The following is a 57054-nucleotide window of genomic DNA, read 5'->3' on the forward strand; positions in this document are numbered from 1 at the left end:
TGGATGTCGATGCCGCCGTCGGCACCCAGCCGGGTGGTCTGGGCGCGGATGCCCTTTTCGCGGTAGAAGGCGCAGCAGAGGTCTTCGAAGCGCTTCCATTCGATGCTGTCGAGGACGTCGAGCGACCACTCTTGCGGGCGTGGCGGTGGCGGGGGGTTTTCCGGCTTTGTCTTGGCGGCCTGGGGAACGGGCGCGATCATCGTCACCGCTTCGGCGAACTGGTTGCTGTTGCCGGCGGCGGGGCGCTTGCGGCCATCCGCGCGCGCGGCGGACCCCGCCGAAGCCTGCTTGAAGTAGCGGATGAGGGCGATGCCGGCGAAGCCGAGGGCGAAGAAGACGGCGAGCGTGGAAAATATCCCCGCCATGGGGGCAAGGAGGGGATTGCCGGCGAAGAACACCGGAATGAGCACCAAGCCGATGAAGAGGCAGGCCGCGGCGATGCCGGCGGAGAGTTTCCAGTCCGAGCGGGTGGCGATCTCAAAGAGACCTTGTTCGCGTTTCCTGTTGCGCCGCCGGGCCATCCGTATGCCTGCCTTCGGCAGTCCGGGGGGTTGAAGGATTCACCCCTCGGGCATGCTCATCTGTTTTGACCGGATGAATGATACAGAGCCGCGGGGCGGGATGGCGATCAACCGGCGCATGGGCGCTATACACTACCGCCTTTCCATCCCCCGCACCGTAAGCCCATGAGCACCGACACCGCCGCAGTCCCGGTCAGTTCCCGCGCCCGCGTCGAAGCCGCCCTGCGCGCGCTCGGCATGCCCTCCGAAATCGTCGAGTTCGGCGCCTCCACGCGTACCAGCGCGGAAGCGGCTGCGGCAATCGGTTGCGAGGTGGCGCAGATTGCCAAGTCGGTGGTCTTTCGCGGCAAGCAGTCGGAGGCGTGCATCGTGGTGATCGCCAGCGGTGCCGACCGCGTCGATGAGAAGAAGCTCGCTGCGCTGCTGGGCGAAAAGGTGGGCCGCGCGGACGCCGACTTCGTGCGCCTGCGCACCGGCTTTGCCATTGGCGGGGTGGCGCCGGTTGGCCATGCGGGGGCGGTTACGGTGCTGGTGGATCAGGCGCTGTGGGCGCTGGATCCGATCTGGGCGGCGGCGGGTACGCCGAACACGGTGTTCCGCCTGTCGGCCGACGATCTGCACCGCATTCCGGACATCCGCGTCGTCGACGTCCGCCAGGGGGGCTGAGATGTCCGCCCCGCCATGCTTCGGCAACCTGCTTGCGGCGCTGCCGGCAGCGGGAGCGGAGGAGTCCTTCGAGACGCTGTTCGCCACCCCGCACTGCCGCGTCGAGCGCATCGTCTCGCACGGCCACACCAGCCCGCCGGGGTTCTGGTACGAACAGGACGGGGACGAGTGGGTAATGCTGGTGCAGGGCAGTGCCACGCTGGCCTTTGACGGCAGTGCGGAACATGCCCTGGAGGCCGGCGACTGGGTGCTGATCCCCGCCCGCTGCCGCCACCGCGTGGCCGCCACGGGCGCGGCCACGGTATGGCTGGCGGTGCATGTACACGCCACCCAGGCGTGACCGATTTGCCTTTGGCAGCATCGCTGATCCCTTATAATCCGCGGTTGCGTTTTTTTACACTTGCCCCGCAGCCGGCGGCCCCCTGATTTCGATGCCTCTTGCCTTCCTGTCGCAGCGCGCCGCCCTCGGCGCCCTGCATCGCGCTCTCACCCTGACGCTCGCCGCCGTGCTGCTGAGCGCCTGTGCGGGCGCGCCGCCGAAGCCGGCGCAGTGGGTGCAGGGCGACTACGATTACCTGCGCAGCCACGTCGGCTGGCTGATCGAGCGCGAGATGCGCGCCAACGACATCACCGGGCTCTCGGTGGGGCTGGTCGACGGCGACCGCCTGGTGTGGGCGGCGGGCTACGGCTACGAGGATCTCGTTGCCGGCACGCGGGCGAGCGCTGCGACGCGCTACCGCCTGGGCTCGATCGCCAAGGTGCTGACGGCGACGGCGGCGATGCAGCTGGCCGAGGCCGGGCGCATCGACATCGACCGCCCCTTTGTCGACATGCTGCCGGAGTTCTCCGTGCGCAGCCGCTTCGGCGCCGGCACGGAGATCACCCCGCGCAACATCATGCACCACCACTCCGGCCTGCCGGCCAACCACCTCCACGGCATGCTGGGGGGCGAGCCGGCGCCGATCGCGACGCTGGTCGATGCGGTGCGCGAGGACTACCTGGCCTATCCGCCGGAGTTCGTGTTCTCCTACTCCAACCTCGCCTACACGCTGCTCGGCGTCGGCATCGAGCGCGTCAGCGGCCAGCCCTATGCGCGCCACATGCAGCAGGCGCTGTTCGAGCCGCTGGGGATGCGCAGTTCGTCCTTCGAAGCGCGCCCGGCGCTCAAGGAGTACCGCAATGGCCAGGAAGTGGAGCCGATCGCGCTGCGCGACCTGCCTTCCGGCGGGCTGGTGTCCACGGTGGAGGACATCGCCCGTTTCATGAGCATGGTGCTCAGCGAGGGGCGCAGCGGCGGGCAGCGCGTCATCGCGGCCGCGACGCTGGCGGAGATGATGCGCCCGCAGAACGAGCACGTCGCCCTCGACCTCGACATGCGCATCGGCCTGGGCTGGATGTTCAACGGCCTCGGCGTGCATCACGGCGGCCCGGTGCCCAACCATGGCGGCACCCTGCTCGATTCGCACAGCCTGATGGCGCTGCTGCCCGAGCACGGTCTGGGGGTGGTGGTGATGAGCAACAGCGGCACCGCGCAGACCAGCGTCAAGAAGATCGCCACGGCGATGCTCGAACTGGCTCTCGAAGCGAAGGCCGGACTGCCGCCGCCGCCCGTCACCCCGCCGCCGCGCCAAGGCGCCTCTGCGGCGGCGGCGGAGGTGGATCTGCAGGCCTACCAGGCGTGGTACGACTCCATGATCGGCCTGGTGCGCGTCAATGCCGGGCGGCGCAGCCTGGAGGCCGAGGCCCTCGGCCACACCTTCCAGCTCGACCCCGCCGAGGACGGGCTGTTCGGCCTGCGCTACAAGCTCTTCGGGCTCATTCCGGTGCGCGTGCCGCTGTTCGAGCAGATCCAGGTCTCGCTGGCCAACATCGGCGAACACGAGGTGCTGGTCGGTCACATCGGCGGCCACAGCATGCTGGTCGGCCAGCGCCTGAGGCGCTCGCCGATTCCGCGCCGCCTGCTCGACTACGTCGGTGACTACGAGATCGTCGGCAACCCCGGCGGGCTCACCCCCGACCACCTCGCGCTGCGCCTGGAAGACGGCCTGCTGGTCGGCGAGGCGAGCTTCTCGCAGATGCCCGGCTTTGTGCTGCGCGCGGCGCTGCAGCCGATTTCGGAAACCGAGGCGATCATCTCCGGGCTGGGCACCGGCAAGGGCGAAACCCTGCGCATCGTCGAGGCCGACGGCGCGCGCGAGGTCCATTACTCCGGCCTCGTGCTGCGCCAGAAGCGCCGCTGAGCCCGGCCGCGCGCATGAAGAAGGTTCTCGTCGTCCATTTCTCGCAGTCCGGCCAGCTCGCCCGCATCGCCGGCAACATCGTCGCGCCCTTGCGCGCAGCCGGCATCGCGGTGCATGAGGAGATCCTCCGCCCCTGCCAGCCCTACCCCTTTCCGTGGCCGCTGCTGGATTTCCTCGACGCCTTTCCGGAATCCTTCCGCCTCGACCCGCCGCCCAATCAGCCGCCCGCCATCGACCCCGAAACGCCTTTCGACCTGGTCATCCTGGCCTATCAGGTGTGGTACCTGGCACCGGCGATGCCGATGACCGCCTTCCTGCAGAGCGCCGAGGGGCGGCGGCTGGTGGCCGGGCGCCCGGTGGTCACCGTGGTGGCCTGCCGCAACATGTGGCTGGGTGCGCAGGAGAAGATGGCGCAACTGGTGCGCGAGGCCGGCGGCCGCCTCAGCGATCACCTTGCCTTTACCGACAGCGCCCACCCGCTGGCGACCTTCATCACCACCCCGCGCTGGGTGCTCAGCGGGCGCCGCGACAGCTTTCTCGGCCTGCCGCCGGCGGGGGTGGCGGAAGAGGAGATCAGCGGCGCCGCGCGCTTCGGCCACGCCCTTGCCGAAGCCCTCGCCACCGACCGCGAACGCGCTGCCGCACCGCTGCTCAGCGGCCTGCGCGCGGTGCGCGTGAATCCGCGCCTGATCATTTCCGAGCGTGCCGGCCAGCGCGCCTTCAAGCTCTGGTCGGGGCTCATCCGCGCCTGCGGACGACGCGGCCAGTGGCGGCGCAAGCCGGTGCTGCTGCTGTTCTTCACCTACCTGCTGCTGATGATCGTCACGGTGGTACCCTTGAGCCTTTTGCTCCAGCGTGTCTTCGCCCCGCTGCTGCGCCCGCGCCTCGACGCCCTGCGCGCGCAGCACGAGCTGCCTTCCGGCTCGGGGACGGAACGCATGCCTCCATGACCGACCGCCACGCCTACATCACCGCCACCGCCGCCGCACTGCCCAACGCCCCGGTCGGCAACGACGACATCGAAACCGTGCTCGGCCGCATCGGCGACCGTCCGTCGCGCGCGCGCCGCATCGTGCTGCGCAACAACGGTATCCGCCTGCGCCATTACGCCATCGACCCGGCCACCGGCGCCCCTACCCACAGCAACGCACAGCTCACCGCCGCCGCCGTGCGTGCGCTGGCCGCCGACGGCTTCGCGCTCGACGACATCGAGGCGCTGGTATGCGGCACCTCGCTGCCCGACCAGCTGATGCCCGGCCATGGCGTGATGGTGCACGGCGAACTGGGCATTCCGTCCTGTGAGGTGGTCAGCACCGCCGGCATCTGCCTCGCCGGCATGACCGCCCTCAAGCACGCCTGGCTGTCGGTGCTCGCCGGCAGCACGCGCAATGCGGTGGCCACCGGCTCCGAGCTGTGTTCGCCGGTGCTGCGCGGGGAACATTTCGCCGCCGAGAGCGAGGCCCGCGTCGCCGAACTCGAAAGCCACCCCGAGATCGCCTTCGAGAAGGACTTCCTGCGCTGGATGCTTTCCGACGGCGCCGGCGCCGTGCTCGTCGAGCGCGCCCCGCGCCCCGGCAGCAGCGCGCTGCGCATCGACTGGATCGAGCTCTCCTCGCAGGCTCACGTGCTGCCCACCTGCATGTACGCCGGCGCCGCGCGCAAGGACGACGGTACGCTCGACGGCTGGGCCCGCCACAGCCCGGAGCAGTGGGCGGCACAGTCGATCTTCGCCATCAAGCAGGATGTCCGCCTGCTCAACGACAACGTCGTCCGCCACACCCTGGAGATTCCCCTCGCCGGCCTCATCGCCCGCCGCGGGCTGCGCGCGGCGGACATTGACTGGTTCCTGCCGCACATGTCGTCGCACTACTTCCGCCAGCCCATCGCCGACGCGCTGGCCACACTGGGGCTGGAGATTCCGGCGACGCGCTGGTTCACCAACCTCGCCGAGAAGGGCAACACCGGCTCGGCGTCGATCTTCATCATGCTCGACGAACTGGTGCGCAGCGGCCGCCTCGCCGCCGGCCAGCGCCTGCTCTGTTTCGTCCCCGAGAGCGGGCGCTTCTCCAGCGCCTTCATGCACCTCACGGTGGTCTGAGATGGACGCGGGCGAGGTCCCCCAGGAAGGCAACGCCACCCTCGGTGGCCGGCGCAAGGCGATGTACGCGCGCGGCGCCGACGGCCGTCTCGGCACCGTCGCCTCGGCGGGCTGGGAGGTCGAGGAGATCGTCACCCGGCAGGCCGTCGATGAGCTCGACCGCCGCGCCGCCGCCGCGCTGGCCGGCGTGCATGCGGGCACCGCCTCGCTGCTTGAATACCACATGTACCGCGCCCGCATGGACGACAGCCTGCTCGCCCAGAGCACCGGGCTGTGGCGCTGGCGGGTGCGCCGCCACCTGCGCCCGGCGGTCTTCGCCCGCCTGTCCACGGCCCTGCTGACGCGCTACGCCGCGGCACTGGGCATCGACGTCGCCACGCTCACCAGCACGCCGCCACGATGAGCGCCTTCCAGCACCGGCACGCCTCCCACTGCGAAAGCGGGGTGATGTCGGCCATCGTGCGCCACTACGGCCTGCCGCTCTCCGAGCCGATGGCCTTCGGCCTCGCCTCGGCGCTGTCCTTCGCCTGGCTGCCCTTCATCAAGCTCGGTGGCCTGCCGCTGGTGGCCTACCGCATGCCGCCGCGGGCCATCGTGCGCGGCCTGCAGAAGCCACTCGGCCTGCGCATGCGCACCGAAACCTTCCGCACCCCGGCGCGCGGCGCAGCGCGGCTGGACGCCCTGCTCGACGAGGGCAAGGTCGTCGGCCTGCAGACCTCGGTGTTCTGGCTGCCCTACTTCCCGCAGGACCTGCGCTTTCACTTCAACGCCCACAACGTGCTGGCCTACGGCCGCGACCCGGCGAGCGGCGACTACCTGCTCTCCGACCCGGTGTTCGAGGAGCCGGTGCGCTGCGCCGCCGCCGATCTCGCCAGGGCCCGCTTCGCCCGCGGCGTACTCGCCCCCCGCGGCCTGCTCTACTACCCCGCAGGGCAGCCGCAGGAGCCCGACTGGGGCACGGTGATCCCCGCGGCGATCCGCAAGACCGTGCGCGTCATGCTGCGCACCCCGCTGCCCATCGTCGGCACCCGCGCCATGGAGCGTGTCGCCGCCGCCATCGAACGCCTGCCGGCCAGCGGCGACACCCGCCAGGGCCTGCTCTTCATCGGCCATCTGGTGCGCATGCAGGAGGAGATCGGCACCGGCGGCGGCGGCTTCCGCTTCATGTATGCGGCCTTCCTGCAGGAAGCCGCCGGCCTCGCGCAGCGTCCGGCGCTGGCCGAACTGGGCGACCGCCTGGTCGACATCGGCGACGGCTGGCGCGAGTTCGCCCTCGCCGCGGCGCGCATGATCCGTGGCCGCGACGCCTTTGCGCCAAGCGCGCTGGGCGCCCTGCTGCGCCGCCAGGCGGCGGACGAACGCGCCTTCTTCCAGGCCCTCGAACGGGCGCTGTGATGCTGCGCATCCGCGGCCTCGTCCATCACTACCCGCGGCAGCCGCAGCCGGCGCTGGCGGGCATCGACCTCGACGTGCCGGGCGAGGGCGTGTTCGGCCTGCTCGGCCCCAACGGTGCCGGCAAGACCACGCTGATCTCCATCCTCGCCGGCCTCCTCGACGCCGACGCCGGCGGCATCGACATCGACGGCGAGTCACTGGCTGCCTACCGCCGCCGCCACCCCGCGGCAATCGCCCTGGTGCCGCAGGAGCACGCCTTCTACCCGATGCTGACGGTGACCGAGAACCTGCGCTTCTTCGCCGGCGTGCTCGGCCTCGGGCGGACAGAAGCACGCGCCCGGGTGGCCGCGGCAAGCGCCGCCACGCAGCTCGAAGGGGTGGCCGGACAGCGCGCGGAAACCCTCTCCGGTGGCCTGCGGCGGCGCCTCAACCTGGCCATCGGCCTGCTCGGCGCGCCACGCCTCCTGCTCCTCGACGAACCCACCGTGGGCGTCGACCCGCAGTCGCGCGCCTTCCTCCTCGACACCATCCGCGGCCTCGCCGGCGACGGTCGCACGGTGATCTACACCAGCCATTACATGGACGAGGTCGAGGCGCTGTGCTCCCGCGTGGCGATCATCGACCACGGCCGCGTACTCGCCGCCGACACCCTCGCCGGCCTGCTCCATGACGACGCCGGGCGCCTCGCCCTGCGCCTCGCGCAGCCGCTGCCCGCGGCACTCGCCGCACGCCTGGCGGCGCAGCATCCGGCACTGCACACGCACGGCTGCGAGGTGCTGCTGCCCGCCCTGGAACCCGCCGCCCTCCCCGCCCTGCTCACCGAACTGGCCGCCGCGGGCTGCCCGGCACAAGCCGTGGACTACGGCCGCCAGAACCTCGAAACCCTGTTCATGCGCCTCACCCGGCGCTCGCTGCGCGACTGACGATGACCCGCCTGCTCGCCCTCTGGAGGAAGGAGACCATCGCCCTGCTGCGCGACCGCCATGGGCTGGCGGCGCTCTTCCTGATGCCGATGATCTTCATCCTGGTGATGTCGCTGGCGCTGCGCGACGCCTTCGACGTTGGCGCGGCCAGCGATCTCGGCTATGCCATCGTCGACCTCGACCACAGTGCCGCTTCGGCACGCTACGCCGAGGGCCTGCGCCGCCTGCTTACCTTCCGCGACACCGGCATGCTGGCCGACGAGGCCGCCGCCCGTGCCGCCCTCGCCGACGGCCGCATCGGTTTCGCGCTGGTGCTGCCCGCCGGTTTTGGCGCTGCCCAACCCGACGGCGCCGCCCCCCGTGAGGCACGCCCGGCATTGCGCCTGCTGGTCGATCCGGTGGTGCCGCAGGCCCTGCAGACCGCCTTCCGCCTGCACACCGAAGCCGAACTCGGACGCTTTCAGGCCGAAGCCCTGCTCCAGCGCCTCGGCCGCACGCTGATGATCCCCGAACTGCAGGCCCTCGATCCCGCCACCCTCGCCCTGCCCGTGGAAGTGCTCGCCGCCCGCGGCAGCGGCCGCGATCCGCTCGCCGCGCTGCCCAGCTCGGTGCAGCAGAGCGTGCCGGCGTGGCTGATCTTCTCGATGTTCTTCGTCGTCATTCCGCTCTCCGCGGTGTTCATCGCCGAACGCCAGCACGGCACCCTGCAGCGCCTGGCCAGCCAGCAGCTGCCCTACGCGCTGGTGCTGGCCGGCAAGCTGCTGCCCTTCTTCGTGGTCAATCAGGTGCAGGCCGTGCTGATGGTGCTGGTCGGCCTCTACCTGGTACCGCTGGCCGGCGGCGAGGCCCTCGTGCTGCCTGCCGGCACCGACGCCCTTGCCGCGCTGTGGCTGGTCTCCGCCGCCGTCAGCGCCGCCGCGGTGTGCTGGGCGCTGCTCATCGCCAGCCTCGCACGCACCGTCGAACAGGCCACGGTCATCGGCGGTGTCGGCAACATCCTCATGGGCGCGGTCGGCGGCATCATGGTGCCGGCCTTCTTCATGCCCGCCTTCATGCAGCAGCTCGCCCAGCTCTCGCCAATGGCCTGGGCGCTGGAAGGCTTCCACCGCGTGCTGCTGCAGCACGGCGGCAGCGCCCAGGCCATCGGCCCGGCCGCCGCCCTGCTATGCTTCGCCCTCGCCGCGCTGGGCGCGGCCCTGATCCTGAACCTGCGCTCACGCCCGCGATGACCCTCAAGGACGACCTCAAGCAACTCATCGTCGACGCCTGCGACCGTGACTGCGATCCCGCCGCGATCACCGACGACGAGATCCTCTTCGGCCCCGAAGCACCGCTGGCGCTCGACTCCCTCGACGCCCTGCAGCTCTCCATGGCGATCCAGAAGAAGTACGGCCTGCGCCTCACCGACAGCAAGGAGACCCGCCGCATCCTGAGCAGCGTCGGCGCCCTCGCCGCGCACCTGGAAACCTTCCTGGCAGCGCGCGAATGAAGGCAGCACCATGAAGCGCGTGCGCATCGCCGCGCTCGGCCACTGTTCGGCGCTCGGGCGCGACACGCGCACAGCCGGCACCACGCTCGCCACCGGCCTGCGCGCAAGGCCCCCAGCGCCACCGGCGCGCCGCCGGGTGCTGGAGCAGGACTGGCCGTGGTACCCGCTGGCGCTCGCCGAAGACACCTGGGCGGCGCGTGCGCAGGCCGCGGTGCGCGGCGTGGGCGCCGAACTGCGCTGCGCCCTGGCCGCCGGCACTGACGCACGCTGGCAGGACATCCCGCTCTTTGTCGCCTCATCGTCGCTGCAGGCCGGCGCACTTGAAGAGGCCACGCGCCACAGCGGGCGCATCGAGCTGCCGGAGGATGCCGCGGCCTTCGCTACCGAGGTGGGTGACTGGCTCGGCCTGCGCGGCACCCCCTGGGTGTTCTCCACGACCTGCACGTCGGCCTTCGCGGCACTCGATGCCGCCGCCGCACTGATCGCCGCCGGCGAGATCGAGCACGCCATCGTGCTCGGCATCGAGCTGGCCAACGACATCACCATGGCGGGCTTTGCCGCCCTCGGCCTGCTCGCTGCCGCGGACGCCCCCGCCGGCAGCGGGCTGGTGCTCGGCGAAGCGGTGGCCGGGATGCTGCTGTGCGCCGCCGACGACAGCACCGTTGCCGGTGACAGCGGCTGGCGCATTGCCGGCAGCGCGCTCGGCGTGGACGGCCATTCGCCCACCGGCCCGGCGCCCGACGGCGCGCGCATCGCCGCGGTGCTCGACCGTGCGCTGCGTGCCGCCGCCCTCGCCCCCGCCGACATCGACTTGCTGAAGCCGCACTGCGGCGGGCTGGCGGCCACCGACGAGGCCGAGGCACGCGCACTGGCCACGGTGTTCGGCACCCGGCTGCCGGCGCAGATGGCGCTCAAGCCCTGCCTCGGCCACACCCTGGGCGCCAGCGGCATGGCCGAGACCACCGCGCTGCTCGGTGCGCTCGCCGCTGCAGGGAGCGACGCCCGTCGCGTGCTGCTCAACCTGATCGGCTTCGGCGGCAGCATCGCCGCACTCGCCCTCACCCGCGCGGCGACGCCCCGATGAGCGCCGCGCTGCAGGTCCCGGCCGGCATCGTCATCCTCGCCGACCTTGCCCTCGAACTCGACAGTGCCGCGCTGCGCCAGCGCGTGCGCGCCGCCGCAGGGACACCGCTGCGGCGCGCCGGCACACACGTCGAGCTCGTCGTCGCCGGCGTCCATGCCTGCCTTGCCGCGCTGCCGGAGCAGGCGCCGCGCGGCAGCACCGCGGCGCTGTGGACCTCACGCGCCGGAGTACGCAGCGCCACCGCCACCGTGCTCGACGAACTCTGCCTGCACGACGCACCGCCACTGCCCTTCGATTTTCTTGCCACCCAGGCCGTACTCGCCGCCATTCCGCTGCAGCACGCACTGGCGACGCTCGACGCCGCCCTCTACCTGCCCTGGGGCGGCGACGAAGCGCTGCGCTGGCCGCGCTTGCTGCAGCTGGCCGCGCTGCAGTTGCGCAGCGCGCGCCACACCCTGGTGCTGTGCGGCACCGTGGAACCGGGCGAAACAACCCATCACTGCCGCTGGGTGGGGCTGGCGCAGACCTGAGGCAGCACCACCGGCGAGGCCCCTTGCATACAATGCAGCATGGCCCCGCCCTGCTCCCTGCCGACCATCGTGCTGCGCCACTGGCACTTCAGCGTGGAACATGCATCCACCACCGTGGTGCTGCCCGACGGCTGCCGCGACCTCATCGTCGCGCGCGCCACTGACGGTGCGCCGCGCTGGTTCATCTCCCCGCTGGCCGACAGCGCACTGCAGGTCGCTGGCGCAGCTGGAGAGCGTTTTGCCGGCCTGCGCTTCCACCCCGCGGTGCGCCTGGACGAAGCGGCACTGCTCACCGCCGCCAGCCGCCTCGACGCCGACGACCCGCTGGCGCTGGGAAACCGCATCGAGGAACACGCCCGCCTCGATACCCGCGTCGCCGAAGCGCTGCAGGCGCTCGCCTCCGGCCCCCGCGTGACCGCTGCCTGCCGTGCGCTGGGGGTCAGCGAACGCAGCCTGGAGCGCCTGCTGCAGGCTGCCACGGCGCGCTCGCCGCGCTACTGGCAAGGCCTCGCCCGCGCACGTCGCGCCGCCGCCGCACTGGCCGGCGGGCAGGCGCTTGCCGAGATCGCCGCGGACCACGGCTACGCCGACCAGGCCCACATGAACCGTGCCTTCCGGCGCTGGTTCGCCACCACGCCGGCACGCCTGCGCGCCGACCCGGTGCTGCTGGCGATGGCACTGGAACCCGGCTACGCCTGAGCCACCGGGGTACACAACTCCACCAGGAAACCATCGAGGTCGGCGACATAGGCCACCGTCTGCCCCCACGGCATCTGCGCCGGGGGCTGCACCAGCAGCGCACCGGCGGCTACTGCGCGATCAACCGCCGCGGCGACTTCCTCGGTGACGAGGGCGATCTCGCTGCACGGCGCGTGCGGATCGGGCATCGATGGGTTCTTGCCGAGTTCGCTCATCAGCCGGCGCGAGGAAAAAGCCAGCGCGGTACTGCCGGTTTCCAGCTCGCCGAAATCACCGCTTTCATGAAGGAAGCGGCGCTGCAGCCCGAAGGCGGCTTCATAGAAGGCGAGCGTGCGCGGCACGTCGGCAACGTAGAGGATGGTGTAGCCAAGCTTCATGACAGCTCTCCGCATGGGGTGACAGGAATGCCTGCAGGATAGCGGGTGAGGCGCACACGGTCTTGAACGATTCCGACAGGGCCGCCGCTTTGACCGCCATCAATGCCCGCCGCCCGCCGCCGGTTATCCTCCACCCGGTTCCCGCCCGACCCTCCCATGGCCAAGAAATTCCCCCTCCACCCCCGCCACCCCGAACGCATCTGCTGGGGCTGCGACAAGTACTGCGCGGCCGACGATCTTGGCTGTGGCAACGGCTCCGGGCGCACCCAGCACCCGGCGGAGTTGCTCGGCGACGACTGGTACACCTACGGCGACTGGGGGCTGGAGCTAGACGAAGGGCATCCACAGGCGGATACGCCGCCATCCTGACGCCGCTCACGGACAGTCAAACCGGGCCCTGCCTCTCCCCCTCAGCCCTCCGCAGGCCCCGCATCGAAGCCATCGCCGGTGGCGAAGAAGTGCCCGCCGGCACGGTAGTGGATGGTGCGCTGCGCGGCGTCCGCGAAGCGCCAGCGGCCGTTGGCAAACACTGCCGGATCAGCCCAGGCGGCGACCACCTCGGCAATGAAGAGGTCGTACTTGCGCTGGTTGTCGGGTTCGGGGAGCACCCGGCACTCCAGCCAGGCCAGGCAGCCGCCCACCAGCGGCGCGCCAACCTGAGCAGCCGGTTCGGTGACCACGCCCAGCCCCGCGAACTTGTCGCCGTCGCGTCCGCTGCTGGAGCCGGCGGCAAGCACGGTGCGGGCAATGGCGCGCGAGGGTATGTTGAGCACGAACTCGCCGCTGGCTTCGACCAGCTCGCGGGTCAGGGTGCTGCGGTCGATCACCACCGCCACCTTGGGCGGATCGAAGTCCAGCGGCATCGCCCAGGATGCCGCCATGACGTTGCGCTGGCCGTTGGCGGCGCTGCTCACCAGCGTCACCGGGCCGTGGTTGAGCAGCAGATAGGCCTTGTTGAGTTCGACGGCAGCGCGCGCGATCATCGGCGGGTTCCCTCGTGGTCGTTGATGTCCGGCCCGCAGCATACGACAAAGTACGTCCGCCGATGCAACGCACGGCGCGGCTAGAATGCGGCCACCTGCCGATGACACTGCCCCCACCATGCACAACACCCTGACCGCATTCACCGGCGCCACCACCGCCCCCGAGTTCGACCGCCCCCGCCCCGACCGCCTGGTGGCCGGCAACCCGCTGCGCACCACCCGGGAGCATTTCGAGCGCGACGGCCTGTCCGCCGGCACCTGGTCGTGCGAACCCGGCGCCTGGCGCATCGCCTTCGCCGAGGGCACCGACGAGTTCTTCCATGTGATCAGCGGGCGCATCCGCATCACCGACGACTCCGGCACGGCGCACGAATTCGGCCCCGGCGAGGCCTGCGTGATTCCGTCCGGCTTCACCGGGCTGTTCGAGGTGCTGGAGCCAGTGACCAAGCACTACGTGTTCATGCGCCGGGGCTGACTCACCGCACCCCCAGCGCGCTGCGGTCGCGCAAACGGCCGCAGCGTTCGGGAACAGTGACGCTGGCGCCGACGGCGATGCGCCCGCCAGCGACCACTTCGGCGTAGACGCCGAACAAGGGCTCCTCAAAGCGTCGCGCCAGCGGACGGAGCAGATCGACGTCGGCATCTCCATTGCCGGGGTTGGCGCGGATGGCGGCACAGCGCAGGATGGGTTCGACGACACGCAACTTCAAGGCCCCGACGGTGAGGGTCTCACCCACCCAGTCGAGCTCCTGCCAGGGCAGACCGCCGGCAAGGATGAGGTTGGCGCGGAAGCGGCGGATATCGACGGCGTGCCCGACGATGGCGGCGAGATCGTCGGCCGAAGACAGGCAGGCGATGGAAAGCAGCGCCTGGCGAGCGTCGGTAAAGCGGCTGACGGGGCCGCCGACGAGCTTTGCCGGGGCGCCCGCCAGTCCGCTCAGCGCACCCTCCAGGGTGAGTCGGCCGGCACTGTCGTCCGGATCGCCCGCGGCCAGCATGGCACCGCGGTACTTCAGGACCAGCGCGTGCCCGTCGGCGGCGCGACGCACGCTGACGGCGGCCAGTTGCGGACAGCTGTCGAGGGCGATGAAGCAGCGCTTGGGCTGCCAGCCCGCATCCTGCGCTGCCGCGGCATGCCCGGCACGGGCGAGAGCGTGGCGGCGATCGCCGGGGATCGCCTCGCCCTGCGCGAGCTCCACCGCGGGCAAGGCTTCAGCGCCGAGGCCCTTGACCGGGTAGCGGTGGATGGCATGGACGGTGACGGGCATGGGCAAAACCGGGCTACTACGGGATTCTGCGGGCGTCGCACGGTTTCCGCCCTGGCGGCATCTTAACCCGCATTTCTCACACCGTCCCTGCTGCGGGTGCCGATACACTCGCCGTGGCACGCCGTACTCGCTCGCGCCGCCGGGGCAGTGTGAGAAATGCACCGCGAACGCGCCGAAGCACCCTGTCGCGCCGTCCCGGCGGTGGCGTACCATAGCCGCCATGCCCGCCACCCCCGACATCCGCTTCCCTTCCATCGACGGTCTGCGCGCTTTCGAGGCCGCAACGCGACTGGGCAGCTTCGAGCGCGCCGCTGACGAACTGCATGTCACCGCCAGTGCGGTGAGCAAGCGTGTGGCGACCGTGGAGGAGTTGCTCGGCGCCAGTCTGCTGAGCCGCGGCGGCAAGGCGCTGACGCCCACCGCGCTGGGCAAGGAGTACCTGGAGCAGGTGCGCGCCGCGCTCGCCCTGCTGGCCGCGGTTCCCCTGCACCAGCGTGCCGCGCAGCGCGTCGAGCGGCTGCGGGTGTGCGCACCGCCGACCTTTGCGCGGCAGGTGCTGGTGCCGGCACTGGCATCCTTCGCCCGGGCGCAGCCGCAGATCGAGCTGGAGATCGTGCTCTCGGTGCCCTATCTCGACCTCGGCGCCGCAGACGCCGAGCTTGAAGTGCGCCACGGCGACGTTGCCGCGCATGGCGGCGAGGTGCTGATGAACGACGTCGTGGTGCCGCTGGCGGCACCGGCCCTGGTCGCCGGCATGGATACGCGCGGCAGCCCCGCGACGCTGGCCGGGCTGCCCTTGCTGCGCAGCCCACTGGAGCCTTGGGCAGCGCTGTTCGCGGCGGCGGGGCTGGCGGGGCGCGAAGAGCCGGCCAGCGGGCCGCGACTGGTCGACCTCGGCCTGTTGCTGGAGGCCGCCGCCAGTGCCCAGGGCGTGGCGCCGGGACGGCCGACGCTGGCCCGTCCGTGGCTGCGCAGCGGCGCGCTGGTGCCGCTGTTCGGCCTCCAGGCGGCGGCGCGCACGCAGTATTACATTGCCCACGCCGCGCCCCAGGGGGCGGCGGCGGTGTTCACCGCCTGGCTGCGCGAGGTATGCAGGGCCGCCGAGGCCGAGGCGGCGGAACTTCTTTCGCGGCACGGGTGAACTTTCTTCCGGGTCCGTCCGGCTTGTATCGGCGACGATGTCCAGACCGCCGGACACGCCCTGGCCCACCGATCAAATGCAGCCAGCCGGTCGGCAACATCACAACTACGGAGACAAGGCATGAGCGTCATCACCTGCATCGAGGATCTGCGCCGTCTGGCCGTCAAGCGCGTGCCGCGCATGTTCTATGACTATGCCGACTCGGGGTCGTGGACAGAGACCACCTATCGCGCCAACGAAAGCGACTTCCAGCCCATCAAGCTGCGCCAGCGCGTGGCGGTGAACATGGAAGGGCGCAGTCTTGCCACCACCATGGCCGGGCAGCAGGTGAAGATGCCGGTGGCGCTGGCGCCGACCGGGCTCACCGGCATGCAGCACGCCGACGGCGAAATCCTTGCGGCACGTGCGGCGGAGAAGTTCGGTGTGCCGTTCACGCTGTCGACGATGAGCATCTGCTCGATCGAGGACATTGCCGAGCACACCACGGCGCCGTTCTGGTTCCAGGTCTACATGCTGCGCGACCGCGACTTCATCCGCCGCCTGATCGAGCGTGCGCAGGCGGCAAAGTGTTCGGCACTGATGCTCACGCTGGATCTGCAGATCCTCGGCCAGCGCCACAAGGACCTCAAGAACGGGCTTTCCGCACCGCCCAAGCCGACACTTGCCAACCTCATCAACCTCGCCACCAAGCCGCGCTGGTGCATGGGGATGCTGGGCACGCCGCGGCGCACCTTCCGCAACATCGTCGGCCACGCCAAGGGGGTGGCCGACATGTCCTCGCTGTCGAGCTGGACGGCCGAGCAGTTCGATCCGGCGCTGTCGTGGGCGGACGTGGAGTGGGTGAAGAAGCTGTGGGGCGGCAAGCTCATCCTGAAGGGCATCATGGACGCCGAGGACGCCCGCCTGGCCGCCGACAGCGGCGCCGATGCGCTGGTGGTCTCCAACCACGGCGGCCGCCAGCTCGACGGCGCGCCCTCCTCCATCCACGCCCTGCCGGGCATCGTCGATGCCGTGGGCGAGCGCATCGAGGTATGGATGGACGGCGGCATCCGCAGCGGCCAGGACGTGCTCAAGGCCGTCGCCCTGGGCGCACGCGGCACGCTCATCGGCCGCCCCTTCCTCTACGGCCTGGGCGCCATGGGCGAGGCCGGGGTGAGCAAGTGCCTGGAGCTGATCCACCGCGAGCTGGACATCACCATGGCCTTCTGCGGCCACACCGACATCCGCAAGGTGGGGCGCGACATCCTCATCCCGGGCAGCTATCCCAGCGCCGACCAGAAGCGCTGACGGGCGCGTTCCAGCTCGCCCTGCGCGGCCGCGCCGGCGAGCGCCAGCGCGCAGCGGTGATAGTCCTCGAAGGCCGCCTGCAGCACCGCAGTATCCACCTGTGCGGCGGCGGGCGGCCCTTCAGGCTGGGGGGGTGCTTCACCGGACATCGGCTGCAGCACCGCGTGCTTGGGGATGAAGGCGGTGCCGCCGGCATCGGCCGAGGCCGTCATCGGCCCCACCTTGGTGTAGGTCTGCCCCTTCCACTGGAAGCGGGCGCCGAGGGGGAGATGGTCTATCTTCATGAGGCGGACGGGGAAGGAAACAAGGCTGCAGTTTAGCCGCTGCGCGGCCTGCTGCCGCACGCCCTTCAGGCATGGTCGGCAAAGCGCTGGGCGATGTCGATGAAGTAGTCCTGGCGCCTGAGCAGCGCATCGGTGATGTCGGGGTCGAAATGCCGGCCACGCTCGCTGCGGATGTGTTCGACCACCTCCGTGAAGGGCAGCGCCGCCTTGTAGTGGCGATGGCTGGCGAGGGCGTCGAAGACATCGGCAATGGCCATCAGGCGGCCGGGCAACGGGATGGCCTCGCCGGCAAGGCCGTTGGGATAGCCCTTGCCGTCCCAGCGTTCATGGTGGCATTCGGCGATCTGCCGCGCGACTTCCAGGAAGGCCAGCGGGGCCTCTTCGCCTGCGCTCGCTGCCGGGGTCCATTGTGGCCCGACGACGGTGCGGATGGCCTCGACGATGGCATCGGCACCGATCTGTGCATGGCGCTTCATGATTTCGAATTCGGCGGCGTCGAGGGCGCCCGGCTTGAGCAGGATGCGGTCGGGGATGCCGACTTTGCCGATGTCGTGGAGGGGCGCCGCAGCGGCGATCAGCTGACACTGGCGCTTGCTCAGTTGCGCGGCAAAGCGCGGGTGGCCCTGCAGTTCGTCGATGAGAACCTCGATGTAGGCGCGCGTGCGGTTGAGATGGTTGCCGGTCTCGTTGTCGCGGGTGGCGGTCAGCATCGCCAGGGCCTGCAGGCTGATCTCCTTGATCAGGTTGTTCTCGTGCGAGCGCCGCGCGACCTCGGCCTCCAGTTCATCGTTGTGGCGGGCCAGGAGGTCGCGGGCGCGCTTGAGTTCGAGCTGGGTGCGCACCCGCGCAAGCAGGATTGCCGGCCGCACCGGCTTGACCACGTAATCCACCGCGCCGAGGGCGAGGCCGTATTCCTCGTTCTCGTCGGCATCCATGGCGGTAACGAAGATCACCGGGATGTCGCGGGTGAGCGGCTCGGCATGCAGGCGGCGGATGACATCATGGCCGCTCATGTCGGGCATCATGACGTCGAGCAGGATGAGGTCCGGGCGCGGCGCGCCAGCCGCCGCACGCAGCGCGCTGGCCCCGGAGTTGGCCACGCGCACGGTGTACAGCTTGCGCAGCAGCTCGCCGATGACGACGAGGTTGTCGGGGGCGTCATCGACGACCAGCACGACCGGCCGCGCGGCGGCGGAGGGCGGCGGCGCCGTATTCATGCTTCCCGCCCGGGGGAGGTCGGCGGCGGCGCAGCGCCATCCCACAGGGGGCGCGCGGCGTCCACCACGCTCAGCGCCGTGACCAGGTCGAAGGCGCGCATTGCACGTTCCAGGGGGTGGAAGTACGGCCCCAATCCCGCTTTCAGCAGGGCGACATTGTCGGCGAAGAGGGCGTGGGCCTCGAAGTCGTCGACGGCAAGCAGATCGCGCAGCTGCGCACAGCGCTCGCCGAGCAGCGCGCGATTGGGGTGGGCTGCGGGTTCGGGGCTGCGCCTGTCTGGCAAGCTTGCGCGCAGCGCCTCCAGCAGCTCATCCAGAGCCCCCACCAGCGCGGGCGTTGCTGCGAGCACGTCGTCAACCGGCTGCCCCGCGCGCAGCGCCTGCTGCAATGCATCCGCCTGCGCACTGAGCGCAGCGGCGCCGATCTGCCCGGCGCTGGCGACCAGAGTGTGCACGAGGCGCTCGGCAAGCGTGCGATCGCCGCGCTGCAGCGCTTCGACAAGGCGTGCCGAATAATCGCGGTGGGCGTCGACAAAGCGGTCGAGCAGGGCGCGGTAAAGCGTGTCGTTGCCCCCGGTGAGGCGGCGCCCGGCCTGCAGATCCACCCCCGCGACCGCCTCCGGCAGCAGCATGGGATCACTTCTGGCGGCCTGCTTTGCGGCTTCGAGCCTGAGCAGATGCGGGCTGTGCGGGTCGATCCATTCGCGCAGCTTGTCCAGCAGCAGCGCGGGCTCGATGGGTTTGCCGATATGGTCATTCATGCCGGCAGCCAGGCAGCGCTCGCGATCCGAGTCCATCGCGTTGGCAGTCATCGCCAGGATGGGCAGCGCGCTGAAACGCGCCTGGGCGCGGATCCTGCGGGTGGCGGTGAGCCCGTCCATGACCGGCATCTGCATGTCCATCAGCACGGCGTCGAAATCCTCTTCGGCGATGCGCTGCAGGGCTTCGGCACCGTTCTGCGCCAGGGTGACGCGGACCCCGGCATCGCGCAGCAGCTCGGTGGCCACCTCCTGATTGAGCGGATTGTCCTCGACCAGCAGCACACGGGCGCCGTCGAGCGGGCGCTGGCTGGTAAGCGCGGCAACGTCGCCGACGTGATCGCCCCCCATCAGGCGGATCACCGTGTCGAAGACCTGCGATGCCGAAACCGGCTTGGGCAGCACTTCGACGAAGCCCGCAGCGTAGGCCTGCTCGCGCAGATCATCGCAGACGTAGGCACTGACCATCACCAGGGTCGGCGCCACCGCCAGGCCGCATGCCTGTATCGCACAGGCAGTCTGTATGCCATCCATCTCCGGCATCTGCCAGTCGAGCATCACCACCCGGTAGGGGTCGCCCTCATCGAGCGCGGACTGCAGCTCGACCAACACGGCCTCGGATGAGGCAACCGCAGTCGCGCGGAAGGTGAGCGACTGCAGGATCTCCGTCAGCGCCGTGCGGGCATGATCGTTGTCGTCCACCACGAGGATCCGCAAACCGCGCAACTCGGGCTGCGGCACGCGCCGCGCGGCCGTCTCGCCACCGACCTCGAAGGACGCGGTGAACCAGAACTCCGAGCCCTGCCCCGGAGTACTGCGCACGCCGATGTCGCCCCCCATCAGGGTGCACAGGCGCTTCGATATTGCCAGCCCGAGACCTGTGCCACCGTACCTGCGGGTAATCGAGGTGTCGGCCTGATGAAAGCTCTGGAAGAGCTTGCCGACCTGCGCTTCGTCCATGCCGATGCCGGTATCGCGCACGGTGAACTTCAGCTCCACCTTCTCGCCCGTCTGGGCCCGCCGCTCGACGAGGATGTAGATTTCCCCGGCCTCGGTGAACTTCAGCGCATTGCTGCCGAGGTTGAGCAGGATCTGCCCGAGGCGCAGGTCGTCGCCCAAGAGAAAGCGCGGCACCTCCGGACGCACGTCGATGACCAGTTCGAGCCCCTTCTCCGCGGCGCGGTCGCTGAGCTGCACGACCACGGTGTTGAACACGTCCTCGAGGTCGAACTGGCGCGCGTCGATGCTCAACTGGCCAGCCTCGATCTTGGAGAAGTCGAGGATGTCGTTGATGATGCCGAGCAGATGGCGGCTGGCATCCTGCACCTTGCGCAGGTAGGCGCGCTGCTGCGCGCTCAGCTCGGTCTTCAGGGCGAGGTGGGTGAGGCCGATGATGGCATTCATCGGCGTGCGGATCTCGTGCGACATGTTGGCCAGGAAGTCACTCTTGGCGCGGCTGGCATCTTCCGCCGCGCGCCGCGCCTGGATCACCCGGTAGGCCATGGCAATGGCCAGCAGGAGCAGCGCGAGCAGCCCGGCAATGCTCGCGAAGAGCTCCTTGTGCAAGGTACCCAGCACCGGTGCGGGGGTGTAGGAGATGACGAAACCGGCAAGCCGGTCTTCGACGTCATGCACTGCCAGCAGCGAAACGGCGTAGTAGCTGCCTTCGTGGCTGACGCTGACGGTACCCGAGACGCCCTGGCCGAGCATGTGCTGGACGCGGGCATCGTCACGCAACTGGCGGTCTATCGCCCGCACCGTTGCCGAGGGCGGTGGCGGGCTGCTGGGCAGGCGGCGGTCGGGATCCTCGACGAGAAAGTCGGGATGGATGAGCGCTGCCTCGTACAGACGCTCCTGCCCGGCAAAGAGCTTCTCCTCGACCGCCCCACGCGCCATGATGAAGGCGTACTCGCGCTCACCGGCAAGATCGGCGAGCACCCTGCGGACGGCCTCGAAGCTGACACTGGTCTCGACGCTGCCCAGATGACGGCCATCGAGGGCAAGCGGGTAGACGTAGCGGAAGCCAGCCACCACCTTGCCGGTTTCGAAACCGGAAACCACCCGGCGCTCGGTGTTGGCGATGCGTACCGAGGGGCGCGCATCGAACAGCGGATCGCCGTAGCGGTCGGGCTGGTGGAAACGCAGGAAGCTGGTGCCGTCGGCAAGATGAAAATGCAGCTGGCGCAGGTTGCGGCGCTGCATGGCGGCATAGGACGGGCCCAGCAGGGCGAACAGTTCGGCACGGTGATGATCGCGCTGCGCACCAGTGGCATCCACGCCGGCGGCGAACACCCTGAGCACATCCGGACGGCTGACCGTCTCGGTGAACAGCGTGTCGGTGGCAATCGCGAAACTGTTCAGGCTGGCGCGGTAACTGGTTTCCAGCACTTCGGAGTACTGCCCGAGCAGACTCCTTTCCTTGTCGTCATGGTTCCAGTTCAGCAGCGCGACGCCCGCAGCCAGGCAGGCGAAGAAGAGAACTGCCACCACCCACAGGCGTTTCATGAGCGCTGTTCCTCGGCCGTTGATGCGCGGTTGGCAACCCGGCATGAGCCCTTCCGTCCAGCGCGGGCGGGCCGTCTACTCAAGACCATAGCACAGTCGTGGTCATGGACGCCGCCCATCCCTCCTTGGCCGTGACATATTCATCGCCCGGCAGAGCTCAGGCTGAGCTCAGTGCAGGGTAATCGAGATAGCCGTGCTCGCCGCCGCCGTAGAAGGTCCTGCTGTCCCAGGCGTTGAGCGGCGCGTTCTCGCGCAGACGCTGCACCAGGTCCGGGTTGGCGATGAAGGCCTTGCCGAAGGCGACAATGTCCGCGCGCCCTGCGGCCACCGCTGCGATCGCCAGCTCGCGGTCGTAGCCGTTGTTCACCATCCACGCGCCCTGGCCGCCGGCCTGGGCATAGGCGGCGCGCAGCGCGGCGTAGTCGAAGGGCGCCTCACCCTGTTGGAAGTCGCGCGGCCCGCCGGTGGCGCCTTCGATGATGTGCACATAGGCCAGCGGCCAGCGCGCCAGTTGCTCCACCACGTAGGTGAACAGCGGCTGCGGGTCGGGGTCGGCGGCGTCGTTGGCCGGGGTGACCGGCGAGATGCGGATGCCCACGCGCCCGGCGCCGATCTCGGCGGTGATCGCGTCCATCACCTCGACCAGCAGACGGGCACGATTGGCGATGCTGCCGCCGTAGGCGTCCGTGCGCTGGTTGCTGCCCGAACGCAGGAACTGGTCGATGAGGTAGCCGTTGGCGGCATGGACTTCGACACCATCGAAACCGGCCTCGATGGCCGCGCGCGCGGCACGGCGGTAGTCCTCGACGATGCCGGGAATCTCGTCGATGTCCAGCGCACGCGGTTCGGAGGTCGGCACGAAGCTGCCGCTGCCGTCCGCATTGACGAGGTAGGTCTTGGTCTTCGCGGTAATGGCCGAAGGCGCCACCGGTGCCGCACCGCCGGGCTGCAGCGCGCTGTGCGAGACGCGACCGACGTGCCAGAGTTGAGTGACGATGGTGCCGCCTGCGGCGTGCACCGCCTCGGTGACCCGCCGCCAACCGGCAATCTGCTCAGGCGCGTAGAGGCCGGGCACATCGGAATAGCCCTGTCCTTGATGGCTGATCGCGGTGGCCTCGGTGATCAGCAGGCCGGCGCTGGCGCGCTGCGCGTAGTAGGTGGCAGTCATCGCCGCCGGCACCGCGCCGGGCGCGCGGTTGCGGGTGAGCGGGGCCATGGCGATGCGGTTGGCGAGCTTCAGTTCGCCGGCGACAAGGGGGTCGAAGAGGGTAGTCATGGGGGCGGTCTCCGGGGGTAAGGCATGAGGGGGTCAAAGCTCGTGGCCGATCTGGCGCAGAAACTCGGCAACGGTCTCTTCATTGCGCTTGTAGAACACCCACTGGCCGATGCGCCGGGTGCTGACCAGGCCGGCGCGCGTGAGCACCGCCAGGTGGGTGGACACGGTGGATTGCGACAGCCCGCAACGGGCGAACTTGCCCGCGCACACGCCGACTTCGAGCGGATGCTCCTGATCGGCGAAATGCTTCTCCGGCTCCTTGAGCCACTGCAGGATTTCGCGCCGCACCGGGTGGGCGAGCGCCTTGATGACTTCGTCGAGATCCATGTGGGTCCGCCGCGCAAACATCGTCACAAGTCGATTCATTGATCGACGAATGACGAAATTAATATCGTAGTTTTTCGAACTATAGATCGCTATTTTTCGATACGCAAATCGAAGTCATTCGATGTAAGCTCCCGCCACACCTCCTGCCCTCCCCCCGCCCTGTGCCCATGCCAAGCTACCTTGCCGGCTATCCGCCCGAACTCGTCGACCAGGCCGACGCCCTGATCGCCGCCGGAAAGATGGGCGCCATCCTGCGCAGGAAGTACCCGCAGGCGCACGCGGTGCGCACCGACAAGGCGCTCTACGACTATGTACAGGCGATGAAGGGCGACTACCTGCGCAACGCACCGCCACTCGCCCGGGTCGCCTTCGACGGCAAGCTGCAGGAGTTGCGCAATGCGCTCGGCACCCATACGCGCATCTCGCGCGTACAGGGCGGGCGTCTGAAGGCCAAGCGCGAGATCCATGTCGCCGCGGTGTTCAAGGCCATGCCGGAAGAGTTCCTGCGCATGATCGTGGTGCACGAACTGGCCCACCTCAAGGAGCCGGAGCACGACAAGGCCTTCTACCAACTGTGCTGCCACATGGAGCCGGCCTACCATCAGCTGGAATTCGACCTGCGGGTGTATCTGAGCCACCTGGAGGCGGGGGGCGAGGCGCTGTGGGCAGGAAACTGAGCCGTCCGCGGGGGCGCCTGCGACGGGGTACTCAGACCATGCTCGGATCGATACGGGCAGCCAGCTCCATCAGCTTGCCGTCTGCGGAGAGCAGACGCGCACCGTAGCGCATCGCCAGCACGAGATAGAGCAGGTCATACACCGGGTGAGCGTGCAGGATGGCCTGCGACATGGCCTCGGTAGCCAGTCCCTCATCCGCTTCGAAGCTATCGACCAGACCGCGCGCCTCATCCAGTCGGGTCAGCGCTGTCTGCTTGTCGATGACCCCGGCGCGCACGTACTTCCACAAGGTGTTGGCAACCTCTCCATGGAACAGCGTCGGCGCCAGCACGAGATCGCAGCCTTCGAGCGCGCCGATCAGGTCCGCCGCGCGGTCGGTGCGCATGACCACATTGACCGCGGCGGAAGCATCGAGCACCGCACGCATCGACTCAGCGCTCGCGGTCGCTGCGAATCAGCGCTTCCGGGCGCTCGGAGGGAGCCGCCGCAAACTCGGGAAGGCTGCGTTTGATCGCCGCCAGCAGGGACGCCCGTCGCCCGCCTTCCTGCCCGGCGCCCGCACCGCGCAGCTCGATCAGCGCCTGCTGCGCCAGACTGCGCTGCGCGCGCTCCGCACGGAACGCCAGTGCCTGATAGACGTCATCGGGAACATTGCGGATCTGCAGGGTCGGCATCGATTGGCTCCAGACTTGCATCACTATGCATGCATTTTGGTGCAGTCTGTCTGACATCGCAAGCCACGCGCAGATCGACCGAACGCCCGTCACCGGACTTCTGACCTTATCGCCAGCGCACTTTTCCCGCACAATCGGCCCACAAGCGTCCAACAACATCCCCGCCGAGAGCCCGCCATGCGCGTCACCCTGGTTCACCCCGCCGGCTTCAACTTCGTCCCCGGCCAGCCGGACTTTTCCGTACTCGCCAACCGCATGGCGCCGATCGGCATCCTGCAGCTCGCCTCCTGGCTGGAAAAGCACGGCCACCCCACCCAGGTGCATGACTGCCTGGGCCCCTACGCGCCGCCCACCATCGAGGAGAACGCCGAACAGGTGCTGGCCACCGACCCGGAGATGGTGGGCTTCTCGGCCACCACCTCGGGCTTCATGGACGCGGTGGATCTGGCGGCCTACATCAAGGCCAGGCGCCCCCACGTGAAGATCTTCTTCGGCAACGTGCATGTGTCGTCGATCGGCGCGCCGCTGCTGGAGCACTTTCCGGAGATCGACTACCTGTGCATCGGCGAGGGCGAAGGGGCAATCCTCGACATTGCCGACGGCCTCGCCGACCGCGACGTAGCCAACATCATCTACCGCGGCAGCGACGGCCAGCCGGTGATCAACCCGCGCCGCGCGCGCATCCTCGATCTCGACGAACTGCCCTTCCCGGCCTACGAGAAGCTCGCCGGCTTCCCGCACGGCTACCATCTGCCGCTGTTCTCCTACGAGAAGCGCTGGGGCGCCACGATGATCACCTCGCGCGGCTGCCCCTACACCTGTTCGTTCTGCGACCGCACGGTGTACGAGCGCCTCTACAAGTACAACTCCGCGCAGTACGTGTACGACCACATCAAGCACCTGCGCGACAACTTCGGCGTGCATCACATCAACATCTACGACGATCTGTTCACCGCCAGCAAGAAGCGCATCTTCGAACTGTGCGAACTGCTGATCGCCAAGCCGCTGGGGGTGGATTTCAACTGTGCGATCCGCACCGGCCACACCTCGGACGAGATGCTCGGGCTGTTGAAGCGCGCCGGCGCCCTGATGGTGTCGATGGGCATCGAATCGGCCGACCCCGGCATGATGGAACGCCACAAGACCGGGGTGACGCTGGAGGAGGTGAAGAAGACCGTGGAGCAGATCCACGCCGCCGGGCTGCGCGCCAAGGGCCTGTTCATCTTCGGCCTGCCCGGCGAGACGCCGGAGACGGTGAAGGTCACCAGCGACTTCATCCTCTCGCTGGACCTCGACGAAATGAACATGACCAAGTTCAGCCCGATGTACGGCGCGCCGATCTGGGACGAATGCGTCTCCGGCAAGGAAGGCGACTTCATCGAGGACTGGCGCCTGATGAACTGCCTGAACTTCGTCTACAAGCCCAACGGCTTCGAGTCGCGCGAAGAGATGGACGCGCTCTACAACTGGCACGTGCGCCGCTTCTACGACAGCAAGCCCTACCGCCGCCGCTTCGCGAAACGGCTGTGGGCGCACCGCTGGAGCCTGTGGCACATCGTCCGCCACCTGCCGGAGGTCATCCGCGCGGCGCGCTACTTCAGCGCCAACAAGGCGCAGCTGGAGGCCGCCAAGCAGAACTTCGCCCCGCACCCCCGCCAGCCCAGCGGCCTGAAGCCCTTCCTGAGCCCGGAGCTGCAGGCCGACGCCATCGCCGCGATGTCGCCGGTGAAGGTCTCGCGACGGGTGAAGAAACCTGCCGCGGAAGGCGACGGCGGGCTGGTGGTACAGCCGATCTGAGTCCGCCAGCAGGCAGCTGCGATACCGGCAGAAGACGGCAACCCCGACGTCCGGGGCGATCCACGCGGGGAAGCCGCAATTGAAGGCATACGGCGATTCGTATAGCATTCCTGATCGTCATTTCACGCCGTCTCCATCATGAACGAGTCTTCCACAGCGCTCACTCTCGGGGCAGCCATCGCAGAGGGCACCGACCCGGATCAAGCGGCAAGGCAGATCGTCACCGCATTGTCCGAGGGCGAACACTCCCTGCAGGGTATTCGCGATGCACTCAATGGCCTGGGGCAGTCACTCCAGGTCAAGGCCGCACGCAAGAGCGAACTGCTGCTGCAGCCGATGCATCAGCTCTCTGCCCGGGCGGCAGACGGTGGCAGCATTGCCAACACGCTCATCGACCTCAAGATGCAGGTTGAAGCGCTCGACCCGGCGAGGGTCGATTTTTCCGCCGGCTGGCTTTCCAGACTGTTCGGTTACCTCCCCTTCGTCGGCACACCGGTCAAGCGCTATTTCTCCAGGTACGAATCGGCATCCACCGTCATCGATGCGATAGTCGCTTCGCTGGAGCGCGGGCGGGAAGAGCTCAAACGCGACAACATCACCTTGCGCGCCGATCAGGAAGACCTGCGAGCGCTCGCCGGAGAGCTGACGCGCACGGCCAACAACGCACAACTCATCGACGCCCGGCTGAGCGAGGCACTGGAGATCGACATTCCTGCCGACGACCCTCGTGCCGACTTGATCGCCCGGGATCTGCTGTTTCCGCTTCGTCAGCGCATTCAGGACATCCAGCAGCAGCTCGCTGTCACCCAGCAAGGTCTGCTCACCAGCGACCTCATCGTTCGCAACAACGAAGAACTCATCCGTGGGGTCAACCGCGCCCTGACAGTGACGGTCAACGCACTGCAGGTGGTCGTCAGCCTCGCCGCCGCACTGGCCAATCAACGCATCGTGCTCGACAAGGTCAACGCGGTCAATCGCACCACCGAGCGCATGATAGGCGACGGTGCCCGCATGCTCCGCGAGCAGGGCGCTGAGATCCACCGCCAGGCCGCCTCTTCGCAACTCGACATCGGCGTGCTGCGCCAGGCGTTTGCGGACATCCGCGGCGCGCTGGATGAGGTCTCATCCTTCCGTCAGCAAGCGCTGCCCGAAATGGCCAGGAACATCCTGGCCCTCGACGAGATTACCCGCGAAGCCGGCAGCCTGATCGAACGTCTGCCAGCCAGCCACGGCAGCTGAGCCGCGTGACGGACAACACCGAGACCGAACTCGCCGCGCTGGTCCGCTACTTTCGTGACTGCCTGCTCGCTGACGGCGGCGAACGGGAACTGGAGGATGCCTTTTCCACCGGAGAGGCAAGTCACCATCTGGTGCGATCCGGGCCCCAGGACGAGGCGTTCGCCCCGGTCTGGCTGAACTGGACCGAGAAACGCGAGCTGCTTCATGCGGCCAGCATGCAGCGACAGGAGCGCGAACTGCAACTGGGCTGGCGCTTCATCTGCGGCATGCACCCGGAGCGGGGGGAACGGAGGCTGCGCACCCCGGCCTTCCTCGCCAGCGTGCAGATGAGCTCCACCAAAGGGGGGTATCACGCCGAGCCCCTGCCCGGCTCACTGCGCATCAACCCCGTTGCCTTGGTGGCACTCGGTCTGCCGCGCGACTACATCACCGAAGTCGATGAGAACGACCCCAGGTTCGGAGAATTCATCGGCCGTCTCGACGCCTTGCCGGAGCTTGCGCTCAAGGAGCATGCCAACCGCCTGCCTGCGTTGCGCAGCCCCGCACTGAGAAGGGTCGAAGCCCGCCTGCTGTGGCTCACGCAGCGCAGCCGGGTCGCCGCCAGCACGGCCTACGAGCTTGAAGCCCTTGCCGCCTCCGCCAGCTTCTCGCCCTGCCTGCGCGAGATCCTCGGCCACCCGCAAGACACCCCGGCAGCGCCTCCCTCCACGACCCCCGACTCGATACCCACGCGACTCAGTGCTGCGCAGAAGCAGGCCCTCATCAACGCCACCGCCCACACGCTGAGCGTGGTCTACGGCGCTCCCGGCACAGGCAAGACCTACACCATCGGTGGCATCACCGCAGACCGCGTAATCAACGGCGAGAGAGTGCTCATCGTCTGCGGCAACGAACATGCGGCAGACGTCGTCTTCACCAAGCTCGCCGAGGCTTTCGCATACGGAGACGACAGCCATCTCGTGGTACGTGCAGGACAAGGCGAGTACCGCCAACGCCTGCTGCGAGATCTCGACGCCCTGCTCAGCACCGCCCAACCCGCATCGCCAAACCCACCCGCCATACGCTCACAGGAGACCTCAGGGGAGGTCTCTCCGGCAGTCGCACGGGCCCGGCAGATGCTGGCGCACAGCGCGCTCGCGCAACAGTTTCTGGCCGGCAGGTTCGCCGAGGCGCTCGCGCTTGCGCATGCCGGCGGTGAGGTCCTGCGCGACCGCCGACGCAGCCCGATCGCCGCGCTGCGTCGACAATTGACGCGCTTCAAGCTGAGGAAGTCGCCACCACTCAGCAAACACTGGACGACCTTTCAGAATCAGGCATCGAGCCACCAGGCCAGTGCGCGGAGATTCCTCCACCTCAGCACGCAGACAGCGCGGGACGCGCTGCTGCGCAGCAGCCGTCACAAGCTGGCCGCCCTGTCGGTCGCGCTGCGCTCGCGAAACTCGGGTTATCGCGTCGATCGCATGGCGGCAATGGACTGGGCCACACTCACGCGGGCGTTCCCGGTATGGGTTGCCTCAGCCCAGTCGCTCGACCGCGCACTGCCATTGGAGAACGGCCTGTTCGACCTCGTCGTGATCGACGAAGCCACCCAGTGCAATCTGGCACTGGCACTGCCCGCACTGCAGCGCGCCAGACGCGCGGTCATCGTTGGCGACCCCCGCCAACTGAGACACTTTTCCTTCCTCGCCCGTCGCCGCCAGGAGCAGTTTGCCGCCGAGCACGGGGTGGAGGGGCAAGGCATCAGCCTCGATTACCGCGACCAATCGCTGATCGACTATGCAATGCAGGCACTGCGCTCTGCCGACGCACAAGTCTGGCTGGACGAGCACTTTCGCAGCCATCCTGACCTCATCGAGTTCAACAACCGGCGTTTCTACGAAGGGCGCCTGAAAGTACTCACCGGCATGCGTCGGCTGACCAACTCCCTGCCAAGGCAAGTGGTTGAGTGTCCGCTGCAACTGAACGATGGGGTCAACCAGGGCGAGGTGGACTGCGTCATCGAACATCTGCGCCAGCTCATCGAGCAGGAGAACGACCTGCCCGATGAGGACGCTTCCAAGGTTGGCGTCGTGGCAATGTTCTCCGCCCTTGCCCAGATACTGCAGGCACGCATTCAGGCCGCGTTCCGGCTGGAGACACTTGCCCGGCACAACCTCCTTGTGGCCACCCCGTACGGCTTCCAGGGCGAGGAACGCGACGTCATCCTGCTCGCCACCGGTGTTCACGCCCAACTGTCACGAACCGCTCGCCAGTACATGGAGCGGCCCGACGTATTCAACGTTGCAACCACCCGCGCCCGCGACCGACAGATCATCTTCATTGGCCAGGGCAGTGCGCCTCAAGCTCAGGATGGCCTGCTGGGCGCCTACCTGGCCTTCGCCCCCGAGCGCCCGGTGCCCGCTCAGCCCTTCGCACGGGGCGCTGGCAGCACTCGCGACGAACTGATCGTCGCACTGCAGGAGAAAGGCTACCGGTGCTGGCCCGATTTCGCGCTCGGCGGCAGCATCATCGACCTCCTCGTGGTTGCCGGCCAATCCTCCCTCGCCATCGACCTCGTCGGCGTTGCCGAACCCATCGGGCAGCCATGGGCCTGCGAGCGTTACACCCTGCTTGAGCGCACCGGGCTCAACATTCTTCCTGTCGCCTTTCATGAATGGCTCTGGCAGCCGCAGGAAATCATCCAGCGCATCGAGCAAGTTCTCGGCGACCATCAGGCGTCACCGGCCGATAGCAGGCAATCGACTACCGCCTCGCTGCGCTGGCACTTCGAAAAGCATGGGCGAAACGAACTGTCGCTGCTCGTAGAGCAGATGGAGCAAACCCGGGGAACTGCCGAGTCCTGGCTCGGACGACGCTTCAGCACCACCGAGGTGACCTACCAGCGCTACATGCACAGCATCCAGGAGCTCGTCGACGACACCGTTCGCATCCTCGACCAACTCAGGCTGCTACTCGACGAATCGCGTGCATTGAAGCTTGATTCGTCCTTGATCGATGAACGCGCGGCACAGGCATCGAACGCCGTCCGGCGGGCCCTGCAGGCACTCGACAGCCTCGCCACCCGGCTTGCCCTCGACGAAGGCTGGGGCCCGGACGCACAGTCCGCATCCCTTGCCGACCTGGAACGCCTCACCGACAGGCTGTCGCAGTATCAGAGCGCGAGCAGCCGCTGACTGCTGGCAGGCGCCCCACCCAAAGGCCACCGTCGCATCGCTCGCACAGGCATTGTGGAAAAAAAGGGGGCCCGCATGTGCAGGCCCCATCCCTCGACAGGTACCCGCCGCTGGGGGCAGCGGGTCTCCCTCCCCATCGATAGCAAACTTGCGCGCCCGGCTTCGCCGGCCGGGCGGCGGATCGGCGCTTACTCGAACTCGACGATGATCTCATCCACCGCCAGGCTGGCACCGGGCTTGGCGACGACCTTCTTCACCTTGCCGTCCTGCTCGGCCTTGAGGACGTTCTCCATCTTCATCGCCTCGATCACCGCCAGCTTTTCGCCGGCCTTGACCTCCTGGCCTTCGCTGACCGCCACTTCGCGCAGCAGGCCGGGCATCGGCGAGAGCAGGAACTTCGACATGTCGGGCGGCAGCTTCACCGGCATCAGCGCCTGCAGTTCGGCCCAGCGCGCGCTCATCACCATCACGTTGGCCTGGGTGCCATTGTGGTTGATGCGGTACTTGAGGCCGTTGCGCTCCATCTGCAGGGTGAAGGGGCGCCCGTTGATGGTGCCGTTGACAAGAATTTCGCCAAACTGCCAGCCGGTATGGACAACGAAGCACTCGCTGCCGACCCGCACTTCGTAGCCGGCCTCGATCGGCAGCACGTTGACCAGGGTGCGCTCCTCGCCACGGACCACCGTGTAGTCGTCGCCGACCAGACGCTCGTGGCCGGGCATCTGCCCGGAGATCTCGGCGTCGCGGTCCTCGAAGGCGCGATGCAGGGCAGCGGCCACGGTGACGAAGACCATCGGGTCGTCGTGCGGCACCAGCGAGGCGTCGAAGCCCTGCGGGTACTCCTTGGCGATGAAGCTGGTGTCGAAGATGCCGGACATGAAGCGCGGGTGCTGCATGAGCGCGGCCTGGAAGGGGATGTTGGAGTTGATGCCGCGGATCACGAAGGCGTTGAGGGCCTCGCGCATGCGCTCGATGGCCTGGTCGCGGTTGGCGCCATGGGTGATCAGCTTGGCGATCATCGAGTCGTAGTACATCGAGATCTCGCCGCCTTCATAGACGCCGGTATCGACACGCACCAGACCATCCACCTCGGCCGGCGGCTGGAACTTCACCAGACGGCCGGTGGAGGGCAGGAAGCCACGGAAGGGGTCTTCGGCGTTGATGCGGCATTCCATCGCCCAACCGTTGATCTTGACGTCGGCCTGGGTCAGCGGCAGTTTCTCGCCGTAGGCGACGCGGATCATCTGTTCGACCAGGTCGAGCCCGGTGATCAGTTCGGTGACCGGGTGTTCGACCTGCAGGCGGGTGTTCATTTCCAGGAAGTAGAACTCCTTGGTCGCGCCGGAGACGACGAACTCGACCGTACCGGCCGACTCGTAGTTCACCGCGCGCGCCAGGGCCACCGCCTGTTCGCCCATGGCCTTGCGCATTTCGGCATCGACGAAGGGGCTCGGCGCCTCTTCGATGACCTTCTGGTGGCGACGCTGGATCGAGCAGTCGCGCTCGTTCAGATACACGTAGTTGCCGTGGCTGTCGCCCAGCACCTGGATCTCGATGTGGCGCGGCTCGAGCACGTACTTCTCGATGAACACGCGATCGTCGCCGAAGGAGTTGCGCGCTTCATTGACGCAGGAGGAGAAGCCCTCGAAGGCTTCCTGGTCGTTGTAGGCCACGCGCAGGCCCTTGCCGCCGCCGCCGGCGGAGGCCTTGATCATCACTGGATAGCCGATGCCCTTGGCGATCTCCACCGCCTGCTCGGGGCCGGCGATGGGGTCGTTGTAGCCGGGGATGGTGTTGACCTTGGCTTCGATGGCGAGCTTCTTGGACTCGATCTTGTCGCCCATCTTGGCGATCGAGTAGTGCTTGGGACCGATGAACTTGATGCCCTGCTCTTCCAGGCGGCGCGAGAACTCGGCGTTCTCGGAGAGGAAGCCGTAGCCCGGGTGCACCGCTTCGGCGCCGGTCTGCTTGCAGGCGGCAATGATCTTGTCCGCAACCAGGTAGGATTCCTTGGATGCGGCCGGGCCGATGCATACGGACTCGTCGGCCATATCGACGAACAGCGCGTCCTTGTCGGCCTCGGAATACACCGCGACAGTCTTGATGCCCATCTTGCGGGCGGTCTTGATCACGCGGCAGGCGATTTCACCGCGGTTGGCGATAAGAATCTTCTTGAACATTTGTCTGTGTCCTCCGGGCGATCAGAGCGGGATGTTGCCGTGCTTGCGCCACGGATTGTCGAGTTGCTTGTCGCGCAGCATCGCCAGCGAGCGGCAGATGCGCTTGCGGGTGTTGTGCGGCATGATCACGTCGTCGATGAAGCCGCGGTGCGCCGCCACGAACGGGTTGGCGAACTTTTCCTTGTACTCGGCTTCGCGCGCGGCGATCTTCTCGGGGTCGTTCTTCTCCTCGCGGAAGATGATCTCGACCGCGCCCTTGGGGCCCATCACGGCAATCTCCGCGCTCGGCCAGGCCAGGTTCACGTCGCCGCGCAGATGCTTGGAGCTCATCACGTCATAGGCACCACCATAGGCCTTGCGGGTAATCACGGTGACCTTGGGCACGGTGCATTCGGCATAGGCGTAGAGCAGCTTGGCGCCGTGCTTGATGATGCCGCCGTACTCCTGGCTGGTGCCGGGCATGAAGCCGGGGACGTCCACGAAGGTGACCACCGGGATGTTGAAGGCGTCGCAGAAGCGCACGAAGCGCGCCGCCTTGATCGAGCTCTTGATGTCCAGGCAGCCGGCCAGCACCAGCGGCTGGTTGGCGACGAAGCCGACGGTCTGGCCTTCCATGCGGCCGAAGCCGATGAGGATGTTCTTGGCGTAGTCGGGCTGCAGTTCGAAGAAGTCGCCTTCATCGACAACCTTGGTGATCAGCTCCTTCATGTCGTAGGGCTGGTTGGCGTTGCTCGGCACCAGGGTGTCGAGCGACTCATCGATACGGTCGGCGGAATCCGCAGTGGGACGGACCGGCGGCTTCTCGCGGTTGGACAGCGGCAGGAAGTCGATGAAACGGCGCAGCTGGGCGAGCGCCTCGACGTCGTTCTCGAAGGCCAGGTCGGCGACGCCGGACTTGCTGGTGTGGGTCACCGCGCCGCCCAGTTCCTCGGCGGTCACTTCCTCGTGGGTCACGGTCTTGACCACTTCCGGACCGGTGACGAACATGTAGGAGGAATCCTTCACCATGAAGATGAAGTCGGTCATCGACGGCGAATACACCGCGCCGCCTGCGCACGGGCCCATGATCATGGAGATCTGCGGGATCACCCCGGAGGCCATCACGTTGCGCTGGAACACGTCGGCGTAACCGCCGAGCGAATCCACGCCTTCCTGGATGCGCGCACCGCCCGAGTCGTTGAGGCCGATCACCGGCGCGCCGACCTTCATGGCGTGGTCCATGACCTTGCAGATCTTCTCCGCATGGGTCTCGGACAGCGAGCCGCCGAACACCGTGAAGTCCTGGCTGAAGACGAACACCAGGCGACCATTGACGGTGCCATAACCGGTCACCACGCCGTCGCCGGGGATCGCTTCCGCGCCCATGCCGAAGTCGGTGCAGCGGTGCTCCTTGAACATGTCCCACTCTTCGAAGCTGCCTTCGTCGAGCAGCAGCTCGATGCGCTCACGCGCAGTGAGCTTGCCCTTGGCGTGCTGGGAATCGATGCGCTTCTGGCCACCGCCGAGGCGGGCTTTCTGGCGCTTCTCATCCAGTTGGCGGATGATTTCGTGCATTGATGACCTCCTTACAGTTTTCCGGTTGTCCGCGCCAGACGCTGCGACGGACGGCGTTCTTCAATTCAGGTGCTGCAGCAGGCGCTGTGCGGCGACTGCGGGGGTACTCTCGCCAAGCTCGACCGCGGTGCTGATCGCCGCCAGCTCCGCACGCACCCGCGGATGACGGCGGAAGCGCTGGCGCAGGCCGGCGTCGATCAGCTCCCACATCCATGCCAGCGCCTGATGGCGGCGCCGGCCCTCGAACTCGCCACTGCGCGTCATGGTGGTGCGATAGTCGCACACGGTACGCCAGAAATCCTCGATACCGGCCTTCTTCAGTGCCGACAGGGTGAGCACCGGCGGGCTCCAGTTGGGGCTGGCCGGACGCAGCATGTGCAGGGCAGTCTTCAGCTGCGCCTGCGCCCGCGTGGTCGCGGCCGGATCGATATCGGCCTTGTTCACCACCACCAGGTCGGCCAGTTCCATGATGCCCTTCTTGATGCCCTGCAGGTCGTCGCCGGCATTTGGCAGCTGCAGCAGGCAGAAGATGTCGGTCATGTTGGCGACCGCGGTTTCCGACTGCCCGACGCCCACGGTCTCGACGATGATCACGTCAAAACCGGCGGCCTCGCACACCAGCAGGGTCTCGCGCGTCTTTTCGGCCACCCCGCCCAGCGAACCGGCCGAAGGACTGGGGCGGATGAAGGCTTGCGGACACTGCGACAGGCCCTCCATGCGCGTCTTGTCGCCGAGGATGGAGCCACCGCTTAGCGACGACGACGGATCCACCGCCAGCACCGCGACCCGCAACCCCTGCTCGATGAGGTACAGGCCGAGGGCCTCGATGAAGGTGGACTTGCCCACCCCCGGCACCCCCGAGATCCCCACCCGCATCGCCCCGCCGCTGTGCGGCAGCAAGGCTTCGAGCACACCCTGGGCACGCATCTGGTGATCCTCACGCTGCGATTCGATCAGCGTGATGGTCTTCGCCAGCGGTCGCAGCTGGCGCGCCAGCACGCCGTCGACCAGGGCGCGGTCGGCGGCTTCCAGAAGCGTTTCGTTCATCGGCTTATTCAATCTCAAGCACGCCTTCGTCAGCCGACACGAGGAACGTTCGAATCTCGGTGCTCCGGGACATGAGTCGGTCTCTGGTCACGGCATTCGATACGTTGCCGCAATTCAGCCACACAATCTTCGGCGGAAAGCCGCGGACCAGCATGATCTCGACGAAGTCAACGTCCTTCGTGACAATCGCGTAGCCGTTCGCCTTGGCGAATTCCCACAGTGCTCCGTCGCTCGCGCTCTCGAAACCAACCAATTGCACATGGGAGGAACCCGGAAAATGCGACTCCAGTTCCGGCAGCAGACGACGCGAGAGATTCTGGTCGAGCAACAGCTTCAAGCGGCCACCCGGCTGATGCGCTGCTCGCGTTCGGCAGCAAAGGCCAGGCAGGCGATGATGTCATCGGCCTCCAGTTCGGGGTAGTCGGCAAGAATCTCCTGTACCGGCATGCCGGACGCCATCCAGCCCAAGACGTCGTAGACAGTAATGCGCATGCCGCGAATGCAAGGCTTGCCGCCTCGCTTGCCGGGCTCGAGGGTAATCCTCGCCAACAACTTGGCATCCATCGCATATCCTCCTGAACGCATGTCCTAAAGCGTGAGCCTGCCCTTGTTGCTCCCTACGCCGCGCCTTTCGCCGCGCGAATCTGCTTCAGCACTTCGCGCGCGGCCTTGGGGATGGGCGTGCCGGGGCCGAAGATGCCCTTGGCACCGGCGGCATACAGCGCGTCGTAGTCCTGCGCCGGGATCACCCCGCCGACGAAGGTGATGATGTCGTCGGCGCCGAGCTTCTTCAGTTCATTGACGATCTGCGGCACCAGGGTCTTGTGGCCGGCGGCAAGGCTGGAGCAGCCCACCGCATGCACGTCGTTTTCCACCGCGTGGCGGGCGGCCTCTTCCGGGGTCTGGAAGAGCGGGCCGATGTCGATGTCGAAGCCGAGGTCGGCGAAGGCCGAGGCCACCACCTTGGCGCCGCGGTCATGGCCGTCCTGGCCCAGCTTGGCGATCATGATGCGCGGGCGGCGGCCCTCTTCGGCGACGAAGGCTTCGATCTCGGCCTTCAGTTCCTTCCAGTCAGCGTCGTTTTCCACCACGGCTCCATACACACCGGACACGGCTTGCGGGTTGGCACGGTAACGGCCGAAGACCTTCTCCAGCGCGTCGGAGACTTCGCCCACGGTGGCGCGCAGGCGGATGGCCTTCACCGACAGGTCGAGCAGGTTGCCCTGGCCGGACTCGGCGCACTGGGTCAGCGCATCGAGCGCGGCCTGCACCGCGGCGGCGTCGCGGCTGGCGCGCACCTGGGCGAGGCGGGCGATCTGCGACTCGCGCACGGCGTGGTTGTCGATGTCGAGAATCTCGATCGGGTCTTCCTTGGCGAGCTTGTACTTGTTCACGCCGACGATGACATCCTTGCCGGAGTCGATGCGCGCCTGCTTGTCGGCGGCGCATTCCTCGACCTTCATCTTCGCCCAGCCGGACTCGACCGCCTTGGTCATGCCGCCCATCGACTCGATCTCTTCGATCAGCGCCCAGGCCTTGTCGGCCATGTCCTGGGTGAGCTTCTCCATCATGTAGGAGCCGGCCCAGGGGTCGACCACGTTACAGATGTGGGTCTCTTCCTGGATGATGATCTGGGTGTTGCGCGCGATGCGGGCGGAGAACTCCGTAGGCAGCGCAATGGCTTCGTCGAGCGCGTTGGTGTGCAGCGACTGGGTGCCGCCGAACACCGCGGCCATCGCCTCGATGGTGGTACGCACGACGTTGTTGTACGGGTCCTGCTCGGTCAGCGACCAGCCCGAGGTCTGCGAGTGGGTGCGCAGCATCATCGACTTCTGGCTCTTCGGGTTGAACTGCTTCATCAGCCGCCACCACAGCAGACGCGCGGCGCGCATCTTGGCGATCTCGAGGTAGAAGTTCATCCCCACCGCCCAGAAGAAGGACAGGCGGCCGGCGAAGGTATCGACGTCCATGCCGGAATTGATGCCGGTGCGCACGTACTCAACGCCATCGGCGAGGGTGAAGGCCAGTTCGATGGCCTGGTTCGCACCCGCTTCCTGGATGTGGTAGCCGGAGATCGAGATGCTGTTGAACTTCGGCATGTGCTGCGCGGTGTAGCCGAAGATGTCGGCGATGATCTTCATCGACGGGGTGGGCGGATAGATGTAGGTGTTCCGCACCATGAATTCTTTCAGGATGTCGTTCTGGATCGTGCCCGAGAGCTTGTCCTGCGACACGCCCTGCTCTTCGGCGGCGATGATGTAGCCGGCCAGGATGGGCAGCACCGCGCCGTTCATGGTCATCGACACCGAGACCTTGTCGAGCGGAATGCCGTCGAAGAGGATCTTCATGTCCTCCACCGAGTCGATCGCCACGCCGGCCTTGCCGACGTCGCCCGTCACGCGCGGGTGATCGGAGTCGTAGCCGCGGTGGGTGGCAAGGTCGAAGGCCACCGACACACCCTGGCCGCCGGCGGCGAGCGCCTTGCGGTAGAAGGCGTTGGACGCTTCGGCGGTCGAAAAACCCGCGTACTGGCGGATGGTCCACGGCTTGACCGCATACATGGTCGGCTGCGGGCCGCGCAGGAAGGGCTCGAAACCCGGCAGGGTGTCGGCATGCGGCAGGTCGGCTGTATCCGCCTTGGTGTACAGCGGCTTGACGGTCAGCCCTTCCGGGGTGATCCAGTTGAGGTTCTCGACCTTGCCTTCCGGCGCGTGCTTGGACGCAGCCTTCATCCAGGCTTCGAGGTCCGGCTGCGGATAGGTGGGCTGATTGGCGTTGGACATGGATAAAGCCTCGTTGACTCATGCACCGCCCACGGCGGCATTGCGGAATTGGCGACGGACGCGGCCGGAACCGCCCCACCCCCGGCAGCGACGACGAGACCGCCCGCAGCAGATGCCACGGACGGTCGCCGACGCCCCGTTACGCGGCGCAGCCCTCTCACACTTACATTTCACACCGGCCGGCGCAAGATCGCCGGGGCGCGAAACCTCCCATGCTACGCCGCGCAGGGAAAGTTGACTTGTTGCAATGGGCGAATAATACTTTATCCATAATTATGAATGCAACGGGCTGGCAAGCCGGCATTTTTCAGGCTATCTTGCCGCCCTTCACGGCGGCCTTCGCCGCCAGCACAATGACATCGCCCATGACCGCATCCCGCATCGCTCCCCTGGCCCTGTACCAGGAAGTTGCCGAAAGACTGCGCCAGCGCATCTTCTCGCACGAGCTGCCGCCCGGCACCTGGGTGGATGAGCAGGCGCTGGCCGAGCACTACGGCATCTCCCGCACGCCGCTGCGCGAAGCCCTCAAGGTGCTGGCCTCCGAAGGGCTGGTGACCCTCAAGCCGCGCCGCGGCTGCTACGTCACCGAAATCTCCGAACGCGACCTCGACGAAGTGTTCACCGTGATGGCCCTGCTCGAAGGCCAGTGCGCGCGCACAAGCGCGCAGCGCGCCAGCGACGCCGATCTCGAACGCCTGCGCCGCATCCATGCCGACCTCGAACGCGCCGCCGACACCGACGACATCAACGGCTTCTTCGAAGCCAACCAGGCTTTCCACCACGCCCTGCAGGAGATCGCCGACAACCGCTGGCTGCTGCAGGTGATCACCGACCTGCGCAAGGTAATCAAGCTCTCGCGCCACAACTCACTGTTCTCCGAAGGCCGCCTGGAGCAGTCGCGCGCCGAACACCGCAGCCTGCTCGACGCCCTGCTGGCGCGCGACGCCGATGCCGCCGAGCAGCGCATGCGCGAACACATCAGCAGCGGCCGCGCCGCGCTGGCGCGCATCGCCAAGGCGAAGAACCGCGCGGCGTAACACGTCGCCATGCCAAACACCGTTCGGGCTGAGCTTGTCGAAGCCCGTTCGAAGGCACTGCCATCAAGTGCCCTTCGACAGGCTCAGGGCGAACGGAGTACCCGTGTCCTGCGTCCGCTTTGCCACGCCCGCGGCGGGGCTTACTTCGCTCAGGGCGAGCGCTATCGTTTACTCCGCCGGCAGCGTCCCGGCGCGCGTCACCAGCACCTGGTCGATGCGGTAGCTGTCGATATCCACCACCTCGAACTTGTAGCCGGCATACTCGACGAAGTCGGTGCGCTTGGGCACCTTGCGCAGCATGTACATCAGGAAGCCGGCCACCGTCTCGTAGTTCTGGAAGCCCTCGAAGACGTCGATATCGAGCGCGGCCATGACGTCCTCGATCGGCGTCACCCCGTCGATCAGCCATGAATTGTCGTCGCGGCGCACGATCAGCTCTTCCTGGAAGGGACTCACCAGGTCGCCCATCACCGTGCTCATGACGTCCTGCAGGGTCAGCAGGCCGACCACCAGGGCGTACTCGTTGACGATGACGGCGAAGTCCTCCTTGGCGTCGCGGAAGCGCTCCAGCGCCTCGAAGAGATTCAGCGTGTCCGGCAGCACGAGGATCTTGCGCACGATGGGTTCGGTGCGCAGCGACAGCTTCTGCCCGTTGACGATGCGCGGCAGGATGTCCTTGGCGTCCACATAGCCGATCACCGAGTCGATACCGTCCTTCTCGCACACCGGGTACTTGCCGTGCGGGGTTTCGGCGATCTTGCCGCGGATGCTCTCCTCGGCCTCGCCCAGAGTCAGGAAGACGATGCTCTCGCGCGCGGTCATCGCCGAGGGGATGATGCGCGAGTCGAGCTCGAAGACGTTGGCGATCAGGTGCTGCTCCTGGTTGAGCAGCACCCCGGCCTGCGCACCGGCATCGGCCATCGCCATGATGTCCGCCGGGGTGATGTCCTCGACGCGCACGCTGGGCACCCCGAGCAGGCGGAAGATGCGGTTCGCCAGGCCGTTGAACACCCACACCAGCGGCGCAAACAGCGTCATGCAGAACTGCATCGGCCGCACCACCGCAACCGCCACGCGCTCCGGCTGCACCATGCCGAAGCGCTTCGGCATCAGGTCGGCGAAGAGCACGAACAGCGAAGTCACGAAGACGAAGGCGATGACGAAGCTGACGGTGTCCAGCCACGGTCCGTCGTACATCGTGCGCAGCGCTGCCGCAACGTGGGGCGAGAGCGCCGACTCACCGACGATGCCGCCGAGGATGGCCACCGCATTGAGGCCGATCTGCACCACGGTGAAGAAATTGCCCGGACTGTCCTGCAGCGCCAGCACGCGCTGCGCATTGGGATGCCCGCCCTCGGCCATCAGGCGCAGCTTGACCTTGCGTGAAGCGGCGAGCGAAATCTCGGAGATGGAGAAGAAGGCGCTGACCGCGATCAGCGCGAAGATGAGCAGCAATTGATTGAACAACGACACGATGACTCCTTGCCGGCGAAGGCGGACGCTTATGACGTACGGCCGGCCCCAGAGTCTAACACCGCGCCGTGCGGGGCGTTCGCGCCACCCGGGGTGATCGCGGAATTCGTGGCCGCGACCCGACGAACCGCCGGGGCATCGGTAGGAGCGGGCTTGCCCGCGATGCGGCGATCGTTTTCCGAAAGGCCGCATCGCGGGCAAGCCCGCTCCTACAACCCCCCGCTCACGCGCCGCTGGTGCGCGTCATCTCCACCGGCACCACCCAGCGCTCGTAATCCTCTGCGCTCACCTTGCCCGAGGCCAGCGCCGCCTCACGCAGGGTCAGGCCCTCCTTGTGCGCGTGCTTGGCGATGGCCGCCGCGGCGTCATAGCCGATGTGGCGGTTGAGCGCGGTGACCAGCATCAGGTTGGCGGCCAGGTTGGTCTCGATCTTCGCCCGTACCGGTTCGATGCCGCGCGCGCAGTGGTGCTCGAAGGCGGCGCAGGCGTCGGCCAGCAGTTCGATGCTCTCCAGCACGTTGTGCGCCATCACCGGCTTGTACACGTTGAGCTGGAAGTTGCCCTGAGTGCCGGCGAAGGCCACCGCGGCGTCGTTGCCGAACACCTGCACGCAGACCATGGTGAGCGCCTCGCACTGGGTCGGGTTCACCTTGCCCGGCATGATGGACGAGCCCGGCTCGTTCTCCGGAATCGCCAGCTCGCCAATGCCGCAGCGCGGCCCGCTGGCCAGCCAGCGCACGTCATTGGCCATCTTCATCAGCCCGCCGGCCAGGGTGCGCAGCGCGGCCGAGGCCTGCACCAGCGCGTCGTGCGCGGCGAGCGCGAAGAACTTGTCCGGCGCGCTGACGAAGGGTTGGCCGGTGAGCGCGGCGATGCGCGCAGCCGCCATGTCGCCGAAGCGCGGGTGTGCGTTGAGCCCGGTGCCTACCGCGGTGCCGCCGATGGCCAGCTCGTGCAGGCCGGGCAGCGTCGCATGCACCGCGGCCAGGCCAAAGTCGAGCTGGCTCACCCAGGCGCCGATCTCCTGCCCCAGGGTCACCGGGGTGGCGTCCTGCAGGTGGGTGCGGCCGGTCTTCACCACCCCGGCAAAGCGCGCCGCACGCTCGGCCAGGGTATTGCGCAGCACGGCCACTGCCGGAAAGAGGCGCGCATGCAGCTGCTCGACCACCGCGATGTGCATCGCCGTCGGAAAGGTGTCGTTGGACGACTGCCCGCGGTTCACATGGTCGTTGGGATGCACCGGCGCCTTGCTGCCCAGCACGCCGCCGGCCAGCTCGATGGCGCGGTTGGCGATCACCTCGTTGGCGTTCATGTTGGACTGGGTACCGGAACCGGTTTGGAACACCACCAGCGGAAAGTGTTCGTCCAGTTGCCCGGCGATCACCTCGTCGGCGGCGCGCACGACCAGCGCAGCGATGTCCGCCGGCAGTTCGCCCAGTTCCGCATTGGCCTCGGCGGCGGCGCGTTTCAGCACGCCCAGCGCGCGGATCATCGGGCGTTGCCAGCGAAAACGCGCCACGCCGATCGGGAAGTGCTCGATCGAGCGCTGGGTCTGCGCCCCCCAGTAGCGCCCGGCTGGCACCTCGATGGCGCCCATGGAATCGGTTTCGCGGCGGGTGGCGGCGGTGTTCATGGCGGTCTCCGGCGGGTTGTACTCCTTCCTGGAAGATAGCCCGCCGCAGCCCTTCCCGCCGAAACGAGAGCGCGGATCGGCTATCATGCGCCCGATTCCATACCGACCGGTATGGAGCACACCTCCACCCGCAGCCCCACCCGAGCGAACCCAGACCATGAGCGGCGAGATCCTTTTCGAACGCGACGGCGACGTCGCCCTCCTCACCCTGTCCAACCCCGGCCGGCTGAACGCCATCAACGCCGCCATGTGGGTGCAGCTGCGCGAGGCGATGGCGCGCATCCATGCCGACGACAGCCTGCGCTGCGTGATCCTCAGCGGCGCCGGCGAAGCCTTTGCGGCCGGTGGCGACATCGAGGAATTCCTCACCGTGCGCGCCACCGTGGACGACGCCCTGCACTACCACGACGAGCTGGTGGCGCGTGCGCTGGACGCCATCCGCGCCTGCCCCATCCCCACCGTGGCGGCCATCCACGGCGCCTGCATCGGCGGCGGACTGGAGATCGCCGGCTGCTGCGACCTGCGCATCGCCGGCGAATCGGCGCGCTTCGGCGCACCGATCAACAAGCTCGGCTTCTCCATGTACCCGGGCGAAATGGCCGGCCTGCTGGAACTGGTCGGCCCCGCGGTACTGCTGGAGATCCTCCTCGAAGGGCGCATCCTGCCGGCGCGCGAGGCACTGCAGAAGGGCCTGCTGACCCGCGTGGTGGACGACGAAGCGGTGATGGACGAAGCCCGCGCCGCCGCCGCGCGCATCGCCGCCGGCGCACCGCTGGTGGCGCGCTGGCACAAGCAGTGGGTGCACCGCCTGACCCGCGCCGAACCGCTGTCCGCCGCCGAGAAGCGCGCCGCCTTCGACTTCCTCGCCACCGACGACTACCGCGAAGGGCTGGACGCCTTCCTCAGCAAGCGCAAGCCGGTGTTCAAGGGGCGCTGAGCGTCTTCAGCCGAAGATGCCGTGCAGCATTTTCAGGCACAGCGCCATCAGCACCCCGGCAAAGATCTGCTTCAGCGTCACCACCGGCAGGCGGTGCGCGAGGCGTGCGCCGAACGGCGCCGTCCACATGCTCACCGCGGCCACCAGCACCAGCGCCGGCAGGTAGACATAGCCCAGGGTCAACGGCGGCAGCCCGGGCGCCCCCCAGCCGTTGGCGAGATACCCCAGCGTGCCGGCCAGGGCGATCGGCAGACCGATCGCCGCCGAGGTGCCGATGGCGTTCTGCATCTTCACGTTGCACCAGGTCATGAAGGGCACCGACAGCGAACCGCCGCCGATCGCCACCAGCGCCGACACCCCGCCGATGCCGACCCCGACCGCGCTCATGCCGAGCGCCCCGGGCAGGTTGCGCGACGGCTTGGGCTTGATGTTGGCGAGCATCTGCAGCGACACGTAGGCCATGAAGCAGGCGAAGAAGATCGCCAGCCCGGCGGTACTGGCGCGCGAGGCGATGAAGGTGGCGCCGAAGGTCCCCGCCAGGATGCCCGGCGTGATGCCCCGCACGATGTCCCAACGCACCGCGCCGTGGGCATGATGGGCGCGCAGACTGGCGATCGAGGTCAGCACGATGGCCGCCATCGAGGTGCCGAGCGCCATATGCACCACGGTGTCGAGCGCAAAACCCTGGGCGAGAAAGAGCGTGGTCAGCATCGGCACCATGATGCCGCCGCCGCCGATGCCCAGCAGCCCGGCAAAAAAGCCCACCGCCGCACCGAGCGCCAGATAGGCGAGCCACCACAGATCAGGAGTCATTGGGGTGTATTCCCATTAACGCTGGCGGGCGCACCCGCGAAGGGCGCAATTGTGGCCCCGGCACGGCGTGCTGTCACCCCGGCGCTTGATTCAGGACATTTTGCCCGGCTGCTGCGCGGGGTTAGGATTTCATCGACCCCGGTCAAGGACGGCCCCAGGCCGCGAAGAGCTTCAAGTCGCCTCGCACCGGGGCCGTTAGCAAACACAAGAGGCCGGCAGCAGGCACGCGCCAGACTGCCGGCACGACAAGCACCCGCAAACCGGGGGAGACACCTGTATGTTCGCCGCACTCAAGCACACCTCGATCCGCGCCCGCCTGCTCACCGCCATCGCCCTGCTGGTTGGCGGGCTGCTGTACTTCGCCATCGGCCAGGTGGTCGAACGCATCCACACCGCGCGCATGCTCGCCACCATCGAGACCCTGTCCACGGTCGCCGTGCGTTCGAGCGCGCTGGTCCACGAACTGCAGAAGGAACGCGGCCTCTCCGCCGGCTTCCTGGCCTCGCGCGGAACGCGCTTCCAGTCCGAGCTGGCCACTCAGCACACCCTCACCGACCGCTACCTGGGCGAGCTGCGCAGCCAGCTCGACACCCTCGATGCCACAGCTCTGGGCAGCCGCTTCACCACCAGCCTGAACGCCGCGCGCGGGCAGATCGACCGCCTCGGCGACACCCGCAGCCGCGTGCGGGCGCTGTCCGCCAGCGGCGCCGACTCCTTCGTCTACTACACCGCCAGCATCGACGCCTATCTGGCGCTGATCACCACCATCAACCAGCTCAGCGAACACCAGCAGGTCTCCCAGGCCATCCTCGGCTACGTGATGTTCCTCAACGCCAAGGAGCAGGCCGGACGCGAACGCGCCACCCTCAACGCCGCGTTCGCCGCCAACGCCTTCGATGCCGCACTGTACCGCCGCTTCATCACCATCGTCGCCGCGCAGGACACCTACCTCGCCGCCTTCCGCGATTTCGGCAGCCCCGGCGCCCGTGCCCTGCTGGAAGAAAAGCTCGCCTCGCGCGCCGCACGCGAGGTCGACCGCATACGCGGGATTGCCTTCGAACGCGCCGACAGCGGCGGTTTCGGCATCGAGCCGGCCGCCTGGTTCGCCACCATCACCGAGAAGATCGACGACATGAAGCTGGTCGAAGACCTGCTCTCCGCCGAGCTCGACACCCTGGTCGCCCGCCTCGCCCGCGAGGCCCGCTTCGAACTCTGGGTCGGCGGCCTGCTGACCCTCGCCAGCCTCGCCCTGGCGCTGTGGTTCGGCTTCGTCGTACGCGGCATCGTCTCCTCGCTGCGCCGGGCCATGGAATCGGCCGAGCGCATCGCCGGCGGCGACCTCACCGAGAACATCGAGATCAGCCGCATGGACGAGACCGGCCAGTTGCTCATGTCGATGAAGCACATCGTCGAGAGGCTGTCGCACACCATCGGCGAGATCCGCTCCGCCGCCGAACAGCTCACCAACGCCAGCGGGCAGATCAGCGCCACCGCACAGACGCTGTCACAGAGTTCCAGCGAGCAGGCAGCCAGCGTCGAGGAGACCACTGCCAGCATCGAGCAGATCACCGCCAGCATCGACCACACCAGCGAGAATGCCCGCACCACCGACGGCATCGCCGGCCAAACCGCGCGCGAAGCGGAGGACGGTGGCGGTGCGGTGCAGGAAACGGTTGCCGCCATGCAGCAGATTGCCGACCGCATCGGCATCGTCGACGACATCGCCTACCAGACCAATCTGCTCGCCCTCAACGCCGCCATCGAGGCGGCCCGTGCCGGCGAGCACGGCAAGGGCTTCGCGGTGGTCGCCGCCGAGGTACGCAAGCTCGCCGAACGCAGCCAGCAGGCCGCACAAGAAATCTCCACCCTCGCCGCGCGCAGCGTCAGTACCGCGGAGAAGGCCGGCGGCATGCTGCAGAAGATCGTCCCCGACGTCCGCCGCACCTCCGAGCTGGTGCAGGAGATCGCCGCCTCATCGACCGAGCAGGCCGCTGGCATCGCCCAGATCAACACCGCCATGGGCCAGCTCTCGCAAGCCTCCCAGCACAACGCCAGCGCCTCCGAAGAGCTCGCCGCCACCGCCGAGGAAATGGGCAGTCAGGCGCAGCAGCTGCATGAGCTGATGGAGTACTTCCGCATCGACGACGGCGCGCGCTGAGCGCGCCCGCCGCCCGCCGCCCGCGTTCACGCGATGGTGTACTTGAACTGTCCGCGCTTGTCCGCCCCCGCCTTGATGCGCGCAATGGCCTGGCCTTCGGCCATGCGCCCAAGGACGGCGTCGGCGACCGCCGGCAGCAAGGTACCGTTGAGGATGTGATCGACGTTGCGGGCGCCGGAATCGACCTCGGTGCAACGCGCCAGCACGGCCTCGACGAGTGCGTCCGACCACTGGAAGGCGGCCTTGTGGTTGGCGGCAATGCGCTCGCGGATGCGCTGCAGCTTGAGATCGATGATGGCGGTGAGGATGTCGTCGGAGATCGGATAGTAGGGCACCACCTTCACCCGACCGAGGAAGGCCGGCTTGAAATGCTTGCACAGCACCGGGCGCAGCGCCTCGGCAAGGGCGTCGGCGGCGGGCAGTTCGGCGGCGGGCTTGTTGAGGCAAGCCTGCATGATCTGCGCCGAACCAACGTTGCTGGTGAGGATGATGAGGGTGTTGCGGAAATCCACCTCGCGGCCCTCGGCATCGTCGAGCACGCCCTTGTCGAAGACCTGGAAGAACAGCTCGAGGACATCGGGGTGGGCCTTCTCGACCTCGTCGAGCAGCACCACGCTGTAGGGATTGCGCCGTACCGCCTCGGTGAGCACGCCGCCTTCGCCGTAGCCGACGTAGCCCGGCGGCGAGCCCTTGAGCCCGGAAACGCTGTGGGCCTCCTGGTATTCGCTCATGTTGATGGTCACCAGCTTGCGTTCGCCGCCGTAGAGGATGTCGGCGAGCGCAAGGGCGGTTTCGGTCTTGCCGACCCCCGAGGGGCCGACGAAGAGGAACACGCCCTTGGGTTTGTTGGGGTCTTCCAGGCTGGCGCGGGCGGTGCGGATGCGCTGGGCGATGGCTTCGAGGGCGTGGTCCTGGCCGATGACGCGGGCCTGCAGCAAGGGCTTGAGGTTGAGCACGGTGCGGATCTCGTCCTTCACCATCTTGCCGAGCGGGATGCCGGTCCACCCGGCGACGATCTCGGCCACCACGTGACCGTCGACCTGCAGCGGCACCATCGGCGTCTCGCCCTGCAGCGCGCCGAGCTCGGCGCGCAGGCGTTCGAGCTCGGCCACCGGCGCCGGATCCTTGCCGCGGCGCGCGGGCACCGACCCGGCCTCGCCGCTTTCCAGTTCGCTGCGCAAGGCCACCACCTGGCCAACCAGCTCGCGCTCGCGTTGATATTGTGCACGCAGCGCCTGCAGTTCGCTCTCGGCGGCATCGATCTGCGTCTGCAGTTCGTCCAGGCGAGGCTTGTGGGCACCGCCGGAGAGGGTTTCGCGGCGCAGCGCGGCAACTTCCGCGCGCAGGCAGTCGAGGCGCTTTTCCGCGCTGTCGATGTGCGCCGGGGTGGCGCTGTGGGCAAGGGCGACGCGCGCGCAGGCGGTATCGAGCACGCTGATGGCCTTGTCGGGAAGCTGGCGACCGCTGATGTAGCGATGCGACAGGCGCACCGCTTCGGTGACGGCGTCGTCGAGGACGCGGATGCCGAAGTGCGCCTCCATCAGCGGCACCATCCCCCGCAGCATGTCGGCAGCAACCGTCTCGGAGGGTTCCTCGACCTTGACCACCTGGAAGCGCCGCGCCAGCGCGGCGTCCTTCTCGAAGTACTTCTTGTACTCCGCCCAGGTCGTCGCTGCCACGGTGCGCAGCTCGCCACGCGCGAGGGCGGGCTTGAGCAGGTTGGCAGCATCGTTCTGGCCGGACTGGCCGCCGGCACCGATCATGGTGTGGGCTTCGTCGATGAAGAGGATGATCGGGCGCGGGCTCTTCTTGACCTCGTCGATGACGCTCTTGAGGCGGTTCTCGAACTCGCCCTTGACGCTCGCCCCGGCCTGCAGCAGGCCGAGATCGAGCACGTGCAGCTCGACCTCCTGCAGCGGCGGCGGCACGTCGCCGCCGGCGATGCGCAGCGCCAGCCCCTCGGCCACCGCGGTCTTGCCGACGCCGGCCTCGCCGGTGAGGATGGGATTGTTCTGCCGCCGCCGCAGCAGGATGTCGATGATCTGGCGGATCTCGCCGTCGCGCCCGATCACCGGGTCGAGCTTGCCGTCGCGGGCGCGCTGGGTGAGGTTGGTGGTGAACTGGTCGAGCGCCGGGGTGGCGGCGGCCAGCGGCCCGCCGGCATGCTCCGCCGCTTCGCCGGCCACCGGCGCCGTGGGCGCCATGCCGGCGGCCTCGCGTGCCTCTGCGGAGCCTTCGGTGAGCTTGTCGAACTCGTGCTTCAGCGCATCGACGCGCACCTGCGCGAACAGTGCGGAACCGCGCTGCGCGAGCTGTGCCAGCTCGGGGTCGGTGAGCAGGGCGAGGAGCAGATGGCCGGAGCGGATGCGCGGCAGGCTGGTGTCAAGCGAGGCGATCAGCCAGGCCTGCGAGAACAGTCGCGGCAAATGGGCGGAGAACACCGGGGTACGCGTATTGCCGTTACGCAGGCGGCCAAGCTCGTCGTGGAGGTCGCGTTCGAGCTCGGCAATGCTCACCGCGCTGCGCCTGAGCACGGTGACCAGGTCGCTGTCGGGCTGCTCGCAGAGCGCCAGCATGAGGTGTTCGAGGTCGACCTCGAAATGCCCGCGCGACATGCACAGGCTGGCGGCACGTTCGGCGGCGGTGCGGCAGCTGCCGTTGAGTTTTGCGATGAGGGTCTTCAGGGATGCGGTCATGGGTCTCAGGCGTTGGCGTGGACGGCATGCACGGCGAAGGCGGCATCACCGCGATCGGTCGTGCACGGACGGGTGGTGAGGAAGGCATCGAAGCCCAGGCGGGCGCCGTCATCGGCGGCCAGCGCACAGGGCGCGACATCGGCGGCACGCAGCACAGGGCGGATCTCGAACTCGAACTGCGTGCCTGCGGCCAGGGTAAGCAGCTTGTGCAGCGCCGCCGCCAGCTCGCTGCCGGGCAGGAAGGCGCGGTAGCGGGCGCGATCGAGCGGGCCAAGGTGAACGCGCACGCGCAGGTTGCGCTGCCACACCCGCTCGCCAAGCAGCAGGGTCTTGCCGAGCAGCGCATTGGCCCCGCCGAGCGCCGACTGCTGGGTAGACGGCAAGGCGTACCAGCGCCCGACGAACTGCTCGATGCGCACCGGTACGCGGAAATAGGCGCCCAGCATCTGCTGCAACGTTGCCGCCGACAGCGGGCGCTGGCGCAGCAGCCCGGCGAAGTGGGCGATGGACTCGTCGTCGATGGCGCCCTTGCCTTCGCGCAGGCGGTCGCGCAGCGCCGTCTGCCCCAGGCCGCAGAGCGCCAGCACCTGCGGCAGGAAACGGTTGCGGCGGTCGCCCTCGTATTCCAGCGGCAGGCGGTACTTCTTCCAGGCCCGGTAGAACTGGCCGACGGCACGGTTGGAAAAGAGGTCGAAGAAGGCGCGCGCGGCGTGGTCGCGGTGATAGCGCTCGCGCTCGGCGATGCGCTCGGTGTAATGCACCGGCAGCACGCCGTGACGCCCCAGCAGGCCCATGAAGGCCGGCGTGAGAACGACCCGCTGCGGTGCGGCGGGAGTGCTGACCTGCGGATCGGCGGCCTCGTACTCGATGGCGAGCTCCTCGACCTCGCTGGGCGCAAAGCCCAGGCTGACCGAGTTGCGGAAACGCACACGCTCGGCGACCGCCGACGCCGAACCGTCCGCCCCCCCGGCGGAGCCGCCGAAATGGCGCTCGAGCAGGCGCACCGCCTGAAAGAACTCGAAGCGCTGGGGCTCTTCGGCGAGCTGCTCGATCAGCCCAGGATCGATTCGCCGGCGCGCGGTGCGCATCGGATCAGCTCCTCGCCACTTTGTTTGGAGACCAGCACGAGCTGGACGAAACTGTTGAGGTGCGCGTACAGCCCCAGGAAGCGGTCCACGACACGGGCAAAGACGTCGATACCGGTACCCACCAGACTCTCCTCATCCACCGTCAGACGCACCTCCAGGCCGCGCACGAAGCTGGCGAAGGGGTTGCCCGGCAGCCAGACCGTCGCCGGGCGCTGGTCGATGGCGTGGACACCGTCGATCTGCCGGCGCGAGATCGGCGAACGCGGCAGATCGTAGAGGGTGAGCATCTCGCGGAAGGCCTGCACGCCGCTGCCCGACAGCGACAGCTGATTCAGCGCCAGATGCGAGATCAGTCGCCACTGGCCGTTGCGCCCGTGCTCGAAACGGTGCGGACGGGTGGGCTTGCGCAGCAGGCTGATGACACGTGCGGGGGTGCCCCCTTCGGTAAACAGGTCGCCCCCCGGCAGGCCGACGCTCAGATAGCTGGGCAGCTCGCGGTTGGTGCAGGTGAGCTGCACGCTGAGGATGTCGTTCTTCGGCTGCCAGAGATCGAAGTCGGCATCGACGATGCTGATCTCGGTCTCGTAGCCGGGACTGTGACGGGCCACCGCCTCGTTGCGCTGCAGATGCCAGTAATGTCCCTCACGCTCGGGCGACTCGCCGTGGTAGAGGGAGAAGAACGGGCGGAACTCGGTGATGCTCTCGCCCTGCGCGGTCTGGCGCACGCGCTGCACGGCGTCGATCGCATACACCTCGTAGGCAAAGGCACGGCGGCCGTCGGCGACCACCGGGTAGGCGGTGCGCTGGTGGGTGATGCGGATGGGGTCGCCGCGCTGGGCGAACAGGTTGACCACCGGCACGCAGCCCAGACGCAGATTGGCCGCCTCCAGGGTCTGCAGCAGGCGGGCGGTATCGCTGTCTGCGCGCAGGTCGCGCAACGCCAGATGGACGGTGACGCGCCCGCCGCTCAGCGCCGCGGCGGGCAGGTCGGCAAGGCGCAGGTCGAAGAAGTTGTACTTCTCCGGAAAGGCGAAGTACTCGGTGAGATGGCGGTAGGCCTCATGGGCATTGTCGGGGAAATCGATCAGCGCCTCATCGCTGGCAAAGCCCACCTCGCCTACCGGGCTCGCCTGCGCGCCGAGCCAGCGTCCGTCGGCCGCGGACGCAAAGGCCTTGCCGACGCGGATGAAGAGGGTGTCGCGCAGGGCCGCAGCCACCGACGGCTCGGCATCGATGAAGAAGCGCAGCGCCCGCCCGGCGTGGGCGGCCCAGCCGCCCTCCTGGCCCAGGCTCTCAAGGGTGATCGACAACACCGCACTGCAGCCCACCGGCAGGGTCACGCCCTGCGGCGCACGCGCGATCGGTTCGAACTGCAGTGCCGCCACGCGCACCGGCAGCAGGTCGACAGCCCAGGCGGTGCGGAAGCGGCACTGCACCCCCTTCACCGGACGGGTGTTGAGCTCGGTGCCGCGCGGCAGGGTCAGCGCATTCGACAACTGGGCCTCGGCGCCGGAGATGTCGAAGCAGGCAATCGAGCACGACGGGAAGGGACGCAGGTAATGCGGATAGAGCACGCCAAGGAGCGCTTCGGTGAACTGCGGATAGGCGTCCTCAAGGCGCTTGCTGACCCGCGCGCTGAGGAGCGCGAAGGATTCGATCATGCGCTCGACGTGGGGGTCGTCGCAGCCCTCGCCGTTCAGCAGCAAACGTGCGGCAATTTTCGGGTAACGTTCGGCGAACTCGCGCGAATCCCGACGCAGGAAGGCCAGCTCGCGTTCGTAGTAGGGGAGCAGGTCGTCCACGTCAGGCCACCGTCGCGCGCGCGCGCTGCTTGCTGACCGAGTACTGCAGGCGGGTGGGGTGCAGCAGGGCGTCGAAACTCACCGGCTCCTGCGCCGGACGCACCACCAGCAGCGCCTTGATGCTGAAGTACAGCGCACTCACCGAACGGCGGTCGAGCTCCAGCATCACCTGCACGTTCTGCAGGCGCGGCTCGTGGTGGGCAATGGCGCGCTCCAGCGCACGGCAGATGTGGGCACGATCATGCACGCTGCTCAGGCTGAGGCTGGCGAAGTCGCCAAGCCCGTAACTGAACAGCGAGGCACTGGTTTCCGGAAAGGCCTCCGCCAGCGCCTCGTCGAAGATGCTGCGGGTGTTGAGCAGCGCTTCGAGGTCGCGCGCCACGCTGTCCTTGAGTTGATCGACGGACAGGCGCCAGCGCACCGGCGTCATCGGCGAGTCGTCGAAGAGCTTGTCGAAAAGCGTGGGTTCGAAACCTTTCATTGCGCGCACAGAAGGAAAAACGGATGGACTCGCACGGAACGCCCCCACGCGTGCCCCTCAGGCCGGCAGAGGCATCCCCTTCCGGGCGCCTCCCGCGCCGTCGCGTTCATCGCCGCAGCCTGCAGACGTACAAGAGCGCCGCCACGCGCGGTGCCCCATGAAGGCGGTCACCGGCCGCGTGCGGCGCCCGGGTTCGATCCGGCACCGACGGCCAGGGCCGCCGGAGACGCATCGATCAGGAGAAGCTCGGGGTGTTCTTGGCGAGGTTCCAGGCACCCTGGATGTTGACCTTGCCGGTCTTGCTGCCGTCGATGTTCAGCTCATCGTAGGTCCAGCGCACCGCGGAATACTTGAGCGCGAAGGTTTCGGTGGGAATGCCTTCGGAACTCACCGCCGGCGACACCGAAGCGACGATGACGTTCTTCAGCTCGACCTTCAGGTACTGGTGGCGGTTCTGGGTGTCGGAAGGATTGCCGGCAGTGTTGCGGCCGCCATGGGCGCGGTAGAAATAGATCACCACGTCGTTGATCACCAGACCGGAGGAGCAGGCCTGATAGAGCTTCGGGCTGGAGCCGTCGATGTCCTTGGTGAACACCATCTCGCCGTGCTCGCAGCGCTCGGCGGTGTGGCCGCCGGAGCCGGAAGCGGTGGCCGACTTCGGCTGGCGCATCTCGTGCGACCAGGTCGACACCTCGATCTGGTCCTTGTGGGCCTGGTCGCGGGAATCACCCTTGATGTCGCTGCCCTTGAATTCGACGTAAATGTCCTTCATGTTGGAACTTCTCCTTTTTTGCTAGGGGTCAATCAAGACTTGCCGGTCTGCGGCAACTCCGCGACCAGACGAAGCGAGACGGAAAGCTCATCGAGCTGGAAGTGCGGCCGGATGAACGACACCGCCCGATACACGCCCGGACGACCGGGCACCTCGCTGACCTCCACGGAGGCTTCACGAAGCGGGTACTGCGCCTTGGTTTCCTGCGAGGCGGAATCGTCCGCCGTCACGTACTGGTCGATCCAGCGCTGGATGTAGGTCTGCACATTGGCGGCAGAGGCGAAGCTGCCGATCTTGTCGCGCATCATCGCCTTCATGTAATGGGCGATGCGGCAGACCGCGAACATGTACTGGAGCTGGGCCGACAACGAGGCATTGGCATTGGCGGAGTCGGTGTCGTACTTCTTCGGCTTCTGCGTCGACTGCGCACCGAAGAAGGCGGCGTAATCGGTGTTCTTGCAATGCACCAGGGGCATGAAGCCGAGGTCGCTGAGCTCCTTCTCGCGGCGGTCGGTGATCGACACCTCGGTCGGGCACTTGAGGGCGATCTCGCCATCGTCGGTGCGGAAGGTGTGGGTGGGCAGGTCCTCGACCAGACCACCGCCCTCGACACCGCGGATGGCCGCGCACCAGCCGTAGCTCTCGAAGGCATTGGTGAGGCGCGAACCAAAGGCAAAGGCGGCGTTGCACCACAGATAGCGCGAGTGGTCGGTGCCGTCGACGTTCTCGACGAAGTTGAAACCCTCGGTGGTGATGCCGTCGACCGGGTTGTAGGGCAGGCGGCCGAGGAAGCGCGGCATCGCCAGGCCAACGTAGCGCGAATCCTCGCCCTCGCGGAAGGACTTCCACTTGGCGTACTCGACGGTATCGAAGACCTTCGAGAGGTCGCGCGGCTTGCCCAGATCGGTGAACGTCTCCAGCCCGAACAGCTCCGGCGAGGCTGCGGAAATGAAGGGGGCATGGGCCGCCGCGGCGACATGCGACATCTGCTCGAGGAAGTACATGTCCTCGGGCTGGCGGGTGAACTCGAACTGGCCGATGAGGGTGCCGAACGGCGAACCGCCGAAGGTGCCGAACTCCTCTTCGTAGATCTTCTTGAACAGCGCGCTCTGGTCGAAGTCGATGGCGGCCTTGAAGTCCTTGATCAGCTCCTTGCGGTTGGCATTGAGGAGCTTGATCTTCAGCTGGGTGCCGGTGGACGTCTGGCGGCACAGGTAACGCAGGCCCGTCCACGCGCTTTCGAGCTGCTGGAAGGCCGGGTTGTGCATGACCTCGGAGAGCTGCTCGGAAATCATCCGGTCGAGCTCGGCGACCCGCGCGTCGAGCGAGGCCGCGAGGTTCTCCGACACCACCACCTCGCCTTCGAGCACCTGGGCGGCGAGTTCGGCGATGATGTCGCGGGCGCGATCGCGCTCGGCGTCCGAACGCGCCACGCGGCTCTGTTCGATGATCTGGTCGAGCAGGCCACCCTGCTCGGCGGCGGCCGGTGCGGCGGGAGCAAGCTGGGCGCTGTTCACGGCTGCTCCTCCCCGCTCTTGTGCTCGGCACCGAGGCGCTGGAGCTGCTCGGTGTTGCTCAGCACTTCGCTGAGCAGGTCATCGAGCTTCTCGTTGCCCGCCAGCTTGTTGCGCAGGTCGGAAAGCCGCGAACGCGCCTCCATCAGCTTGCGCAGCGGAGCAACCTGCTGCACCACCGACTCGGGACGGAAGTCCTCGAAGCTGCGGAAGGTCAGATCGACGCCGATCTCGCCGCCTTCCGGCGAGAGCTTGTTCTTCGCCCGGAACGCCGCGCGCGGAGCGATGGCCCCCATCACGTCGTCAAAGTTGTCCATGTCGATATTGACGAACTTGCGGTCGCGCAGCTTGCCCTGCGACTGCTCGCTCTGCGCGGAGAAGTCGCCAAGCACGCCGACGACGAAGGGCAACTCCTTCTGTTCGATGGCGTCACCGATCTCGACGTCGTACGTCAGCTGCACACGCGGCGGGCGCACCTTCTGCAGGCGCTTCTGGATACTCTGCTTCTTCGACACTACGGCACTCCTTGTAGGCTTATCGGATTTCGCGGCCAGCCGGGCCGCGCCGCGACAGCGCGCCCGGGGCGCTAGCGCAGGACACTGAACGGATCACCATCGACTTCCGGCTGCGCACGCGCCGGCGCGGCGGCAGGCGCACGCGCAGCGGGCTGCTGCGGCGGGCGTGCCGCCGGACGCGGCGCAGCCTGCGTGCGCGGACGCACCAGCACCGACTCACCGAGGGTCTCCCTGAGCACGCGCGCCAGATTCACCGCATCGGCGCGCGCCGAGCCGGTCATCTCCTCGTCGTCGCGCAGGGCGCTGAGCGCCTCGGCGGCAATGCGCAGGCCGCTCACCGCCTGCACGCTGCGCGCCACCCGGTGGTCGCCCTTGAGACCAAGCACCTTCTCGGCGGCGACGATGGCAGCGCCATACTCGCCGGCATCGAAATTCATCCGGCTGATTTGCAGCCAGCCGTCACCGCTGTCCGGATACAGCTCGACGAAGCGGGCCATCACCGCCACCGCCTCGACCTTCTTGCCGGCGGCCTGCAAGGCCTCGACCTGCGCGACGGCCTCGCCGAGGTGTCGCGCCCGCACCTGCTCCGGCGACTCGACCGGAGCCGTGGTGGCACAACCGGTGAGGGCGATCAGCAAGGCGCAGGACAGCAGGGATACCAGACGCAAGGGCACGCAAAACTCCTTCGCTTATATTCTGTTTGAATTTGTAAAGTTGCGGGCGGGATAGTACAATGCCATCCTCAAAATCACAATGACTATTTGAACAGTATTTCCACTGTGCATAGCGCAAAGACAGACAGACCCTCCGCCGCAGGCCGCTCACCCGCCAGGCACGCACTGACCTGCGTGGCGGCGGCGCTCGCCAGCCTCACCATCAGCGCGTGCAGCTCCACTTCGGCAATCCAGATCGCCGGCGCGGCAATGAACGCCGCGCTCGAGACCGCCGGCCTGAAGACGCCCTCGTCGCCCACCGCCCTGCGCTCGCAGCCGATCACCATCACCACCGCGGCGGACGCCAACACCACCGACGAGGGCGAGCCGCTGTCGGTGGTCGTGCGTATCTACCAGCTGCGCAGCAACAGCGCCTTCGACAACCTCGGCTACGCCCAGGTCGGCAACCCCGATGCCGAAAAGGCGCTCTTCGGCGACGCCCTCGCCAGCGCCCGCGAGATCACCCTGCTGCCCGGGCGGACCTACCAGATCGACGAACAGGTCACCGGCGACGTCACCCACATCGGCATCGCCGCGCTGCTGCGCAAGCCGGCCTCGCAACGCTGGCGGCTGGCGGTGGAGCGCCGCGGCAAGGAACGCAGCGGCCTGGTCATCGGCGTGCACGCCTGCGGACTGGTCGCCATCGACGACAAGGGCAAGACCACCGGCGCCGCCGAATGCGCCACCTCCACCGCTCTGCAAGGCATCTGATGAGACCGGCGAAAGTACTCTGGGGCGAAGGCCTGTTCCTGCGCCCGCAGCATTTCCAGCAGCAGGACAGCTATCACGAGTCGCTCTCCCGCGACGCCCTGCTCACCGCCCAGCCGCTGGGCTGGGGTGTGCGGGAGCTGCGCATCGATGCCGACGCCCTGTCGCGGGGCATCTTCCGCATCAACCGCATCGACGCCGTACTCCCCGACGGCGAGCCCTACATCGCCCCCGACCGCGACCTGCTGCCTCCCCCGCTGCAGCTCGACGAAACGCGCCTGGGGCGCGACGGCACCGTGCTCCACCTCGCCGTGCACCACCTCCGCGAACATGGCGCCAATGCCGCCGCCAGCGGCGACGACAGCTGCGCCACGCGCTACGCCATCGCCAACGGCGAACGCAACGACCTGTTCACCGACGCCGCCAGCGCCGACATCGCCGCGCTGCGCAAGCAGGGGCAGATCCGCAGCGCCAGCGAACCGCTCGAACAGTTCGTCACCCTGCCGGTGGCGCGCCTGCGCA

The 57054-nt window shown here is 67.9% G+C and carries 54 protein-coding genes (2 of these 54 cut by a window edge); 26 read left to right on the top strand and 28 right to left on the bottom strand.

All coding sequences use genetic code 11. The features are described from left to right. Positions 1–521: the 5' portion of a restriction endonuclease gene (locus tag C8261_RS09985; RefSeq protein WP_107493560.1), read on the bottom strand. The gene continues 433 nt to the left of window position 1, outside the view; 521 of the gene's 954 nt are visible here — the first part of the coding sequence; it begins with the start codon at positions 519–521; the stop codon falls past the left edge of the window. A 165-nt stretch (positions 522–686) separates the two neighbouring features. Here C8261_RS09985 and C8261_RS09990 point away from each other — a divergent pair, with 165 nt between their 5' ends. From C8261_RS09990 to C8261_RS10050, 13 genes are all read left to right on the top strand, one after another. Then, complete coding sequence (locus C8261_RS09990; RefSeq protein ID WP_107493561.1) at positions 687–1187, top strand: YbaK/EbsC family protein; 501 nt, start codon at positions 687–689, stop codon at positions 1185–1187. 1 nt (position 1188) lies between these two features. Next, positions 1189–1527 (top strand): cupin domain-containing protein, encoded by a 339-nt coding sequence (locus C8261_RS09995; protein WP_107493562.1) that lies wholly within the window; start codon positions 1189–1191, stop codon positions 1525–1527. 91 nt (positions 1528–1618) lie between these two features. Further along, positions 1619–3427 carry a serine hydrolase domain-containing protein gene (locus C8261_RS10000; RefSeq protein WP_107493563.1) on the top strand — a complete coding sequence of 603 codons (1809 nt, stop codon included), beginning with the start codon at positions 1619–1621 and terminating at the stop codon, positions 3425–3427. A 14-nt stretch (positions 3428–3441) separates the two neighbouring features. Next, entirely contained in the window at positions 3442–4377 is a 936-nt protein-coding gene (locus tag C8261_RS10005; RefSeq protein WP_107493564.1) for a hypothetical protein, read from the top strand. After that, on the top strand, positions 4374–5525 hold the full coding sequence (locus C8261_RS10010; RefSeq protein WP_107493565.1) for a beta-ketoacyl-ACP synthase III: 1152 nt from the start codon (positions 4374–4376) through the stop codon (positions 5523–5525). Before C8261_RS10005 ends, C8261_RS10010 begins: the two co-directional genes overlap by 4 nt. A 1-nt stretch (position 5526) precedes the next feature. Beyond that, the gene (locus tag C8261_RS10015) at positions 5527–5928 is read left to right on the top strand and encodes a hypothetical protein (RefSeq protein ID WP_107493566.1); all 402 of its coding nucleotides are present in this window, start codon (positions 5527–5529) and stop codon (positions 5926–5928) included. Continuing rightward, positions 5925–6920 carry a BtrH N-terminal domain-containing protein gene (locus tag C8261_RS10020; RefSeq protein ID WP_107493567.1) on the top strand — a complete coding sequence of 332 codons (996 nt, stop codon included), beginning with the start codon at positions 5925–5927 and terminating at the stop codon, positions 6918–6920. Before C8261_RS10015 ends, C8261_RS10020 begins: the two co-directional genes overlap by 4 nt. Continuing rightward, positions 6920–7843, top strand: coding sequence for an ABC transporter ATP-binding protein (locus tag C8261_RS10025; protein WP_107493568.1), 924 nt, complete (start codon positions 6920–6922; stop codon positions 7841–7843). Before C8261_RS10020 ends, C8261_RS10025 begins: the two co-directional genes overlap by 1 nt. Before the next feature lie 2 nt (positions 7844–7845). Then, entirely contained in the window at positions 7846–9072 is a 1227-nt protein-coding gene (locus tag C8261_RS10030) for an ABC transporter permease (RefSeq protein ID WP_107493569.1), read from the top strand. Further along, a complete protein-coding gene (locus C8261_RS10035) occupies positions 9069–9332 on the top strand; it encodes a phosphopantetheine-binding protein (protein WP_107493570.1) in 264 nt (87 codons plus the stop codon). The genes C8261_RS10030 and C8261_RS10035 overlap by 4 nt, the downstream gene beginning before the upstream one ends. A 10-nt stretch (positions 9333–9342) precedes the next feature. After that, entirely contained in the window at positions 9343–10416 is a 1074-nt protein-coding gene (locus C8261_RS10040; RefSeq protein ID WP_107493571.1) for a beta-ketoacyl synthase N-terminal-like domain-containing protein, read from the top strand. Continuing rightward, positions 10413–10946, top strand: a complete 534-nt coding sequence (locus C8261_RS10045; RefSeq protein WP_107493572.1) for a hypothetical protein — start codon at positions 10413–10415, stop codon at positions 10944–10946. Before C8261_RS10040 ends, C8261_RS10045 begins: the two co-directional genes overlap by 4 nt. Before the next feature lie 39 nt (positions 10947–10985). After that, positions 10986–11645, top strand: a complete 660-nt coding sequence (locus C8261_RS10050) for an AraC family transcriptional regulator (protein ID WP_107493573.1) — start codon at positions 10986–10988, stop codon at positions 11643–11645. Here the strand turns inward: C8261_RS10050 and C8261_RS10055 are convergent. After that, a complete protein-coding gene (locus tag C8261_RS10055) occupies positions 11636–12022 on the bottom strand; it encodes a VOC family protein (protein ID WP_107493574.1) in 387 nt (128 codons plus the stop codon). The two genes, C8261_RS10050 and C8261_RS10055, sit on opposite strands and share 10 nt — an antisense overlap. A gap of 156 nt (positions 12023–12178) precedes the next feature. On the opposite strand from C8261_RS10055, the gene C8261_RS10060 reads away from it, so the two are divergent. Then, the gene (locus C8261_RS10060) at positions 12179–12391 is read left to right on the top strand and encodes a DUF3079 domain-containing protein (protein ID WP_107493575.1); all 213 of its coding nucleotides are present in this window, start codon (positions 12179–12181) and stop codon (positions 12389–12391) included. Between the two features lie 41 nt (positions 12392–12432). Here C8261_RS10060 and C8261_RS10065 read toward each other — a convergent pair whose 3' ends face one another. Beyond that, on the bottom strand, positions 12433–13005 hold the full coding sequence (locus C8261_RS10065; protein ID WP_219905183.1) for a flavin reductase family protein: 573 nt from the start codon (positions 13003–13005) through the stop codon (positions 12433–12435). Positions 13006–13123: 118 nt separating this feature from the next. Here C8261_RS10065 and C8261_RS10070 point away from each other — a divergent pair, with 118 nt between their 5' ends. Then, positions 13124–13480: a cupin domain-containing protein gene (locus tag C8261_RS10070; protein WP_107493577.1), complete on the top strand. Its 357-nt coding sequence runs from the start codon at positions 13124–13126 to the stop codon at positions 13478–13480. A gap of 1 nt (position 13481) precedes the next feature. Here C8261_RS10070 and C8261_RS10075 read toward each other — a convergent pair whose 3' ends face one another. Beyond that, positions 13482–14273 carry an MOSC domain-containing protein gene (locus C8261_RS10075; RefSeq protein WP_181358921.1) on the bottom strand — a complete coding sequence of 264 codons (792 nt, stop codon included), beginning with the start codon at positions 14271–14273 and terminating at the stop codon, positions 13482–13484. Positions 14274–14493: 220 nt separating this feature from the next. On the opposite strand from C8261_RS10075, the gene C8261_RS10080 reads away from it, so the two are divergent. Both C8261_RS10080 and C8261_RS10085 read left to right on the top strand, forming a co-directional pair. Further along, entirely contained in the window at positions 14494–15414 is a 921-nt protein-coding gene (locus C8261_RS10080) for a LysR family transcriptional regulator (protein ID WP_107493578.1), read from the top strand. A 120-nt stretch (positions 15415–15534) separates the two neighbouring features. After that, a complete protein-coding gene (locus tag C8261_RS10085) occupies positions 15535–16701 on the top strand; it encodes an alpha-hydroxy acid oxidase (RefSeq protein WP_107493579.1) in 1167 nt (388 codons plus the stop codon). On the opposite strand, the gene C8261_RS10090 is transcribed toward C8261_RS10085, so the two are convergent. The 5 genes from C8261_RS10090 to C8261_RS10110 all read right to left on the bottom strand — a co-directional run bounded on the left by C8261_RS10090 (position 16674) and on the right by C8261_RS10110 (position 23068). Next, the gene (locus tag C8261_RS10090) at positions 16674–16985 is read right to left on the bottom strand and encodes a hypothetical protein (protein ID WP_107493580.1); all 312 of its coding nucleotides are present in this window, start codon (positions 16983–16985) and stop codon (positions 16674–16676) included. The two genes, C8261_RS10085 and C8261_RS10090, sit on opposite strands and share 28 nt — an antisense overlap. A gap of 65 nt (positions 16986–17050) precedes the next feature. Continuing rightward, positions 17051–18202, bottom strand: coding sequence for an HD-GYP domain-containing protein (locus C8261_RS10095; RefSeq protein WP_107493581.1), 1152 nt, complete (start codon positions 18200–18202; stop codon positions 17051–17053). Then, positions 18199–21465, bottom strand: a complete 3267-nt coding sequence (locus C8261_RS10100; RefSeq protein WP_181358922.1) for a hybrid sensor histidine kinase/response regulator — start codon at positions 21463–21465, stop codon at positions 18199–18201. Before C8261_RS10100 ends, C8261_RS10095 begins: the two co-directional genes overlap by 4 nt. Before the next feature lie 157 nt (positions 21466–21622). Next, positions 21623–22741, bottom strand: a complete 1119-nt coding sequence (locus C8261_RS10105) for an alkene reductase (RefSeq protein ID WP_107493583.1) — start codon at positions 22739–22741, stop codon at positions 21623–21625. Between the two features lie 33 nt (positions 22742–22774). Beyond that, on the bottom strand, positions 22775–23068 hold the full coding sequence (locus C8261_RS10110) for an ArsR/SmtB family transcription factor (protein WP_107493584.1): 294 nt from the start codon (positions 23066–23068) through the stop codon (positions 22775–22777). 167 nt (positions 23069–23235) lie between these two features. On the opposite strand from C8261_RS10110, the gene C8261_RS10115 reads away from it, so the two are divergent. Further along, positions 23236–23745: a YgjP-like metallopeptidase domain-containing protein gene (locus C8261_RS10115; RefSeq protein ID WP_107493585.1), complete on the top strand. Its 510-nt coding sequence runs from the start codon at positions 23236–23238 to the stop codon at positions 23743–23745. A gap of 31 nt (positions 23746–23776) precedes the next feature. On the opposite strand, the gene C8261_RS10120 is transcribed toward C8261_RS10115, so the two are convergent. Beyond that, positions 23777–24172: a type II toxin-antitoxin system VapC family toxin gene (locus C8261_RS10120; RefSeq protein WP_107493586.1), complete on the bottom strand. Its 396-nt coding sequence runs from the start codon at positions 24170–24172 to the stop codon at positions 23777–23779. A gap of 4 nt (positions 24173–24176) precedes the next feature. Next, positions 24177–24419, bottom strand: a complete 243-nt coding sequence (locus C8261_RS10125; RefSeq protein WP_107493587.1) for a FitA-like ribbon-helix-helix domain-containing protein — start codon at positions 24417–24419, stop codon at positions 24177–24179. A gap of 177 nt (positions 24420–24596) precedes the next feature. Between C8261_RS10125 and C8261_RS10130 the strand changes: the two genes are divergently transcribed. The 3 genes from C8261_RS10130 (at position 24597) to C8261_RS10140 (ending at position 30628) form a co-directional block, all read left to right on the top strand. Continuing rightward, complete coding sequence (locus tag C8261_RS10130; RefSeq protein ID WP_107493588.1) at positions 24597–26216, top strand: B12-binding domain-containing radical SAM protein; 1620 nt, start codon at positions 24597–24599, stop codon at positions 26214–26216. Positions 26217–26354: 138 nt separating this feature from the next. Next, positions 26355–27455: a toxic anion resistance protein gene (locus C8261_RS10135; RefSeq protein WP_107493589.1), complete on the top strand. Its 1101-nt coding sequence runs from the start codon at positions 26355–26357 to the stop codon at positions 27453–27455. A gap of 5 nt (positions 27456–27460) precedes the next feature. After that, the gene (locus C8261_RS10140; protein WP_107493590.1) at positions 27461–30628 is read left to right on the top strand and encodes a DEAD/DEAH box helicase; all 3168 of its coding nucleotides are present in this window, start codon (positions 27461–27463) and stop codon (positions 30626–30628) included. A 188-nt stretch (positions 30629–30816) separates the two neighbouring features. Here the strand turns inward: C8261_RS10140 and accC are convergent, their stop codons facing one another. From accC to scpA, 6 genes are read right to left on the bottom strand one after another with little or no spacing between them, the layout of a single operon-like run. After that, on the bottom strand, positions 30817–32808 hold the full coding sequence (gene accC, locus C8261_RS10145) for an acetyl-CoA carboxylase biotin carboxylase subunit (RefSeq protein WP_107493591.1): 1992 nt from the start codon (positions 32806–32808) through the stop codon (positions 30817–30819). Between the two features lie 21 nt (positions 32809–32829). Beyond that, positions 32830–34362: an acyl-CoA carboxylase subunit beta gene (locus tag C8261_RS10150; protein ID WP_107493592.1), complete on the bottom strand. Its 1533-nt coding sequence runs from the start codon at positions 34360–34362 to the stop codon at positions 32830–32832. Positions 34363–34422: 60 nt separating this feature from the next. Further along, positions 34423–35409, bottom strand: coding sequence for a methylmalonyl Co-A mutase-associated GTPase MeaB (gene meaB, locus C8261_RS10155; RefSeq protein ID WP_107493593.1), 987 nt, complete (start codon positions 35407–35409; stop codon positions 34423–34425). Between the two features lie 4 nt (positions 35410–35413). Further along, positions 35414–35746: a DUF5615 family PIN-like protein gene (locus C8261_RS10160; RefSeq protein ID WP_107493594.1), complete on the bottom strand. Its 333-nt coding sequence runs from the start codon at positions 35744–35746 to the stop codon at positions 35414–35416. Beyond that, complete coding sequence (locus C8261_RS10165; protein ID WP_107493595.1) at positions 35743–35973, bottom strand: DUF433 domain-containing protein; 231 nt, start codon at positions 35971–35973, stop codon at positions 35743–35745. Before C8261_RS10165 ends, C8261_RS10160 begins: the two co-directional genes overlap by 4 nt. Positions 35974–36026: 53 nt before the next feature. Next, positions 36027–38192 carry a methylmalonyl-CoA mutase gene (scpA, locus tag C8261_RS10170; protein WP_107493596.1) on the bottom strand — a complete coding sequence of 722 codons (2166 nt, stop codon included), beginning with the start codon at positions 38190–38192 and terminating at the stop codon, positions 36027–36029. Positions 38193–38557: 365 nt separating this feature from the next. Between scpA and C8261_RS10175 the strand changes: the two genes are divergently transcribed. Then, positions 38558–39229, top strand: a complete 672-nt coding sequence (locus C8261_RS10175) for a GntR family transcriptional regulator (protein ID WP_107493597.1) — start codon at positions 38558–38560, stop codon at positions 39227–39229. 168 nt (positions 39230–39397) lie between these two features. On the opposite strand, the gene C8261_RS10180 is transcribed toward C8261_RS10175, so the two are convergent. Continuing rightward, a complete protein-coding gene (locus C8261_RS10180; protein ID WP_181358923.1) occupies positions 39398–40702 on the bottom strand; it encodes a hemolysin family protein in 1305 nt (434 codons plus the stop codon). Positions 40703–40925: 223 nt separating this feature from the next. Then, entirely contained in the window at positions 40926–42335 is a 1410-nt protein-coding gene (fumC, locus tag C8261_RS10185; RefSeq protein WP_107493599.1) for a class II fumarate hydratase, read from the bottom strand. A 157-nt stretch (positions 42336–42492) separates the two neighbouring features. On the opposite strand from fumC, the gene C8261_RS10190 reads away from it, so the two are divergent. Then, the gene (locus C8261_RS10190) at positions 42493–43272 is read left to right on the top strand and encodes an enoyl-CoA hydratase/isomerase family protein (protein ID WP_107493600.1); all 780 of its coding nucleotides are present in this window, start codon (positions 42493–42495) and stop codon (positions 43270–43272) included. Between the two features lie 6 nt (positions 43273–43278). Here the strand turns inward: C8261_RS10190 and C8261_RS10195 are convergent, their stop codons facing one another. Then, a complete protein-coding gene (locus tag C8261_RS10195) occupies positions 43279–44085 on the bottom strand; it encodes a sulfite exporter TauE/SafE family protein (RefSeq protein WP_107493601.1) in 807 nt (268 codons plus the stop codon). A 277-nt stretch (positions 44086–44362) separates the two neighbouring features. Between C8261_RS10195 and C8261_RS10200 the strand changes: the two genes are divergently transcribed. Further along, positions 44363–46243 carry a methyl-accepting chemotaxis protein gene (locus C8261_RS10200; protein WP_219905184.1) on the top strand — a complete coding sequence of 627 codons (1881 nt, stop codon included), beginning with the start codon at positions 44363–44365 and terminating at the stop codon, positions 46241–46243. 26 nt (positions 46244–46269) lie between these two features. Here the strand turns inward: C8261_RS10200 and tssH are convergent, their stop codons facing one another. The 8 genes from tssH to C8261_RS10240 form a co-directional block, all read right to left on the bottom strand. Continuing rightward, complete coding sequence (tssH, locus tag C8261_RS10205) at positions 46270–48939, bottom strand: type VI secretion system ATPase TssH (RefSeq protein ID WP_107493602.1); 2670 nt, start codon at positions 48937–48939, stop codon at positions 46270–46272. Between the two features lie 5 nt (positions 48940–48944). Then, positions 48945–50027 carry a type VI secretion system baseplate subunit TssG gene (gene tssG / locus C8261_RS10210; protein WP_107493603.1) on the bottom strand — a complete coding sequence of 361 codons (1083 nt, stop codon included), beginning with the start codon at positions 50025–50027 and terminating at the stop codon, positions 48945–48947. After that, positions 49991–51829: a type VI secretion system baseplate subunit TssF gene (gene tssF, locus C8261_RS10215; protein ID WP_107493604.1), complete on the bottom strand. Its 1839-nt coding sequence runs from the start codon at positions 51827–51829 to the stop codon at positions 49991–49993. Before tssF ends, tssG begins: the two co-directional genes overlap by 37 nt. 1 nt (position 51830) lies before the next feature. Beyond that, positions 51831–52310: a type VI secretion system baseplate subunit TssE gene (tssE, locus tag C8261_RS10220; RefSeq protein ID WP_107493605.1), complete on the bottom strand. Its 480-nt coding sequence runs from the start codon at positions 52308–52310 to the stop codon at positions 51831–51833. A gap of 235 nt (positions 52311–52545) precedes the next feature. Further along, on the bottom strand, positions 52546–53082 hold the full coding sequence (locus tag C8261_RS10225) for an Hcp family type VI secretion system effector (RefSeq protein WP_107493606.1): 537 nt from the start codon (positions 53080–53082) through the stop codon (positions 52546–52548). 32 nt (positions 53083–53114) lie between these two features. Continuing rightward, positions 53115–54599: a type VI secretion system contractile sheath large subunit gene (tssC, locus tag C8261_RS10230; protein ID WP_107493607.1), complete on the bottom strand. Its 1485-nt coding sequence runs from the start codon at positions 54597–54599 to the stop codon at positions 53115–53117. Then, positions 54596–55111: a type VI secretion system contractile sheath small subunit gene (gene tssB, locus C8261_RS10235; RefSeq protein WP_107493608.1), complete on the bottom strand. Its 516-nt coding sequence runs from the start codon at positions 55109–55111 to the stop codon at positions 54596–54598. Before tssB ends, tssC begins: the two co-directional genes overlap by 4 nt. Before the next feature lie 71 nt (positions 55112–55182). Next, positions 55183–55785, bottom strand: a complete 603-nt coding sequence (locus C8261_RS10240) for a hypothetical protein (RefSeq protein ID WP_107493609.1) — start codon at positions 55783–55785, stop codon at positions 55183–55185. Positions 55786–55959: 174 nt separating this feature from the next. On the opposite strand from C8261_RS10240, the gene tssJ reads away from it, so the two are divergent. Beyond that, the gene (gene tssJ, locus C8261_RS10245; RefSeq protein ID WP_181358924.1) at positions 55960–56535 is read left to right on the top strand and encodes a type VI secretion system lipoprotein TssJ; all 576 of its coding nucleotides are present in this window, start codon (positions 55960–55962) and stop codon (positions 56533–56535) included. Then, on the top strand, positions 56535–57054 hold the start of the coding sequence (gene tssK / locus C8261_RS10250) for a type VI secretion system baseplate subunit TssK (RefSeq protein WP_107493611.1). The gene runs 824 nt beyond the window's last position; 520 of the gene's 1344 nt are visible here — the first part of the coding sequence; its start codon is at positions 56535–56537; the stop codon falls past the right edge of the window. Before tssJ ends, tssK begins: the two co-directional genes overlap by 1 nt.

This window comes from Pseudothauera lacus, assembly GCF_003034845.1.
In the GTDB taxonomy this organism is placed as follows: domain Bacteria; phylum Pseudomonadota; class Gammaproteobacteria; order Burkholderiales; family Rhodocyclaceae; genus Pseudothauera; species Pseudothauera lacus.

Coding starts and splice junctions, on each gene's coding strand:
- C8261_RS09990 (WP_107493561.1), top strand. CDS start 687: ATGAGCACCGACACCGCCGCAGTCCCGGTCAGTTCCCGCGCCCGCGTC.
- C8261_RS09995 (WP_107493562.1), top strand. CDS start 1,189: ATGTCCGCCCCGCCATGCTTCGGCAACCTGCTTGCGGCGCTGCCGGCA.
- C8261_RS10000 (WP_107493563.1), top strand. CDS start 1,619: ATGCCTCTTGCCTTCCTGTCGCAGCGCGCCGCCCTCGGCGCCCTGCAT.
- C8261_RS10005 (WP_107493564.1), top strand. CDS start 3,442: ATGAAGAAGGTTCTCGTCGTCCATTTCTCGCAGTCCGGCCAGCTCGCC.
- C8261_RS10010 (WP_107493565.1), top strand. CDS start 4,374: ATGACCGACCGCCACGCCTACATCACCGCCACCGCCGCCGCACTGCCC.
- C8261_RS10015 (WP_107493566.1), top strand. CDS start 5,527: ATGGACGCGGGCGAGGTCCCCCAGGAAGGCAACGCCACCCTCGGTGGC.
- C8261_RS10020 (WP_107493567.1), top strand. CDS start 5,925: ATGAGCGCCTTCCAGCACCGGCACGCCTCCCACTGCGAAAGCGGGGTG.
- C8261_RS10025 (WP_107493568.1), top strand. CDS start 6,920: ATGCTGCGCATCCGCGGCCTCGTCCATCACTACCCGCGGCAGCCGCAG.
- C8261_RS10030 (WP_107493569.1), top strand. CDS start 7,846: ATGACCCGCCTGCTCGCCCTCTGGAGGAAGGAGACCATCGCCCTGCTG.
- C8261_RS10035 (WP_107493570.1), top strand. CDS start 9,069: ATGACCCTCAAGGACGACCTCAAGCAACTCATCGTCGACGCCTGCGAC.
- C8261_RS10040 (WP_107493571.1), top strand. CDS start 9,343: ATGAAGCGCGTGCGCATCGCCGCGCTCGGCCACTGTTCGGCGCTCGGG.
- C8261_RS10045 (WP_107493572.1), top strand. CDS start 10,413: ATGAGCGCCGCGCTGCAGGTCCCGGCCGGCATCGTCATCCTCGCCGAC.
- C8261_RS10050 (WP_107493573.1), top strand. CDS start 10,986: ATGGCCCCGCCCTGCTCCCTGCCGACCATCGTGCTGCGCCACTGGCAC.
- C8261_RS10055 (WP_107493574.1), bottom strand. CDS start 12,022: ATGAAGCTTGGCTACACCATCCTCTACGTTGCCGACGTGCCGCGCACG.
- C8261_RS10060 (WP_107493575.1), top strand. CDS start 12,179: ATGGCCAAGAAATTCCCCCTCCACCCCCGCCACCCCGAACGCATCTGC.
- C8261_RS10065 (WP_219905183.1), bottom strand. CDS start 13,005: ATGATCGCGCGCGCTGCCGTCGAACTCAACAAGGCCTATCTGCTGCTC.
- C8261_RS10070 (WP_107493577.1), top strand. CDS start 13,124: ATGCACAACACCCTGACCGCATTCACCGGCGCCACCACCGCCCCCGAG.
- C8261_RS10075 (WP_181358921.1), bottom strand. CDS start 14,273: ATGCCCGTCACCGTCCATGCCATCCACCGCTACCCGGTCAAGGGCCTC.
- C8261_RS10080 (WP_107493578.1), top strand. CDS start 14,494: ATGCCCGCCACCCCCGACATCCGCTTCCCTTCCATCGACGGTCTGCGC.
- C8261_RS10085 (WP_107493579.1), top strand. CDS start 15,535: ATGAGCGTCATCACCTGCATCGAGGATCTGCGCCGTCTGGCCGTCAAG.
- C8261_RS10090 (WP_107493580.1), bottom strand. CDS start 16,985: ATGAAGATAGACCATCTCCCCCTCGGCGCCCGCTTCCAGTGGAAGGGG.
- C8261_RS10095 (WP_107493581.1), bottom strand. CDS start 18,202: ATGAATACGGCGCCGCCGCCCTCCGCCGCCGCGCGGCCGGTCGTGCTG.
- C8261_RS10100 (WP_181358922.1), bottom strand. CDS start 21,465: ATGAAACGCCTGTGGGTGGTGGCAGTTCTCTTCTTCGCCTGCCTGGCT.
- C8261_RS10105 (WP_107493583.1), bottom strand. CDS start 22,741: ATGACTACCCTCTTCGACCCCCTTGTCGCCGGCGAACTGAAGCTCGCC.
- C8261_RS10110 (WP_107493584.1), bottom strand. CDS start 23,068: ATGGATCTCGACGAAGTCATCAAGGCGCTCGCCCACCCGGTGCGGCGC.
- C8261_RS10115 (WP_107493585.1), top strand. CDS start 23,236: ATGCCAAGCTACCTTGCCGGCTATCCGCCCGAACTCGTCGACCAGGCC.
- C8261_RS10120 (WP_107493586.1), bottom strand. CDS start 24,172: ATGCGTGCGGTGCTCGATGCTTCCGCCGCGGTCAATGTGGTCATGCGC.
- C8261_RS10125 (WP_107493587.1), bottom strand. CDS start 24,419: ATGCCGACCCTGCAGATCCGCAATGTTCCCGATGACGTCTATCAGGCA.
- C8261_RS10130 (WP_107493588.1), top strand. CDS start 24,597: ATGCGCGTCACCCTGGTTCACCCCGCCGGCTTCAACTTCGTCCCCGGC.
- C8261_RS10135 (WP_107493589.1), top strand. CDS start 26,355: ATGAACGAGTCTTCCACAGCGCTCACTCTCGGGGCAGCCATCGCAGAG.
- accC (WP_107493591.1), bottom strand. CDS start 32,808: ATGTTCAAGAAGATTCTTATCGCCAACCGCGGTGAAATCGCCTGCCGC.
- C8261_RS10150 (WP_107493592.1), bottom strand. CDS start 34,362: ATGCACGAAATCATCCGCCAACTGGATGAGAAGCGCCAGAAAGCCCGC.
- meaB (WP_107493593.1), bottom strand. CDS start 35,409: ATGAACGAAACGCTTCTGGAAGCCGCCGACCGCGCCCTGGTCGACGGC.
- C8261_RS10165 (WP_107493595.1), bottom strand. CDS start 35,973: ATGGATGCCAAGTTGTTGGCGAGGATTACCCTCGAGCCCGGCAAGCGA.
- scpA (WP_107493596.1), bottom strand. CDS start 38,192: ATGTCCAACGCCAATCAGCCCACCTATCCGCAGCCGGACCTCGAAGCC.
- C8261_RS10175 (WP_107493597.1), top strand. CDS start 38,558: ATGACCGCATCCCGCATCGCTCCCCTGGCCCTGTACCAGGAAGTTGCC.
- fumC (WP_107493599.1), bottom strand. CDS start 42,335: ATGAACACCGCCGCCACCCGCCGCGAAACCGATTCCATGGGCGCCATC.
- C8261_RS10190 (WP_107493600.1), top strand. CDS start 42,493: ATGAGCGGCGAGATCCTTTTCGAACGCGACGGCGACGTCGCCCTCCTC.
- C8261_RS10195 (WP_107493601.1), bottom strand. CDS start 44,085: ATGACTCCTGATCTGTGGTGGCTCGCCTATCTGGCGCTCGGTGCGGCG.
- C8261_RS10200 (WP_219905184.1), top strand. CDS start 44,363: ATGTTCGCCGCACTCAAGCACACCTCGATCCGCGCCCGCCTGCTCACC.
- tssH (WP_107493602.1), bottom strand. CDS start 48,939: ATGACCGCATCCCTGAAGACCCTCATCGCAAAACTCAACGGCAGCTGC.
- tssG (WP_107493603.1), bottom strand. CDS start 50,027: ATGCGCACCGCGCGCCGGCGAATCGATCCTGGGCTGATCGAGCAGCTC.
- tssE (WP_107493605.1), bottom strand. CDS start 52,310: ATGAAAGGTTTCGAACCCACGCTTTTCGACAAGCTCTTCGACGACTCG.
- C8261_RS10225 (WP_107493606.1), bottom strand. CDS start 53,082: ATGAAGGACATTTACGTCGAATTCAAGGGCAGCGACATCAAGGGTGAT.